General features: G+C 48.6%; 52 protein-coding genes (2 of these 52 running past the window's edge). 21 read left to right on the top strand and 31 right to left on the bottom strand.

Translation table 11 applies throughout. The annotated features are described in order from the left end of the window. On the top strand, positions 1-292 hold the 3' end of the coding sequence (locus AAC052_RS14675; protein WP_317487246.1) for a cyclase family protein. The gene continues 674 nt to the left of window position 1, outside the view; 292 of the gene's 966 nt are visible here — the last part of the coding sequence; its start codon lies beyond the left edge, outside the window; the stop codon is at positions 290-292. An 18-nt stretch (positions 293-310) separates the two neighbouring features. Here AAC052_RS14675 and AAC052_RS14670 read toward each other — a convergent pair whose 3' ends face one another. Together AAC052_RS14670 and AAC052_RS14665 are read right to left on the bottom strand one after the other, a co-directional pair. After that, the gene (locus AAC052_RS14670; protein WP_339814145.1) at positions 311-1447 is read right to left on the bottom strand and encodes a lactonase family protein; all 1137 of its coding nucleotides are present in this window, start codon (positions 1445-1447) and stop codon (positions 311-313) included. After that, positions 1447-2640 (bottom strand): CocE/NonD family hydrolase, encoded by a 1194-nt coding sequence (locus AAC052_RS14665; protein WP_339814143.1) that lies wholly within the window; start codon positions 2638-2640, stop codon positions 1447-1449. The genes AAC052_RS14670 and AAC052_RS14665 overlap by 1 nt, the downstream gene beginning before the upstream one ends. 295 nt (positions 2641-2935) lie before the next feature. On the opposite strand from AAC052_RS14665, the gene AAC052_RS14660 reads away from it, so the two are divergent. Beyond that, the gene (locus AAC052_RS14660) at positions 2936-4243 is read left to right on the top strand and encodes an amidohydrolase (protein WP_339814141.1); all 1308 of its coding nucleotides are present in this window, start codon (positions 2936-2938) and stop codon (positions 4241-4243) included. Between the two features lie 9 nt (positions 4244-4252). On the opposite strand, the gene AAC052_RS14655 is transcribed toward AAC052_RS14660, so the two are convergent. After that, on the bottom strand, positions 4253-4738 hold the full coding sequence (locus AAC052_RS14655; RefSeq protein ID WP_317487242.1) for a hypothetical protein: 486 nt from the start codon (positions 4736-4738) through the stop codon (positions 4253-4255). Between the two features lie 256 nt (positions 4739-4994). Here AAC052_RS14655 and AAC052_RS14650 point away from each other — a divergent pair, with 256 nt between their 5' ends. Both AAC052_RS14650 and AAC052_RS14645 read left to right on the top strand, forming a co-directional pair. Further along, the gene (locus tag AAC052_RS14650) at positions 4995-5300 is read left to right on the top strand and encodes a hypothetical protein (RefSeq protein ID WP_339814140.1); all 306 of its coding nucleotides are present in this window, start codon (positions 4995-4997) and stop codon (positions 5298-5300) included. Positions 5301-5351: 51 nt separating this feature from the next. After that, on the top strand, positions 5352-6110 hold the full coding sequence (locus AAC052_RS14645; RefSeq protein WP_339814138.1) for a hypothetical protein: 759 nt from the start codon (positions 5352-5354) through the stop codon (positions 6108-6110). Positions 6111-6334: 224 nt separating this feature from the next. Here the strand turns inward: AAC052_RS14645 and AAC052_RS14640 are convergent, their stop codons facing one another. Continuing rightward, positions 6335-6823, bottom strand: a complete 489-nt coding sequence (locus AAC052_RS14640) for a TlpA disulfide reductase family protein (RefSeq protein ID WP_339814136.1) — start codon at positions 6821-6823, stop codon at positions 6335-6337. A gap of 169 nt (positions 6824-6992) precedes the next feature. Between AAC052_RS14640 and AAC052_RS14635 the strand changes: the two genes are divergently transcribed. Continuing rightward, positions 6993-7283 carry a Dabb family protein gene (locus AAC052_RS14635; protein WP_339814135.1) on the top strand — a complete coding sequence of 97 codons (291 nt, stop codon included), beginning with the start codon at positions 6993-6995 and terminating at the stop codon, positions 7281-7283. A gap of 30 nt (positions 7284-7313) precedes the next feature. Here AAC052_RS14635 and AAC052_RS14630 read toward each other — a convergent pair whose 3' ends face one another. Next, entirely contained in the window at positions 7314-8012 is a 699-nt protein-coding gene (locus tag AAC052_RS14630; RefSeq protein WP_339814133.1) for a DUF6261 family protein, read from the bottom strand. Between the two features lie 207 nt (positions 8013-8219). After that, positions 8220-12833: a BspA family leucine-rich repeat surface protein gene (locus tag AAC052_RS14625; RefSeq protein ID WP_339814132.1), complete on the bottom strand. Its 4614-nt coding sequence runs from the start codon at positions 12831-12833 to the stop codon at positions 8220-8222. Between the two features lie 744 nt (positions 12834-13577). Here AAC052_RS14625 and AAC052_RS14620 point away from each other — a divergent pair. Next, positions 13578-14447 (top strand): alpha/beta hydrolase, encoded by an 870-nt coding sequence (locus AAC052_RS14620; protein WP_339814131.1) that lies wholly within the window; start codon positions 13578-13580, stop codon positions 14445-14447. 537 nt (positions 14448-14984) lie between these two features. Further along, on the top strand, positions 14985-15623 hold the full coding sequence (locus tag AAC052_RS14615; protein WP_339814129.1) for a dihydrofolate reductase family protein: 639 nt from the start codon (positions 14985-14987) through the stop codon (positions 15621-15623). A 110-nt stretch (positions 15624-15733) separates the two neighbouring features. Here the strand turns inward: AAC052_RS14615 and AAC052_RS14610 are convergent, their stop codons facing one another. Then, positions 15734-16282, bottom strand: coding sequence for a helix-turn-helix domain-containing protein (locus AAC052_RS14610; protein ID WP_317487233.1), 549 nt, complete (start codon positions 16280-16282; stop codon positions 15734-15736). Positions 16283-16484: 202 nt separating this feature from the next. Next, a complete protein-coding gene (locus AAC052_RS14605) occupies positions 16485-17609 on the bottom strand; it encodes a hypothetical protein (protein ID WP_339814128.1) in 1125 nt (374 codons plus the stop codon). A gap of 243 nt (positions 17610-17852) precedes the next feature. On the opposite strand from AAC052_RS14605, the gene AAC052_RS14600 reads away from it, so the two are divergent. Beyond that, positions 17853-19982, top strand: a complete 2130-nt coding sequence (locus AAC052_RS14600; RefSeq protein ID WP_339814126.1) for a T9SS type A sorting domain-containing protein — start codon at positions 17853-17855, stop codon at positions 19980-19982. A gap of 83 nt (positions 19983-20065) precedes the next feature. Here the strand turns inward: AAC052_RS14600 and AAC052_RS14595 are convergent, their stop codons facing one another. From AAC052_RS14595 to AAC052_RS14580, 4 genes are all read right to left on the bottom strand, one after another. Continuing rightward, the gene (locus AAC052_RS14595) at positions 20066-20482 is read right to left on the bottom strand and encodes a DoxX family protein (protein ID WP_339814124.1); all 417 of its coding nucleotides are present in this window, start codon (positions 20480-20482) and stop codon (positions 20066-20068) included. A gap of 256 nt (positions 20483-20738) precedes the next feature. Continuing rightward, the gene (locus AAC052_RS14590) at positions 20739-22076 is read right to left on the bottom strand and encodes a hypothetical protein (protein WP_339814123.1); all 1338 of its coding nucleotides are present in this window, start codon (positions 22074-22076) and stop codon (positions 20739-20741) included. A 272-nt stretch (positions 22077-22348) separates the two neighbouring features. After that, complete coding sequence (locus tag AAC052_RS14585) at positions 22349-23506, bottom strand: helix-turn-helix domain-containing protein (RefSeq protein ID WP_339814121.1); 1158 nt, start codon at positions 23504-23506, stop codon at positions 22349-22351. Between the two features lie 110 nt (positions 23507-23616). After that, positions 23617-24024 (bottom strand): VOC family protein, encoded by a 408-nt coding sequence (locus AAC052_RS14580; RefSeq protein WP_339814120.1) that lies wholly within the window; start codon positions 24022-24024, stop codon positions 23617-23619. Positions 24025-24153: 129 nt separating this feature from the next. Between AAC052_RS14580 and AAC052_RS14575 the strand changes: the two genes are divergently transcribed. Then, positions 24154-25134: a helix-turn-helix domain-containing protein gene (locus AAC052_RS14575; protein ID WP_339814118.1), complete on the top strand. Its 981-nt coding sequence runs from the start codon at positions 24154-24156 to the stop codon at positions 25132-25134. 369 nt (positions 25135-25503) lie between these two features. Here the strand turns inward: AAC052_RS14575 and AAC052_RS14570 are convergent, their stop codons facing one another. Beyond that, positions 25504-26220, bottom strand: coding sequence for a class I SAM-dependent methyltransferase (locus AAC052_RS14570; RefSeq protein ID WP_339814116.1), 717 nt, complete (start codon positions 26218-26220; stop codon positions 25504-25506). Continuing rightward, positions 26220-27254: a hypothetical protein gene (locus AAC052_RS14565; protein WP_339814115.1), complete on the bottom strand. Its 1035-nt coding sequence runs from the start codon at positions 27252-27254 to the stop codon at positions 26220-26222. The genes AAC052_RS14570 and AAC052_RS14565 overlap by 1 nt, the downstream gene beginning before the upstream one ends. Positions 27255-27491: 237 nt before the next feature. Between AAC052_RS14565 and AAC052_RS14560 the strand changes: the two genes are divergently transcribed. Beyond that, positions 27492-28313: an ion transporter gene (locus AAC052_RS14560; RefSeq protein WP_339814113.1), complete on the top strand. Its 822-nt coding sequence runs from the start codon at positions 27492-27494 to the stop codon at positions 28311-28313. A gap of 4 nt (positions 28314-28317) precedes the next feature. Here the strand turns inward: AAC052_RS14560 and AAC052_RS14555 are convergent, their stop codons facing one another. From AAC052_RS14555 to AAC052_RS14535, 5 genes are all read right to left on the bottom strand, one after another. Continuing rightward, positions 28318-29007 (bottom strand): DUF2461 domain-containing protein, encoded by a 690-nt coding sequence (locus AAC052_RS14555; protein ID WP_339814111.1) that lies wholly within the window; start codon positions 29005-29007, stop codon positions 28318-28320. Positions 29008-29181: 174 nt separating this feature from the next. Beyond that, positions 29182-30285 (bottom strand): Gfo/Idh/MocA family oxidoreductase, encoded by a 1104-nt coding sequence (locus AAC052_RS14550; protein ID WP_339814109.1) that lies wholly within the window; start codon positions 30283-30285, stop codon positions 29182-29184. A 48-nt stretch (positions 30286-30333) separates the two neighbouring features. Beyond that, a complete protein-coding gene (gene bcp / locus AAC052_RS14545) occupies positions 30334-30783 on the bottom strand; it encodes a thioredoxin-dependent thiol peroxidase (RefSeq protein ID WP_339814107.1) in 450 nt (149 codons plus the stop codon). Positions 30784-30789: 6 nt separating this feature from the next. Next, a complete protein-coding gene (locus AAC052_RS14540; RefSeq protein WP_339814105.1) occupies positions 30790-32682 on the bottom strand; it encodes a M23 family metallopeptidase in 1893 nt (630 codons plus the stop codon). After that, on the bottom strand, positions 32669-33280 hold the full coding sequence (locus AAC052_RS14535; RefSeq protein WP_339814103.1) for a fumarylacetoacetate hydrolase family protein: 612 nt from the start codon (positions 33278-33280) through the stop codon (positions 32669-32671). The genes AAC052_RS14540 and AAC052_RS14535 overlap by 14 nt, the downstream gene beginning before the upstream one ends. Before the next feature lie 333 nt (positions 33281-33613). Here AAC052_RS14535 and AAC052_RS14530 point away from each other — a divergent pair, with 333 nt between their 5' ends. After that, entirely contained in the window at positions 33614-34417 is an 804-nt protein-coding gene (locus AAC052_RS14530; RefSeq protein WP_317487217.1) for a M48 family metallopeptidase, read from the top strand. A gap of 92 nt (positions 34418-34509) precedes the next feature. On the opposite strand, the gene AAC052_RS14525 is transcribed toward AAC052_RS14530, so the two are convergent. Further along, positions 34510-36873 (bottom strand): ABC transporter permease, encoded by a 2364-nt coding sequence (locus tag AAC052_RS14525; protein WP_339814101.1) that lies wholly within the window; start codon positions 36871-36873, stop codon positions 34510-34512. A gap of 275 nt (positions 36874-37148) precedes the next feature. Between AAC052_RS14525 and AAC052_RS14520 the strand changes: the two genes are divergently transcribed. From AAC052_RS14520 to AAC052_RS14510, 3 genes are all read left to right on the top strand, one after another. After that, the gene (locus AAC052_RS14520; RefSeq protein ID WP_339814099.1) at positions 37149-38360 is read left to right on the top strand and encodes a hypothetical protein; all 1212 of its coding nucleotides are present in this window, start codon (positions 37149-37151) and stop codon (positions 38358-38360) included. A 100-nt stretch (positions 38361-38460) separates the two neighbouring features. Continuing rightward, complete coding sequence (locus AAC052_RS14515; RefSeq protein ID WP_339814097.1) at positions 38461-39393, top strand: ABC transporter ATP-binding protein; 933 nt, start codon at positions 38461-38463, stop codon at positions 39391-39393. 4 nt (positions 39394-39397) lie between these two features. After that, positions 39398-40441, top strand: coding sequence for an ABC transporter permease (locus AAC052_RS14510; protein WP_339814095.1), 1044 nt, complete (start codon positions 39398-39400; stop codon positions 40439-40441). Positions 40442-40491: 50 nt separating this feature from the next. On the opposite strand, the gene AAC052_RS14505 is transcribed toward AAC052_RS14510, so the two are convergent. From AAC052_RS14505 to mtaB, 5 genes are all read right to left on the bottom strand, one after another. Then, entirely contained in the window at positions 40492-41007 is a 516-nt protein-coding gene (locus AAC052_RS14505) for a hypothetical protein (protein WP_339814094.1), read from the bottom strand. Positions 41008-41050: 43 nt separating this feature from the next. Further along, positions 41051-41338: a transcriptional regulator gene (locus AAC052_RS14500; RefSeq protein WP_201568274.1), complete on the bottom strand. Its 288-nt coding sequence runs from the start codon at positions 41336-41338 to the stop codon at positions 41051-41053. After that, positions 41331-41897: a hypothetical protein gene (locus AAC052_RS14495; protein WP_339814092.1), complete on the bottom strand. Its 567-nt coding sequence runs from the start codon at positions 41895-41897 to the stop codon at positions 41331-41333. Before AAC052_RS14495 ends, AAC052_RS14500 begins: the two co-directional genes overlap by 8 nt. A gap of 154 nt (positions 41898-42051) precedes the next feature. Continuing rightward, positions 42052-43308 carry a serpin family protein gene (locus AAC052_RS14490; RefSeq protein ID WP_339814091.1) on the bottom strand — a complete coding sequence of 419 codons (1257 nt, stop codon included), beginning with the start codon at positions 43306-43308 and terminating at the stop codon, positions 42052-42054. A gap of 111 nt (positions 43309-43419) precedes the next feature. Further along, positions 43420-44739: a tRNA (N(6)-L-threonylcarbamoyladenosine(37)-C(2))-methylthiotransferase MtaB gene (mtaB, locus tag AAC052_RS14485; RefSeq protein ID WP_317487208.1), complete on the bottom strand. Its 1320-nt coding sequence runs from the start codon at positions 44737-44739 to the stop codon at positions 43420-43422. Positions 44740-44951: 212 nt separating this feature from the next. Here mtaB and AAC052_RS14480 point away from each other — a divergent pair, with 212 nt between their 5' ends. The 3 genes from AAC052_RS14480 to AAC052_RS14470 all read left to right on the top strand — a co-directional run bounded on the left by AAC052_RS14480 (position 44952) and on the right by AAC052_RS14470 (position 47059). Beyond that, positions 44952-45782, top strand: coding sequence for a universal stress protein (locus AAC052_RS14480; protein ID WP_317487207.1), 831 nt, complete (start codon positions 44952-44954; stop codon positions 45780-45782). Between the two features lie 189 nt (positions 45783-45971). Further along, complete coding sequence (locus AAC052_RS14475) at positions 45972-46139, top strand: hypothetical protein (protein WP_339814090.1); 168 nt, start codon at positions 45972-45974, stop codon at positions 46137-46139. After that, the gene (locus AAC052_RS14470) at positions 46136-47059 is read left to right on the top strand and encodes a bestrophin family ion channel (protein ID WP_317487206.1); all 924 of its coding nucleotides are present in this window, start codon (positions 46136-46138) and stop codon (positions 47057-47059) included. Before AAC052_RS14475 ends, AAC052_RS14470 begins: the two co-directional genes overlap by 4 nt. On the opposite strand, the gene AAC052_RS14465 is transcribed toward AAC052_RS14470, so the two are convergent. Further along, the gene (locus AAC052_RS14465) at positions 47060-47464 is read right to left on the bottom strand and encodes a VOC family protein (RefSeq protein ID WP_317487205.1); all 405 of its coding nucleotides are present in this window, start codon (positions 47462-47464) and stop codon (positions 47060-47062) included. It lies immediately after the preceding gene. Positions 47465-47512: 48 nt separating this feature from the next. After that, positions 47513-47986 (bottom strand): TonB-dependent receptor plug domain-containing protein, encoded by a 474-nt coding sequence (locus AAC052_RS14460; RefSeq protein ID WP_317487204.1) that lies wholly within the window; start codon positions 47984-47986, stop codon positions 47513-47515. Between the two features lie 193 nt (positions 47987-48179). Between AAC052_RS14460 and AAC052_RS14455 the strand changes: the two genes are divergently transcribed. Beyond that, positions 48180-50444, top strand: a complete 2265-nt coding sequence (locus AAC052_RS14455; protein ID WP_339814087.1) for a TonB-dependent receptor plug domain-containing protein — start codon at positions 48180-48182, stop codon at positions 50442-50444. A gap of 69 nt (positions 50445-50513) precedes the next feature. Here the strand turns inward: AAC052_RS14455 and AAC052_RS14450 are convergent, their stop codons facing one another. Then, complete coding sequence (locus tag AAC052_RS14450) at positions 50514-51137, bottom strand: porin family protein (protein WP_317487202.1); 624 nt, start codon at positions 51135-51137, stop codon at positions 50514-50516. A gap of 184 nt (positions 51138-51321) precedes the next feature. Here AAC052_RS14450 and AAC052_RS14445 point away from each other — a divergent pair, with 184 nt between their 5' ends. The 3 genes from AAC052_RS14445 to bioA are packed head-to-tail and all read left to right on the top strand — an operon-like array spanning position 51322 to position 54328. Then, complete coding sequence (locus AAC052_RS14445; protein ID WP_339814084.1) at positions 51322-52452, top strand: 8-amino-7-oxononanoate synthase; 1131 nt, start codon at positions 51322-51324, stop codon at positions 52450-52452. Continuing rightward, a complete protein-coding gene (gene bioD / locus AAC052_RS14440) occupies positions 52425-53060 on the top strand; it encodes a dethiobiotin synthase (protein WP_339814083.1) in 636 nt (211 codons plus the stop codon). Before AAC052_RS14445 ends, bioD begins: the two co-directional genes overlap by 28 nt. Continuing rightward, entirely contained in the window at positions 53057-54328 is a 1272-nt protein-coding gene (gene bioA, locus AAC052_RS14435; RefSeq protein WP_339814081.1) for an adenosylmethionine--8-amino-7-oxononanoate transaminase, read from the top strand. Before bioD ends, bioA begins: the two co-directional genes overlap by 4 nt. A gap of 9 nt (positions 54329-54337) precedes the next feature. Here the strand turns inward: bioA and AAC052_RS14430 are convergent, their stop codons facing one another. The 3 genes in view from AAC052_RS14430 to AAC052_RS14420 are tightly spaced (at most 41 nt apart) and all read right to left on the bottom strand, a layout consistent with a single transcriptional unit that may run on beyond the window. Further along, positions 54338-55657 carry a DUF58 domain-containing protein gene (locus AAC052_RS14430; RefSeq protein WP_339814079.1) on the bottom strand — a complete coding sequence of 440 codons (1320 nt, stop codon included), beginning with the start codon at positions 55655-55657 and terminating at the stop codon, positions 54338-54340. Between the two features lies 1 nt (position 55658). Then, positions 55659-56630: a MoxR family ATPase gene (locus tag AAC052_RS14425; protein ID WP_339814078.1), complete on the bottom strand. Its 972-nt coding sequence runs from the start codon at positions 56628-56630 to the stop codon at positions 55659-55661. 41 nt (positions 56631-56671) lie between these two features. After that, positions 56672-56732, bottom strand: partial view of a DUF4350 domain-containing protein gene (locus AAC052_RS14420; RefSeq protein ID WP_339814076.1) — the end only. Its footprint extends 1094 nt past the window's final position; 61 of the gene's 1155 nt are visible here — the last part of the coding sequence; its start codon lies off the right edge, out of view; the stop codon is at positions 56672-56674.

Raw genomic sequence — 56732 nt, 5'->3', positions numbered from 1 at the left:
GCACTGGGCTTCCGGGTACGCCATGAAGGGAAAACGTCCGTATGTAGGTCGGGAAGTGGTGGAGTGGATCATTACCAAAAAGCCCTGCATGGTGGGGTCGGACGGCATCATGGATGGCGATGAATTGATAGCCCACTCGGAGCTTACCATGAAGAATGGCATTTTCAACCTTGAGTGGATGACTTTTGAGGGTTTGCAGGCCGACAAAGCCTATGAGTTTCTTTTTGTATTTACCCCTATTCGGTTCAAAGGCGCAACCGGCTCACCCGGGAGGCCTATTGCCATCAGGTGAGCTGGCTGTGTTCGCCAACTAGTAAGTCCTCATCTTCAAACTGGCTGGCAGCTTTACCTTGACTTCAGTGTCTGTTTTGGTTAACAGCCCGGTCTTCTTGTCCCTTTTGAACACAACGATGTTGTTGCCAAACTGATTAGCGACAAGTAAAAAGTTGCCTGAAGGATCGATGACGAAGCTCCGAGGATGATCACCATAAGTAGTTTCGTGACCAACCAATGTTAGTTGACCGCTCTTTTGGTCAATAGAAAAAATAGCAATGGTGTTCTCTTCGCTTACCCTGTTCGACACATAAAGAAACTTGCCGTCCGGCGAAGTATGTAAGTCAGCCCCACCATAAATGTCAAACTTCTTCGTGTAGGTAGACACTCTGCCAATGGGCGTCAGCTTTCCTTTGCTATAGGTGTAGCTTGAAACAGTGCCGCTTAGTTCTTCTACGCAGTAGGCAAACTTTCCATTGGGGTGGAACTCCAGGTGCCGGGGGCCGCTGCCTGGCGTTGTGGTCACTGTGAGTTCGTTGCTGAATGTAGCGGGCTGTGCGCTGCTTTTGTCAAATGCATAGGCGAGGATTTTGTCCGACCCCAAATCTGGCACGAAAAGGAAGTCGCCAGCCGGATCAAAAACAGCCGCATGGGTATGTGCATCGTCCTGCCTGCCAGGAACGACACTTTTTCCTTCAATATCGAAATGCTGAGCCGCCGGCTTCAGGCTGCCATCGTTGTTTCGCTCGAAGATGGAAACGCCTCCATCGGTGTAGTTGGCACTGGCCACAAACCGGCCAGCAGGGTGCACCATGGCATAGGCAGGGTTTCGCCCTTCAACTGATTGCTTGTTGAGAAATGAAAGCTGCCCGTTGGCGGCGTTGAAACCATAGGCTGAAACGTTGCCAGGGGTTTCCAGCTGTGTTTCGGTGCAGGCATACACAAATTTGCCGTCAGGCGCCAGGGTGAGAAACGATGCGTTGACAATGTTTTCTACCTTACTGACCTCCTTTAAAGAACCGGTTCCACTGTCAAATTCAAACACATACATGCCTGTGCCGGGCACCTTTTCAGTGTAGCAGCCGACGAAGAGATAGGTTTTGTTCATTTTTTGGCTGACAGAAGGTTGGGAGAAAAAGAAAATGGATAGCAGGAAGAGGCTTAGGTATTTCATTATTGTCCGATTTTTAAATATTTCATCACAGCTTCGTCGTCCTTTAGGGCACCGGAAGGGCGTGGTGTTTTGTCTGTGAAAACTTTAAGGTCATCTGCTGGCAAAATGGTGACAAAACTCTCGTTGTAGCCGTCGTCATAAGGAAGCTTGGCATAGTTAAGACCAAGGTGCTCAGCAAAGAAATTGTAAGCGACGATCCTCTTGGAAACGCCGTAGTCATGCTTTTCAGCAGCAAAATGTACGTTGTCGACAAGATGCTGAACTCCGTAGGCCTTGTAAACACTTTGCACGTAAGGAAACTCTACCAAAGGTGTGTTCTTCGTCCAGTCGGCACCATCCGACACCATGAGCATGGGCCGGGGAGCGCACAAAGCAGCTACCTCGACATTGTTGGTCTGGAAATTGGCCGTCTTGTGAACAGGCATGCCGCTTTCGCAAACGCAACCGCCGAAGAAATGCGCAGAAACCTGAACGACAGGAACAGCTACTTTTATTCTGTCGTCGATTGCCGTGAGCATGAAGGTCTGGGTGCCGCCGCCAGACGCACCTGTCATGCCGATTTTATCTTTGTCCACGTCGGGCCGGGACAGCAGATAGTCGAGCACCCGTTTGCTGTTCCACGTTTGCAGGGTCATGGCGATAGGCATTTTGTGCGTTACCTGTGTACTTTCTGTGTAGCCTACCATGTCGTACATGAACACAATGGCGCCCATTCTGGCAAGGGCGGCGCACCTTCGCTGCACGGGAACTGAAAATCTCGCATCAGGAAAATGGCCATGGGCGCTCAGAATAGCGGGGTACTTGTCAGCTTTTTCGAGCGGGCGGTAGAGGTTGCCAGTGATATAGAATCCCGGGAAACTTTGTATGGCAATATTCTCCACGATGTAGCCGTCCATTTCCCGGGTATTGGTGATAACGGTTTTGAAACCATCTTTTGGCACAGGAATCTTTTCCAGCTGTAGCCCGTCGATGATGTTTTTTCTGATCTGCGTGGCTCTCTTTTCCCAGGAAGCCTTGTCGGTCCATTGGGAGGCAAAATCTGCCATCTTGACTTTGGCTTCGTCTTCAGTCCAGTAGTGGCCCTGGCAGAGCATGGACTCCTGGGCAATAGCCGCTCCGGCGATGGTTAAACCGACGAATAGCAGTAGTAATGCTTTGGTGGTGGTGTGCATGGTAAAAGTAGGTGATGTCAACTACCGAAGATAGATAATAATTGAAACACAACCTGTCCCGGGAATCGTTTTGTTTCAGGCAATTCCTTGAACGGCTATTTGAAAAACAGGAAAGAATTTGGGTGACGCTGAATCAACATAGGAGAAGACCAATAGACAAAGAATCAGGAGTCGGACCATGTTAGTAGGTTGAGTGAAAGATAACGAAAAGCACGGGCAAATATTGAATTGAGAATAGCTGCTGGCTTAGGATCCTTTAGGCAAATTTGGCTTTTAGTTGTACTTTGACACTCGTAGCTCACTTAAAACCAAGAAGATGCAGTGTAAGCAAAGCCCGGGTATTACTCTACTGTTTTTGATAGTCTTGTCCACAAGTGCCTTTGGGCAGAAGGGAAAGAAAGACTTCCAAAATGAGATCAACCAAAAAACGGCCAGCATTGAGCCCAAGGTCATATCGTGGTATGAGGATATTCACGAAAACCCTGAACTCAGCAACCGGGAGTTTCGTACGGCCATGCTTGTGGCCAAACACCTTGAGAGGCTGGACATCGAAGTGACGACCGGCATTGCCCACACAGGCGTGGTGGGTGTGTTGAAAGGTGAGCTGCCAGGACCGGTTATTGCTATCAGGGCTGATATGGATGCTTTGCCGGTAGTGGAGGAGGCGGATCTGCCGTTTGCTTCGAAAGTGCGCACCACCTACAACGACCAGGAGGTGGGCGTGATGCATGCCTGTGGCCACGATGCCCATGTGGCCTGCCTCATGGGTGCGGCGGAGGTGCTGGCCGGTATGCGCAAACGGCTGAAAGGTACAATCCTCTTTATTTTTCAACCTGCTGAAGAGGGAGCTCCGGCAGGAGAGGAGGGCGGCGCTGAGCTGATGGTGAAGGAAGGTATTTTTAAAGACCTGCAGCCGGAAGCGGTCTTTGCGCTCCATACCGATGGACGGTTTGATGCCGGTACCCTGGCCGTACGCCCTTATGGCATGTGCGCCGGAGCTGATCAATTAGAGATTATCGTAAAGGGTAAGCAGTCGCACGGTGCGTTTCCCTGGCTGGGCAACGACCCCATTGTTGTAGCTTCACAGATTGTGATTGGCCTGCAGGTGATTCCCAGTCGCCAGCTAGACATGACGAAGGCATTATCGCTTGTGACCATTGGAAGTATTCATGGCGGTGTTCGTGGCAATATCATACCCAACGAAGTGCGCATGCTGGGCACTATCCGCACTTTTGATACTGAGATCAGGGAAGACTTCCACCGACGGATTCGCCAGACTGCGCAAAACATCGCAGAGGCTTCCGGGGCAACCGCTGAGGTGATCATTTCTGGTAGTGCACCCGTGACTTTCAACGACCCCGAACTACTGACAAGAATGACTCCTGCACTTTTGAAAGTAACCGGAGAAGGTAACCTTATCACGCCGTCCGTGGAAATGGGAGCAGAGGATTTTCCCTTTCTGACGCAAAATGCCAAAGGGCTGTACTTTTACCTGGGTGTACGCACGCCGGGCAAGGAGATTGAGTCACAGCATTCACCTACCTACTATGTGGACGAATCTTCTTTACAGCTGGGCGTAAGAGCGCTGAGCAGTTTGGCGATTGACTATTTGAATGGGAGGTGAGGGGGCTTATCAGCCCTTCTCCTTAATAGGCCTGTAGATCCAAAGTTTGCCCTTGGCCAGGTTGTTTAGGTTGAGGTTGCTCACGCCCACCTTTTTGCCCCACTGGCCTGTGTTCTGGTGAGCGATCTCATAATTCAGCGGGCCGTTTACCTTGTACACTACAGCGGTGTGCTGCCCCATGGTTTCTTTGTAAGTGGTGTTGCCGTCTTTCCAGGCGAGTTCTACATTTTCAAACTGGATCAGGTCACCAGGTAGCACTTCCTCTTTCTTGTAATTCAACTCACGACCGTAGATGGTCACGGTTTTCATGCTGCTGCGGTCGAAGTAGGCACCGGAGTAGGCCAGCGCACCTGCCGCCAAATCCCAGCATTCACCTCTGTCTACCTTTTTGCCCATCACCGAGTCGAGGTAAGTAATAATTTTAGCATTAAGCTCTGGCAGCTCTGCTTTGAAAGTAAAGGAACTAAGCAGAAGGAGTAGGGCTAGCTTTTTCATAGTTGGTTTGTTTTTGGATGCTCTGTGAAAGATACGCAAAAAGTAGAATTCTGGTTCGGAGCAATGGCAAGAAAAACGATTTGGGCCAAGGTCGCACTGCCGAAAGCCGATGATGCCTTTCGATAGATTCGATGTGCCAGAGACGGCTTCCCCACTTTCAATACAATTAAAAATCTTGTAGTTTCGCTCCGTGTAGAAGTGACAAGAGCCTGACTGATGAGTTTTACCTGTACCTTAGCTATTATATTAAGGCCTTATGATCAGGCGACTCAACCAACCCACCACCTATCGCTGGACATTTGCTATTGTAGCCCTGTGGCCCCTTTTGTTTGGGGGTAATTTGCAGGCACAAAAGAAAATTACCATCGACACACGCTTCAATACCAGCTCTTCCAACAGAGAGGAGATCAAGGTGTTTGACAATGCCGAGGAATCGGAAAAAGCGCTGGGGTGGATAATTACCCAAGCGGCACTCACACCAAACTTTACCAGCAAAGCAGCCGACGTTGGCCGTGCCGAAGCTGTGCTGGCAGGCTCCGATCGCTACATTTTTTACAACTAAAGCTGGCTTCGCAATATTCATTCAACCAACAAAACCGACTGGTCAAAAGTGATGGCTATTGCCCACGAAATGGGGCACCACCTCAACGGGCACACGCTATTGGGAACGGGAAGCTACCATGCCATCGAGCTGGAAGCCGACAAGTTCTCAGGCGCTGTTTTGTATAAAATGGGGGCGTCTGGTCAGGAAGCTGAGGAGGCGATGGAAGCATTCGCACGGAACTATATCAGCGAGAAGTATCCGCCCAAAGCAGATAGACTGGAGGCTGTTTCCCAGGGCTGGCTGGAAGCGAGAACCAAAGAAAATTCAACGCCTGAGAAAAGCGAATCTACAGGCACTCCCGAATTGACCATTCAAAGTGCAATTGTGAGTGTTTTTGAACCAAACAGGGAAGGTTCTCATGTAGGCAATATTGGGAAAGGTTCGACGATAAATTTTGCTTTTCAAGCAGACGGGCTATATGGCGGAGACCTTTTGATATGGGTGGAACAAAAGAAAAACGGGAAATACGAAAGGCTCAGGGACCAAAACCATATTTTTGGCGATGATGCCGGGGATGTTTTTTTTGTGAAGGAATACATTGAGCCGGTGTATGCAGGCACAACATATGAGGTGAGCTACTCCCTTCCTTTTAAGGAACTTCACCTTTCGAACGGAACCCATGAATTAAGAATCAATGCCAAATATTGCAAAGGCTTTAAGTGCATTGACTTTCCGTACGGTTATTTCACGCTGGTTGTGAAGAATGAGAAGTGGGGCAAATGGTACAAAGAATTAATCGTTGAACAGGAGGAGGTTGCTGCCAAATAGTAGGGAATATGCCTTTATTCAGTTATTTGAAAGTGCTTCAAAGAAAACCCATCAGACACCCCCTTCCATCCGGTAAGCGTCCGTCAGGCTTGTGGGTGTCGAAATGTCTGCGTCTCGCCGGTACAATAGACGGAAGTCTTTAGTGCACAGCGAGACGCTGAAATTTTAACGATCCAAGCGGGACGCTTGAACCAGGAGGAGGGTTGTGCACCAAATTTGGAGCCTCATTTCCCCTTCGCAAAATAATCGTCTACCGTTTTTGCCAGGTCAGCCGACGGCACATCGGCCGCCACAATTTTCCCCTTGCTGTCGACGAGGTAGTAGGTAGGCAGTACCTCAATCGCATACTTTTTGTACAGGTCGAAGTCGTCGGCGTCGTACACATGCAGCCAGGGCACGTTGAACTTGGCCATCGACTTTTCCCATTTGTCGGCCGACTTGTCGTAGCTCACACCCACAATCTGTAGCTGCTCACGACTGTACTTGCTGTAAAGCGGATTGAGAATGGTTTCAATAGTGTGCAGGCAAGGTTTGCACCAGCCCGCCCAGAAGTCGAGCAGGATAAGGTCACCTTTGATGCTCGAAAGCTCCAGCATGCTGCCATCGGCGGCTACTTGCTGAAAGCCCGGGGCCATGTCGCCTGCTTTGGGTTTGGTTTGGGCCTGTGAGTGGCCAGCTAAAAATAGGAGGGCTAGTGCCAGTAAAATCCTCATTGTTTACAGTTTAGTTGGAAAAATAGACGAGCAAAGATGGCAAAGGTTGCCTATTTTACCTAGCGGGGCAATGTCGCCGGAACTATGTTTGTCTATTTTGGATGGTTTGTTTCGTTAATTTGCCCCCTGTATAGTTGTCTTGACTTACACGCATCAAAAACTCTCGCCCATGATACGCCATACTGTTGTGCTAAAACTGAAATACCCCAAAGGCTCGCCTGAAGAGAAGGAATTCCTCGCCGCTGCGGCTAGACTATCATCCCTGCCAGGGGTTCACAAGTTTGAGTCGTTGCTCCAAACAGGGAAGAAGAACGACTTTGACTATGGGCTGTCGATGGAGTTTGATAACATGGAGGCGTATGAAGGCTACAACCAGCACCCTGACCATATCAGGTTTGTGCAGACCTACTGGGTAAAGTATGTAGAGAAATTCCTTGAGATCGACTACGAGCCCATTTGAGGGAGTGCGTGGCAATGGTCAACCATGCGGTTAGCGTGAGGGCATGTTGTTGTATCGCTTAATAAGTGCATTGAGCTCTTTCACGGTTTTGCTGAAAGGCTCGGCGCCTTTTTTCACCACGTGGTAGGCTGCAATGTGCTCGCACAGCTCGTAGTAGGCCGTTATTGCTTCTAAGCGCTTGGTGCGCAGTGCGTCGGGCGACGGCGCAGGGGCTTCGCCGGTGCGGGTCTGATACTGCTCGTCAAAGGCGTCGTTGTCGGTTTCCAGGGCCTTGGCCCAGTCTTCCAGCTTCAGGGCTGTCACGGCCACTTTCAATGCAGGCTTGGTTTCCCAGTCTCTCAGTATGCTCCTGATGGAGGCTGTTTCGCTGTCGTAGTTTTCCCGGGCAATGGCCTCGCCGCCGTAGTCTTCCAAGTGCTTGTGCAGCTTTTCGGCGTGGCGAACGGTGCTCTCATCGAAGTGGTAGGTGAGGGCGTTCACGTAGGTAATGATGCCGGTAATGGCCCTGTCACGGCGCATATCGAGCATAGCCAGCTTTTCGCCCATCTTAAAGCCCTCCCTGGCTTGAAACATCTCATCCGCCTGGCCCATGATTGCCCGTAGCTTTTCCTCCTGCTTCTGCACCTTCAGCGTGGCCGGATCATTTTTGGCTGCTATGTCCAGCACTTCATTCATGAACTTCGAAAAATCGCTGTTGGGCAGCGAGTTGATGTGAACTTTGTCGATCATGGTCTATTGTCGGGGTAGGTAATCGATAAATATACGCAATGCGATTTTATTTGTCGAAAGGTGGGGCTATGGAAGGCCACGAATGGCACCCCTGAGCCAAGGCTGCTCCTGTGAGAGCCTTCACTCGCCGGAACTGGAATCAATAAAAGGCTGCCTCGAAAATTATTTCTGAGACAGCCTTTGCATTGAGTTGTCGTGTATAGAACCTTAGTTTTTAATAAGCCGGGTTGTAATGATACTATCGTCAAGCAACAGCCTCACCGAGTAAATGCCGACAGGTAGTTGGCTGATGTCATAACCTGACGGATCGGTTTTGCTTTGCATCACACGGCGCCCACTCATGTCAAAGATCATGACCTCCTGTACCAGCTCCATTGGATCTTTTAGATGAAAAATGTCGTTTGAAGGATTTGGGAATAGTGCTATATCATTCGCCAGGTGGTCTGCCACGCCGGTAGCCACACCGGTTCCCTCACAGGAGATCATTACATTTTGCAATTGGTTGGACGTATTGCCGGAAGCATCCGTGTATGTCCATGTGACTATTGTGAGGCCCTCTTCAGTAATAGGCAAGCTAACATCATTGGTCACAGTTACGGCGCTACAGTTGTCGGTTGCTGCTGGCTCCGGCAGCTCGGTCAACTCACACTCAGCGGTAATGTCAGGGAGTGGGGAAGGGGCCAGGAAAGGCGCTGTTTCGTCAGTAATAATTACCTTCTGAGTCTGGGTGCTGGTGTTGCCGGAACCATCAGCGTAAGTCCATGTAACCACCGTTGTGCCCTCGGCGGTGATGGGCAAGGTAGCATCATGCGTGACAGTAACAGCGCCACAATTATCGCTGGCGCTCGGTGTGGTCAACGTTGTTACTTCGCATTGAGAGGTTACATCAGCCAGGCTTGCCGCTGTAGGTACCGGAGCAACTTTGTCTGATATAACGACACTTTGGGTTATCGTAACCTTGTTGCCGGCGGCATCGGTATATGTCCAGACGACATTTGTGGAAGCTGTAATTGGAAAAACAGCGTCGTTCGTAACTGTTACTACACCACAATTGTCCTTTGCTGTGGGGGTAATCAGGGAAGTTACCTGACAGGCGGCTGTAATAGTTGGCAGGCTGGGAGCATCTGGTATCGGGGCCGTTGTGTCAGTAATGACGATATTTTGTGTCTGAGTGGATGTGTTGCCATTCTTATCGGTGTATGTCCAGGTAACCACCGTTGTGCCCTGCTTGGTAATGGGCAGCTTGGCATCATTGGTGACAGTTACCGTGCTGCAATTATCAGTGGCCTTCGGTGTTGAGGTCAGTTTCGTTACTTCACATTGCGCTGTTATGTCCGCCAGACTTTCCAGATCAGCCACCGGAGCAGTAGTGTCCGTAATCACCACATTTTGTTTTTGGGTGGAGCTGTTGCCAGCATCATCTGTATAGGTCCAAGTAACGACTGTTGTTCCCTGTTTGGTAATGGGCAGCGTGGTATCACGGGTTACAGTTACCGTGCTGCAATTGTCGGTAGCAGTAGGTGTGGTAAGCTCGGTTACCTCACATTGCGCTGTTACGTCGGCCAGGCTTTCCTCATCCGCCACAGGAGCAGTTGCATCTGTAATCACTACATTTTGCGTTTGGGTAGAACTATTGCCGAGGTCGTCTGTGTAAGTCCAGGTAATTACTGTGGTGCCCTGTGTGGTAATGGGCAGCGTTGCATTATTGGTTACAGTTACATTGCTGCAATTATCGGTAGCCGTTGGTGTTGTTGTGAGTTCGGTCACTTCACAAGCTGCTGTTATATTTGGCAGACTTCCTTCATCAGCCACAGGAGCGCTAACATCAGAAATCACCACATTTTGTATTTGAGTAGAACTATTGCCAAACTCGTCTGTGTAAGTCCAGGTAATTACTGTGGTGCCTTGAGTGGTAATGGGCAGTTCCGCATCATTGGTTACAGTGACATTGCTGCAATTGTCGGTAGCCGTGGGTATTGCTGTGAGTTCGGTTACTTCACATTGCGCTGTTACGTTCGTCAGACTTTCCACATCAGCCACCGGAGCGGTAATGTCCGCAATCACCACATTTTGTGTTTGGGTGGAGGTGTTACCGGCCTCGTCTGTATAAGTCCAGGTGATTACAGTGGTCCCCTGCGTGGCAATGGGCAGTTCTGCATTATTGGTTACAGTGACAGTGCTGCAATTGTCTACTGCCGTCGGGTTAACCAATGAATTTACCTCGCACTGGCTCGTAACATTAGGCAGGCTGACGATAGTTGGAGTGGGGCCTGTTTCATCGGTAATCACGGCGTTTTGGGTTTGCGTGACACTGTTGCCGGAAGGGTCAGTGTATGTCCAGGTAATAATGGTGCTGTGCCGTATAGGCAAAGTTGCATCGTGGGTAACACTCTCCACACTGCAATTGTCGGTGGCGGTGGGAGGAGTGAGCGCTACTATTTCACATCCGTTAGTGATCTGAGGCAGGTTTGCTATGTTGGGCACTGGCGCTTCTGCGTCGGTAATGTTCACCTGTTGGGTTTGTATTGTAAAGTTGTCATTTGGTGCTTCAAACCTCCAGGCGATGTTTGAAGTTTTTCTCACTGGGAAAACCGTTTCGGTGGTAGCGATAATAGTTTCACCATCGTAGGTGGCGGTAGGAGCGGTAGGAGCTGTGGTGACCTCGCAGGAGGCAGTCAACGTGGATAAGCTCTCCTCATCCGGCACAGGCGGGCAATCTAGTTCGTCGTTGGTAATTACCCAGCCATAGGGTTCACTGGTTAACAAATCCCTGCCGGTTGGGTCGCAATAAAATAGTCCATTAGCAGTCAAGGCGATGCCGGTGGGAATGCTGGTTTCGTTTTCTTCCAGGGTAGCCCAACCTAGCAGCGTTTTGTCATAATTGGCTGCAGAAATACCACTGTTCCCCAGCATCGACGTAATGCTGCTGACATTGCTAATATCCCATGCCCCGAGGTTTCTATCAAACTTCGTGGCGTTTTCAAACATCGCCGACAAATCGGTAACCGAACTGACGTCCCATCCACTGACGTCTCCGTTGAATAAGTCACAGTAACGAAACATGTAGCTCATAGAGGTAACGGAGCTGACATCCCAATTGCTTAAGTCTGACTGGAATGCCTCTGCCAGTAAAAACAGACCAGTCATATCGGACACCGAACTAACGTCCCAATTGTTTAGGTCCGAGTCGAATAATTTCGCACCGGAAAACATACTTCTCATATCGGTCACCGAACTAACGTCCCAATTGCTTAAGTCTGATTGGAACGATTCTGCATTATAGAACATGATTTTCATGTTGGTGACGTTGCTTACGTCCCATTTGCTCAGGTCGGAGCTGAAATCATAGTTTCTTTCAAACATCGCCGACATATCGGTGACTTTGCCGACATCCCAGGTGCTTATGTCGCCATTGAAGACAGAAGCACGAAAAAACATACTACCCATGTTTGTTACATTGCTTACGTCCCAATTGTCCAGGTCTTGATTAAAGGCATCTGCGTTAGCAAACATACCGGCTAGGGTGGTGGCAGCGCTAACATTCCAATTGTTGATGTCTTGATTGAATGAATCAGCGTTAGCGAATACGTTCGAAAAGTCGGTAACCTTGCTAACGTCCCAGTTGCTAAGCTCGCTGTTGAAGGAGGAGGCACCGTTAAACATGTTGATCATATTGGTAAGCGAGCTCACATTCCATCCGCTTATGTCGCTATTGAACGAGGAACTTGATGCGAACATTTCGGACATGTTAGTTACCTTGCTTACGTCCCAGTCGCTGATATTGCCATTGAAGTCGGAGGCGCTCCAAAACATTTTCTTCATGTTGGTGACAGCGCTAACGTCCCAGTCGTTTAGGCTTTGGTTGAAGTCGTAAGCCCGCTCGAACATTGAACTCATATCCGTCACTGAACCTACATCCCATCTGCCAATATCGCCATTAAAGGTTCCGTGCAGGTTGAACATTTGACTCATGTTGGTCACCTTGCTCACATCCCAGTCACCTATATCAGCATCGAATGCCGTAGCATATCTGAACATACCGCTCATGTCGGTCACCGAACCCACATTCCAGTTGCTGATGTTGGCATTAAAAGAGGTGGCAAAATTGAACATCATTTTCATATTGGTCACTTTGCTCACATCCCAGGTGCTTATGTCGGCGTTAAAGGCACTTGCAAAAGTAAACATTTCGCCCATGTCGGTTACTTTGCTCACATCCCATTCACTTACATCTCCATTGAAGACCTTTGCATCATAGAACATCCTGTTCATATTCGAAACGTTGCTTACATCCCAGTTACTGATGTCGCCGTTGAATGCGGATGCCCCTGAGAACATTTCACTCATATCGGTTACGTTACTCACGTCCCAGTCGGTTAGGTCAAGATTAAAGGAAGAAGCGGACTGAAACATTCTCTTCATTGACGTCACAGAAGAGAGATCCGGGACATCTGTGGCATTGAAGGTCAGATTTTTACAGCCCCAGAAGGCTCCCTCCATGCTTGTCCAGGCAGTATTTCCCCACTGTTCTACGCTTCTGAAATTTCTGGTATCCGTTTGATAAAAGTAGATTCTGGGGAAGGTTCCCGTAATAGAAACTGTGTATATGCCGGGTGTTGAATAGGTATGACTCACCCCAAATACATAGGATTGGGTAACGATGGTGCCATCACCCCAGTCAATATCATAATGGTAGCCAGTTCCTGTAGTAGGTATTTTAATGGATTCATTGTTGGTAGTCGTCTCCCACGTAGTGACAAAGGGGATGGTGCCTGCGGCCTGCGGAAAGGCGGGGGCGTAAATGGCGAGGGTAAGCAACACAAGAAGACATGTTCTTTTACAATAGTTACTGGTAATCATTGGCTAAGCTACAGTTAGAAGTACGGGAGAAATATAATGTTACGGGTGCTGCCGATAAAGAAAGTAAAAAGAAGTTAATTTTCTGCAAATAATATGCTTATAGGCTGATAATTATTTCACATGATGAATCACATTGTGAAAATATGCCGCATTTTTTTGGTGAAACAAGTTTCTGATGGGAGTAAATTAATTCCTGATGCAATGAACGATGGAAGCAGTGAGGTGCTCGTTTACGTTTTTATATTGACCAACCCGGTAGTCGGAACTAGAGTAAATAGGGATAGGTTAGATGGTTTTTTAAAAAAAAAGACACCTGTCTTACCCGAATAAATCTGGCTTAATTGCATCTTTTTTTTTGAAAATCGTCTGCAAGCACTTGCTGCCCAATCGCCAAAGCCTCCATCCCACGCCGTCATCTCGAAACGTAGCGGAGCGGAGTGAGAGATCCCCCCGACCTGGCAGTGTTTTTCAGAACGACTCACTGCCAGGTCACGGGGGATCCCGTTCGGGCGTCGGGTTCCACGTCGGCTCGCTCGTCCCTTCGACAAGCTCAGGGTGACTCGCAATCGGGATGACGCTGGTGTGGGGAGGGCGGATGTGCTCAGGCCAGCACCACACGCCACCACCCGCTGTCGACTTTCACCCAAACAAATTGTAAATTCACAGCAAGCCACACAGGCATTGTAACACCTAACCCCTTTGCTCATGAGCCGAAAACTGACCATCATTCTCCTGTTGCTGTGCCTGCAGGGCGCCGGTTATTCCCAGCCAGCAGGCGTAACAGAAAAGCAGGAAGTATATAAGCGCATTGATACCACGGCGCTTTCGGTGGATATCTTTGCCCCGGCCGGAGCAAGTACGTCGCCCCGGCAGGCCATCGTTTTTTTTCACGGAGGAGGCTGGGCCTTTGGTCATCCAAAGGAATTTCACGGGGCTTGCCGAAGGTATGCCGAAAAAGGCTTTGTGACTTTCTCTTTTGAGTACCGGCTGTCGGTCAATGCCGACGAAAGTTGGCCAAATCCAAATATTACCCCGGTAGAGTGCGTCAAAGATGCCCGGTCGGCGGTGCGGTGGGTCAGGGAAAATGCGAAGCGGCTCCACATCAACCCCGATATGATCGCCGTGGGCGGGCAATCGGTGGGTGGGCAGCTCACCCTCATGACCGCCCTGGCTGACACCATCAACGAGCCCAGCGATAACCTGGCCATCAGTCCCCGGCCTACCCTCATGCTGCTCTATTCGTCCACGGTGAACACCATGGAAGCCTGGTGCGACCTTATGCTGGGCGAAAAGCGCCACATGATCTGGGCCATTTCGCCCCGGCACAACATCAGGCCCGGCATGCCTCCCGCCATCGAGTTCCACGGGCTGGATGATACCACGGTCGACTTCTGGACGGTCAATATGTTTAAGCGGGAGACGGAAGCGCAGGGCAACGAATTTGAGGTGGTGACCTACGAGGGCAGGAAGCATTACCTGGGAGAGGGCAATGAAAAGTATTCAACGCTATTCGACGAGGAAATTATGGAGCGAACCGACCAGTTTTTGGCGAAGCATGGGTTTGTGGTGCGGTGAGTGGGGGGGGGAGCTTTCCAGAAGTTGTATAAAAAGCCCTAAAATATAGGGAATGTCACATTGAGCTCGTCGAAATGTCTAAGCAGGCTAAATAATAAGGGTTTCGACACCGACGTGGAACGAGCTCAACCTGACATCCGATTCGGGCTTTTGATACAACTTCGAAACAGCGAAACTATGTCACTCCTCTCTCGCAAGCGTCTGCCTGGCCGCACAGGCTTGTGAGCAGCTTGCTTCAGTGTCTCGCTGTGGTGAGTAGTACTGAATAGCCTTCCTTTCCGCATTCAGCCCCTGCCATTGTCGTGTTTACACTGCTGGAATGATGCGCTTCCAGCCGAAATTTGTTCTGTCAACAAACGAAATTCTCTCAGAGTCTCTCGAAGAGAACTGAAATTCACTCAGAGTCTCTCGCAGAGGACTCTGAGAAACAGCATTGGAGCCTCTCAAAGAGGACGCTGAGGAATAGCGCTGACTCAGAGTCCCTTATCAGGAGACTCTGAGGGAAAAAGATTTGTATCATTAACCAACTCAAGCAGTATGAGAAAGATAGTCGTTTTATCAATGATCACATTGGATGGCGTGATGCAGGGGCCCGGGGCACCTGGGGAAGACCCATCGGGCGGTTTCAAACATGGTGGCTGGGTGGCACCCTACGACGACGAGGTTTATGACGAAGTCGTGAAAAAGGAGCTGCAACCCGCCGACTACCTTCTGGGCCGGAAAACCTACGAGATTTGGGCTGCCTACTGGCCTCACCATGGCGAGTTTTGGCCGGGCATTAACGAGGGCATGAAATACGTGCTTTCGAACAGCCTCAACCAGTCGCACCCCATGGTGGCTGGCTGGAAAAACTCGGAGGTGGTCAAAGGCGTGGCCGACATGAAAAAAATCAAGGAGGGCGACGGTCGTGATATCCACGTGTGGGGTAGTAGTGAGCTCGTGCAGCTGCTGCTTGCACACGACCTGGTCGACGAACTCCGGCTCAAAATCCATCCGCTGATTCTTGGCAAAGGAAAAAAATTGTTTGACAATGGATCGATGCCTTCTGCATTTACGCTGACAGAAAGCATTGTCACACCCACCGGGGTGATCATCGCTGCTTACATGCGGGCCGGGAAAATAGGCACGGGTACCGTTGGCGAACGGTATGAGTTAAAAGATCCAACTGAAGGGTAAGCTTAGAGGTACGGGCAGCGGATTTGCTAGGGCTGGCTTTCAGGAAAAAGGGGCAAAGAACCGCAAGGACTTCTATTAAAGACGGCTTGCGGTTCTTAGCCAGTGCAAAGTCACGACAGGGATAGCTCCTCCTGATAGGGCTTAAGAAATTTAATATTCAGGCGATATTTATAAGGTTGATGAGCCGTTACCTTTATCGTATTGAGTATAATTACGACCTGGCTGTAGATAAACAAAGCTATCAGAATGGGGTAAATTCCAAAAAGAACCAAAGGAATGGCATATAGGGAAATGCTGAGTTGGTAGTTGATAACATCAACGGCATGTTTTCTAATGTCCTTTACTTCATCCCGCTTCAGAATCCAAAGCACAATGGGCGGGGCTATCAGTATCAATAAACCACTCAAATGTATAAGTGGCAGCCATTTGCTGGTGTCCTCTTTAGTCGCTCCGCCAAAGGAAGGTTCATTCATCGCCAGGGTTTCATATTCCACCCCCAAAGCTCCTGCAATTGATTGGAGCGTGTATGCACGTGGGTCAACTTCACCGCTTTCTATGCGCTGTATTGTCCTGACGCTGATGTCAGTCAATGAAGCCAGGTCTTCCTGGGTAATGCCCTTTTTCAGCCTTAGTTCTTTTATTAATTGTCCGGTTCTCATGAGTTTTTTTATTTCAAATTTGTGGGGTTTTAGGGCAACAGTGCCACTACAATTACCCGTCATTCACACGACAATTGTGATAATATACCTCATTTTAGGCTAATCTGCATATCAAGCGTTCTGAGAACCTCAGCCCATCGGATGGCGTTGACCCTCCTTATAGCCCAGAGCTATGGGGAGGCTGAAAGCTCCAAAAGCTCATCTACTCCGTAATTTCCGAATCTATCACTTTTATATCCGTGTCGTCGTGCATGGAGATGCCGGGGTACACCGGGTACCATGAGCCACCAGCGTTGTTCCTGATCACCGACTTTTCGATGACGATGTTGCCGGTGTGGTTGTTGCTCACAAAGAAGATGGCTGCTCCGTAGGCATTCACCTCGTTGTTTTCAATCAGCGAGCCCAGCACTTTCAGGGTCATTTTGTTGCCGTCGTTGTAAATGGCACCGCCGCTGCCACCGCCCGGGGTTCCGCTTTGGGCGGGATTGCCTCCGTTGCCCACGGCCGTGTTATGAGAGAACAGGGAGTTGATGATCGTCCACGACACGCCAATGCTGCTGAGTGCTCCGCCGTTGGAGCCGGAGTTACCGTAGCCCTCTTCGCCGCCAAACGTACTGTTCACTACATAAATTGGACGGTCTTCATATTGATCGAATGCACGGATGGCTCCGCCGCCAAGATCAGAACCGGTATCGGCACATACATTGTTGAAGAAGCGGCAGTTCACCACCTTGAGTTGTCCGCCACGAACCCAGAGGGCGCCGCCGCCGGTGTATTCCTTTTCGGAGGTAGAGTTGCCGTCGGCAAAAGTGATGTTTTGCAGGGTGAGTTTTGGGTACTGCTGATCCTGGCAGTGGGAGGTCGTCCAGGTCAGGCTTTGGTCACAGGTGTTCATATACAGGATTCTCCGTTTTCCGGCACCACTGAGGGTGATCAGCCCGCCGCCGTCGATCACCACCTCATCGCTGGCGTCGTTGTATATTTTGGCTGTTTCGGGCAGCGTGATGGTGATGGGGTCGGCACCGCAGTCGAAGACAATTTTGCCGCCTTTGGCAATGGCGTCGACTACCAGCTGTCCCGTGCAGCTTGCCGCTGTGCCGTCGCCAATCATCTGATCGGGATTGGTGACATCTTCGGTACCGGCTGCGCTGGGTATGGGGTATTTGCCATCGGGATTACCCGCCGCTGGCCCATCCTCTGGGTTTTCCAGCGGATTGATGACTTTGGTGGGATTTTCGTCGTCTTTGCAGCCGCTCTGAGCGAGGGCAAGGCAGGTGAGTGCAACTAAACACCGGATAGAAAGGAAGGATCTGAGATATCTGGTCATAGAAAATGGATACTAGCTGGTTGTTAAAGGTAAGCAGAACACGAATAAACTTATATTTTGCGGCTCATTTTAAAAACGGTTTGCAGCACTTTTTCCCACCTTTCGCCAGAAGGTTGAAAGAAAGATCACATGCTGTCAGCTTTTGGCTACGGCGAATAATGCATTTTTTGATATCAATAGGAGGGTTCATCCTTAACTTCCCGTTGTATTAGTGTGAATAAGCATTTCCTTATAAAACCAACTATGAAAAAACTACTACTCATTGCAGCCATCATCTCGCCTTTTTGCTCATTTGGCCAGCAGTTTGACTATTATGGTCCTGCACCATTTTCTGAAGTGCTGAACCAAAGCTTCTCACAGAATTGGACACCACAAGCCGTATCGGCCGTGCAAAACAGGGCCTACCTGGTGGTAATGGATGAGTCGAAAGAGCATGTTGTCATGCTGGGTGCAGATGATGTGTACACGCTCAGTCTGGCAGATGTCAACAGCTTCCATGGGTCATCGGCTACCTATGGATCGCTATTGCGGGGGATATTCCAGGCAGTTGATATCAATACCCACGAAAACAACGGGCAAACGCCGCTGGCAGGCCAGTACCGGCTCAATCCTTTTCTTCATAGCTATTACAGTATCGACGCCGATTCTGAGGGAAAGGCAGTATGCGCAGATGCTGGCACCTTGCAGATTGAAGAGTCGGCAGAGAAGGGTTACGTAGTAGTCACATTTACGGGAAATACTACTGCTGCCAAAATCAAAGCTGTTAATCAGTGGGAGTACAATGCTGCGCAGGGCGGTTTGGCGGCCGTGACTGGTTGGACGGAAAAATGGCTTCAGATCAATAGTGGCGCACTGGTGTGGACAGCCGATGAAGGAAATGCCTCCAGCTTTTTTATAGCCGATGCCAACGATGTGATCGACCTAGAGATTGCGGACGGATCGGATTTTAATCCGCTGAGTGTAAGTTATCAACCGAACGCCACAGCGGAGCTCCCCGACAATGTGTTCCTGATTGATGATACCAGGCTGCCTACTGACTTGTCGGAAAGAGTGGATGAAAAATACCAGGCACAGTTTGGAAATACGCCCGATGCCGCCCATGCTGCTGAGACTCAGCTGGATGAAATAGAAACCACACTCACCAACAACGGGGCGTCGTTGCGCTACCCAAAGGCCTTCTATCTGGCCTTGAGGGAAAACATGCTCTCACAAAAAATAGCCAGTTACGACATCTACGGTGCCCGCCTGGGATACAACAATATCCTGAATGTGTATTTCACCAATGCGCTTGACAACAACAATGTGCCACATCCCTTTATGGTAGTGGTGTCTTTTGCGGTATCTAGTCGGCCCAATATGCTGATCGATGTCAATCGTCCGCCCGGGGCTGATCCGGGAGTTGGCTATGCAGAGTCTACAGTGACCCGCCATGGAAAATTGGGTGACTTCGTGCTCAAAATTCCACTCAAAGACTACGGTCTCGTCGACGATGTGCTGGACAACGACCTTGGGCCGTACGGAGATTTGGCGTCGGCCTTTGACAGCGACCATGGCACCACTACCGAAAAGAACGTTTACAACTACGTTGGCCTGGCTTCAGTTGGGCTTGCAGTGGATGGCGTGACTATTTATCCCGCAATGAATAACAATATTCGTTTTACAGTGGAAGACGGAGAGATCACCCAGTCAGGTATTCATGTCGGTGGGGGACTGGAGTTGCACTACCATGCAGATGGCCATGCCTATAACAGGAATGGGATCAATCTATATAACGGCGCAGATTATGAAGGGCATGACCATCCGCCGGTCATTGGTATAGCCTACGATGGCGTTGCCCTGTTTGGCCGATATGAGGAGGATTATCCATTCATGGTGGGGAACAGTGTGGCTTTGGATGCATTTGGCGGCCACGACCATGGCGATGATTTTGGGTATCATTATCACGCACATACCCGGGAAGAGCAAAGCTCAGCTAACCCTGGTGTGACCTTTGAAGAGCATTTTCTGCTCGTTGGCGCCTGGAGGGGAAATATCAACAGCATTCCTGGGTTTGACGAAGGAAAGGTGAATCAGTTTGATGATGCGTCTATTGCCAGGTATGCCGGCGCTCCCTATGAAATGGGAGAGGTATTGTCGGTCGCTGAGCTAAGAGCGGAACAACTATACCCCAACCCCACCACGGGCCAGCTCAACATCCTTACCGGGCAGGCTTACAGGCTGGCTTTGTATGACATGGCAGGCAGGCTTCGCTGGATAGGGGGAACCAACGGCGACGTAACAAGCCTGGAACTGGGGCACATGGAGAAAGGCACTTATGTGTTGAAGGGATTCAATCATGCGACATCATTTGTTCGCAAGGTCATTATTGAATGATCGTTCGGTAGCATTGTGTGTGTTGTCCCTGTGAAGGTGCTTTCTGCAACGGAAGCGATTGTTACTCCATTATTCGGCACTTTTTAAAACAAGTTGTCGACCTCCCAATATTTCTCCTTCATCAGGCTCAGGGCAAAGGCTGCTGCGGCTGCGCTAAACACCGAGTAGTCAAGCGGGCCTTTGATGCCGGTGGAAAGCGCCATCGACAGGCCAAACGCCAACAGGAGGTAGCCGCTCAGTTTGGCGAACAGCTCAGTTTTGAAGCCAATCAAAAGAAAAAGAGCAAACACTACCTCGGCCGCAGTGGCAATGCCCGCCAGTGCCGGTACAACCGACGCAGGAGCCCAGGGGTTGATGACCGCAGTGTAGGCCACGAAGCTGTCCCAGTTTCCCCATGCGGAGGCTTCAGCAGGCCACCAGCCGAACCGGTCGGCCACGGCAGACAAAAACCCGGCAGCAAGGGCCAGGCGAAGGAAGAGTTTGATGACGGCGTTGTTCATGGTGCGGTGTGTTGGTATTAGGGGAGTAAAGGTATAGGGCAACACCAAAAGCCCATAGTAGGGGAGCAAAAAGTTGAGGGATTTTCTTTAATTCACTCAATAAAAAAAGCCACCCAATCAGGTGGCCCTTTCCCTTGTTAAACTTAAGGAAATTAAACTTTCTTGTACAGCGTTGCCTTTCTTTCCGACAGACTGCCGCAGAGTTTTTCCACTTTGTTTCAAAACTCCTCGCAGTAACCGATAGAGTAGAGTTAGATTAGAGCTTCCATGCATTCACGCCCGGCACGATATACTGGAAGCCCAGCACCGGATTGAAGTTGCGTTTCAGGTAAGGGTTGCCTTCGAGCCATCCCGCTGTTTTGCCGGTTACGTCGAGTGTAAGCGCCAGGCGGTCGGCCACAGCGTAGGCCACGCCCCATTTGATGGCGCCACCCCAGCTGGCTTTGCTGCCGAAGAAGCTGTCTGGTTGCTTCCATAACTTCACTGTGCACGACATGCTGAGCCCTTGCAGTGCATCGATGGGCCGCTGGTAAACGCCCGCCTCCACGCCGTAGTAGGCATGTTTGTAGTTAGCGAAGCGGTTCACGCCCAAAAAGTAGCCGTCGCCTTTGTAGGTGAAGGGCATATTGAGCGAGATGCTGTTGCCAAAGTGGGTAGGAGAGTATTGAACAAAGGGAAGAATTGTCAGCTCCTCATTGATCCGGATCCGATTGACCAGTATGATCGCCGGATTTAAAAAATTGAGGAGCGACAATCGCTTCTGTTTCACCAGGTATTTCTGCGCCTCTTCCGACAGGTCGTGGAAGCCAATGCGGCGGTTTTCGCCCTCGCCGTTAGGGAAGTCGTCACGGTCGTAGTACGATGCATTGGGGTTAAACATGTCGTAGGCCCAGGCGGTAAGGTCGGCACCGGCGAAGTCCCGCTGCGATGCCTCTTTGTGTTCAAACTTAGGTGCTATCACTTTCACCGAGTCGGAATGGGTGCTGGTGGCAAAGCGGAAGTAATTCCAGACATAATAGGCATTGTAGAGATATAGCGGAGCCTTGTAGAAGCTGCGCTCATTGTAGAAGTCGTTGACCACGCTGGCTTTAGTGAGCTGCGTTTCGTATTGCACACCCGCCGTATAGCTGTAAAGCAAGGCGTTGTTGTCCGTGGCTTTGAGGTTCGCAAGGTCTTCGTCCGACGGGCCATACACGGTGCCGTCCCAGCGGTGAAAAATCCAGTTGCCATTTTTGCTGGCGATGCCTTTAGTGCCAAGCACGGAGCGGTGGTATTCTTCATGCCCCCATACGCCAAGCGGCAGGGGCAGCTCACTGCCGTATTTGCTGAAAAGCAGACCAGTGGCATAGCTGAAGCTGGTCTGTGTCCATTTTTTATCGAACAGGGCATTGCTGGCAGCATCAATGCCCCGGAAGCCCACGTCATACACATCGGCGCTCCATTGAAGAGACTGATGCATGGAAGCGTAGCGGTGCGGAAGTTCAGTGTTTTGGGGCAAGTCGAGCAGCGGCACCGACAGTGAGAGCGTTGTTTGTGCCTGTGACACTGTAGCCCAGCCGAGGAGAATCAGCCCCATGAGTACATTCTTTTTCATAATGGTTTTGAGTTTTTTGACTGGCTGATATACGGAGGGAGTTGATAGCTGATCGTCCGAATTGATCAATTCGGACGCATCAGGATGAGAAACCTCAAATAGCAAGCACCAAAACTCCAATTCAAAGCGGCTAAACTCTAAACCCAGGTCACTTACACACTGCGAAAATCAAGGTTGACTTATGAAGGCAGGAAGGTTGATGTTTCTGTTATAGCCTGATTGAAGCTTATTTGTTATTTGCAGCTTTGGCTTTGGAATCTCCTCCTTGTTGCTTATTTGATCTTTGTTTTTTGAACATTGGAATTTTCCCTTTGGTATTCCGACGGCGTCATCCCATAGTGTTTCTTGAACACTGCATTAAAGGTAGCCTTGGAATTGAAGCCTGCGTTGGAGGCGATGCCCAGCAGCGTGAGGTTTTGGTCTTCCTGGCTTTCAAGCTTGTTGGTAAACTCCTTCAGCCGGTATTCATTCACAAAGTCGTAGAAGTTTTTGCCAAACACCAGGTTGATAGCTTCCGAAACGTACTGCTTGTTCGACTTTAACTTTGCCGCCACGTCGGGCAGCGTAAGGCCCGCCGTTCGGTAGAGCCTTTCCTCTTCCATCAGCTTTTTGATGTCGTCGGCCAGCTGCCGGTGCTGTTCTGTAACCGGTCTGGCATCCTCCTGGGTCGACGGAACTTCCGACACTTCTGCAAAGCCTCCTTCTTCCATTTCTGACTGAAAAATAGCTGGCTGCCGGATGAGCTTATAAGCCGACCAGTAGATCAGAAAAATGACACCCAGGAAATGATAGGGGTAGATACTGCCAACCATGGGGAGGTTATACTTTCTGGCATAAAACACTGCCACACCTACGCACACAATGGCGAGATTGATCCAAAGAAAATTACCCAGCCACAGGAGCCTGGTTTCCTCAGAAGCGGCATAGTTCAGGATTTTTTTTCTGTAAAGGTTATAGAACCAAAGCGAGGCAGAGAAAAACGTGACATGGAGCACGTTGACCAGCTGGTTGATCAGCCCAAAGTCGTCCTTCACCGATCGTGGAAAGTCTTCAATATAGGCTCGTTTCTCAACTGCCGACTGGAGATAGAAGGGCATGTGATAGATCGCCAGTAGTACGAAGGGAACAAAGTAAAGCCATTCCACCAGCGTCGGTTTAAGGGAATACCTGGTGATTCGTCGCACAAAAATGAGGATGATGGGGCCGTAAAGTGATGGCACCAACCAGGTGACGTGCAAAAGGTGCGGGAATTGCAAGAAGAACTCCCGCCTGTCGTTGGTGACAAGAAACAAGTGGATGGCCAGAAGCAACAGTAGAATACCAAACAGCCGGGAACCTCTGATGGCAGAATGAAAAAATAGGTAAGTGGCCAGGAGAATAGCCTGGATGCAGCCTGCAAAAAGTAAAATTTGAAGCAGCCCTATATTCATTGTTCAAGAGTGAACCGCAAATATAGCAGAGGGAAACAAAACACGTAAGGAAGGAAAAATTCAGGAAACTTGTGATGAGATAGAGAAGCTGTGAAGCAGCGAGCTTTCGCTTAGCCTCTGCAGGTGAGCAGCCAGTGGTTACCAAACTTATCCGTGAGTCCTCCAAACCAGGCGCCCCAAAAGGTCTTTCCAACCGGGTGAGTGGCTTGGCCTTTATGGGACAGTTTCTTAAAGTAGTGCTGAAGCTCCTTTTTGCTGTTGCAGTCTATCAGAATAGATACGGCATTTCCACGACTCAGGCCGTCTTCACCCACCATGTCGGTGGCCATCAGCACCAGGTTATCTTTCGAGAGCGTGGCCTGCAGGATGAATTCTCCCATAGGTTGTGGGAACTCAGCAGAAGCGGATGATGCTGCCACAGTTTCAAGCTGAAGTTCCCCACCCAGGCAGTCACGGTAGAAGGTCATCGCCTCCCTGCAGTTTCCGTTGAAGGTCAAATATGTAATCAAATGGGCCATTTATAAGCATTTGTCAGCCATACAAAAGTAGCTTTGGGAGCATCGCTTGCCGGGGTGTGAAAACGGCAGTTTGGAGGGTTGATTGCGTCATAGGGAATTCCTACTTTTATCAGGTCAAATTTCATCCCAATGAAGAGTATTTCAATCCTTGTTCCTAACTCGGCAGTGATGGAAGCGGTGGCCGATCCCCGCTACATGTTCACCGCCGCCAACCAGTTTTTACAGGCTGTTGGCAAAGCGCCACTTTTTGAAGTGCAACTGGTGGGCGCTACAAAGGACGTGAAGCTGCACGATGGCGCTTTCTCTGTCCATACCGACAAGCTGATGAAGGATGTTGAAAAAACGGATCTGATTGTGATCCCTGCTTTGTTTGGTGACATGAAACAGGCTGTGGAAGTCAACAAAGAAGCTATTCCGTGGCTGGTGGATAAATACAATGAGGGCACAGAAATAGCCTCGCTTTGTGTGGGGGCCTTCCTGCTGGCATCCACCGGCTTGCTGGAAGGCAAACGCTGCTCTACCCACTGGGCATTTGCCAACGAGTTTCGGGAGACGTTTCCCGATGTGGAGCTGGTAGATGGAAGCATTATTACCGAGGAGCACCGGCTCTATTCGAGTGGTGGCGCCAATTCCTATTGGAACCTGCTGCTCTACCTGCTGGAGAAATACACAGATCGGGACACAGCCATTCTGGCGGCCAAGTACTTTGCCATCGATATCGACAGGGAGAGTCAGTCGGCCTTTATGATGTTCAATGGGCAGAAAGATCACAACGACCCGGAAGTGAAGAAGGCCCAGGATTTTATCGAGGACAATTCAGCTGAGCGCATCAGCGTCGATCAGCTTGTAGATATGTTTGCCGTCAGCCGCCGGAGCTTTGAGCGGAGGTTCAAGAAGGCTACCAACAACACCATTGTGGAGTATATACAACGGGTGAAAGTAGAGGCCGCCAAACGCAGCTTTGAAAAGAGCCGCAAAAACATCAACGAAGTCATGTATGACGTGGGGTATACTGACACCAAGGCGTTTCGTACAGTGTTCAAGCGAATTACCGGCCTTACGCCCATTGAGTACAGGAACAAGTATTATAAGGAGCCGGTGGTTTTGTAAGGAGGAAGTCGGAAGTCGGAAGACCGGAGACGGAAGATGACCAGGCGTCGGTACGTGCCGGGCAGTGTGGAGGCAACCATCAGCCGCCGGGTAGGGAAGTGAGGCGGGAGTTTGAAGACCGGAGACCGAAGAACCCTTAGTGTCTTTGTGTCTTCGTGGCCACATTGAAGAGCGAAGCGACCGCCTACGCCAAAAGCTTCGGCGGGCAAGGGAATCAGGCGTCGGTACGGCCAGCAGGTCCTGGCGATGGAGCCGTCAGCCGCCGGGTAGGGAAGTGAGACGGGAGTTTGAAGACCGGAGGCCGAAGAATCCTTAGCGTCTTTGTGCCTTCGTGGCCATATTTCAAAAAATGCAAACCGTCCGACGGAGTTACTTCACGCCAACCTTGTACACGGTGGCGTATAGCCTGGCACCTATTGAATGCACAATAGCATGTTGGCTTAGCTCCCGCACAAGCAAGCCAAAAGGATCCGAAGCTGTATATCTCTCAGAAAAATAATTGTAGAAGCTTCCTGCCGACAACAGCAAATGAGCCAGGTTCTCAGCACTGACACCCAACTGGTAGTCGCTGACAAACGAGTCAGTTTCTCTAAGCCCATTCATTTCAAGGCCCGAAAAGCTAGCCCGGTGATTATAGCCCACAGACTCCTCTGGCAAGTGAAACCCAAATGGCAGCCGTTGAAAAAGCACCTCAAAGTCGTAGGCAATGACTATGGCGTTGGGCAGGCACACCCTCACCACCTCATTGAGCATCCCTTGCGACCTGGCGTAAAACAATGACCCCGCAAAAGTGACCAGGTCGAAACTGCTATCAGCGAAGGGCAAATTAATACCGTCAAAATGCACGTAGGTTACTTTCGAATGCCCGATAGCCTGTGCCAGCATCTCCTTGCTTGGCTCAGCACCCGTTATCTTTTCGCAGAAATCGGCCAGTGCGATACACGACTGTCCGGTGCCGCTACCGATGTCAAGCCCATTGTCATAAACTGCCCCCGGCTTCAGACACTTTGCAAGAATCACCTGATGCAAAGGTGGGCGGTAGGCGCTGTAGTGATGGGCGATGACGGCGTCATAGTCTTCAGTCATCACATTTTTGTGTTGAGGTTCAAAATTGCGGCCCTCGCCTTTTCTATAAATGCCGGGCTATTATCGATATGAACTAAGAGGTTATCACAGCTTTTTGTGAAGCCGTATAACTTTTCTATCGTTTGGGTCTTTTTGAATGACAGCATCACATTGGCGGTTTCGAGACCTTTCAACAAAGCTAATTGTTCCATTCCTGGTAGGGCTGTTTCCATACTTCCGGTATGCAATGCCACCCGGTCAACATCCTCCCACGGGATGGTAATGTCTCCAAACAGCCCATATTTCAGGTGCAACGCCTCGGCAGTCATCGTCGAAGGCCGAAAAATCATGGCCTTGATGTGCCCAAAAAGCTGAAACCCAGTGTAAATGCTAGTGGCAGACAGTATCCAGGCAAATGTGGTACTCCAGTGGGCGAGTAAAGTGTGTAAGACAAAGGTTTCGGCAACCAGGATAAAGATGATTGCTCCCAGCAATGCGATCGCTCCGTTATCCTTGTAGCTGCTGAACTCATTGTCCCTTGGGACTTCCTTTTTCCAGGGAAAGAGGCTGAAGTAAAACACGGCTATTTCCGTTGACATGGCTCTAGCTAGCAAGGGAATTTCCAATGCCTCCATCGTGCTTTTTTTAAGAGTGAGGTAGAAATCAGACTCGCTACTAGCGTTTGCTTTAAAAGCGTTGACCGTCTTTCTGACTTTCAGCACAATACCTGTGACAACCAAAAGCTCTACCACCGGTAGCAGGAAGGTTTTCACCAGATTGAGGTGGAAATGTTGATTGTCGGGCAGCAGAAACGAGGCGAGCACAACGCCGACAATAAAAATGGGAACCACAGTAGCCTTTGGAATAGGTCTATTCCAGATCAGCATCAGATAAATGACCGGAGAGGTTAGCGTTAGGTCGTAGATAATGCCAGTAGCGAGTTGTGGGTAGGCAACCAGCAATGGACTTACTGCCAGGCCAACGGAAATGAAAATGACCGCCAGGGGAGCCCCATAAATCAGCAAGCGTATTTTTGGTAGCCGGAGAGTTTCCATATTTGCAATTTACTTACTTTTTGATTGACTAGCCTTCGCATTTTATTGCTCCGATAGTTCTTCCCAAATCTCCCGGTCATTTATTTGTCAGCACATGCGCTAACTTTCTCTGTGGAGTTGGGTTTGGTTTGAAAAGGTGGTTTTCAATGCCAGGAAGTAGCTGAAGGGAACGAGAGGATATTTAAAGTAAAACTTGCTAGATTCGCATTGCAAGTTCCTGGCATTATCATTTAACTCATGCAATCAACCAAAGAAAAGCTCCACAGGATCATTTTTGGTGTAGATACACCCGCAGGCAAGGGTTTCGACATAGCACTCCTCATCCTCATCGTGGCCAGCATTACCATACTTATGCTGGAAAGTGTCAGGGAGATCAATCAGGAATGGGCGGCTCTTTTTTACAAACTTGATTGGATTATCACTGGTCTGTTTACCGTCGAGTACGGACTTAGGCTATGGACATCAGAAAAGAAGACTCAATATGTCTTCAGCTTTTTTGGCATTATCGATCTGCTCTCCATTTTGCCTACTTACCTGAGCATCTTTTTTATTGGCAGCCATGCGCTGGCCATTATAAGGGTGTTGAGGCTGCTGCGGGTATTCAGGGTGCTTAAGCTGGTGCAGTTTATGGGAGAGGCCAGCAAGCTTGGGCAGGCAGTGAAATCAAGCTCCAGGAAGATTGTCGTTTTTCTTTTCTTTGTTGTTATCGTCAGCGTTTTTGTTGGCACTTTGATGTACATCATTGAAGGACGGGAACACGGGTTCACGAGCATTCCCCGGAGTATCTACTGGGCCATTGTGACGCTCTCCACCGTCGGCTATGGTGATATCGCTCCTCAAACCACCCTGGGGCAGTTTCTGGCTACCATTTTGATGGTGACTGGCTATGGCCTGATAGCTGTCCCCACCGGACTGGTTACCGTGGAGCTTGCCAAAGGAAGCACCAATGCCCTGAATCCTTCCGGAGATACAAGCAGGCAATGCCGGCAATGTGGCAATGCTGATCACATGAAAAAAGCGAAGTATTGTTGCGAATGCGGAAAAGAACTTGAGTCTTGATCAGCTATTGCAGCGGTTCTCCATTCCTATCAGTGGTGAGTATCTCGCTCATGTAATCAAGCCAGGGCCTGATGGTTTTGAAAACCCGGCTCACTTCCTGTGGAAAGTCTTTTGCCAGCACCTCCTGGTCGGTGAATGTGTGGCGAAAAACGAAGGACTTGTGTCGTAGCAAATCAATGGCAGGGTGGTCGACTGTGTAGCCCCGTGGTGCAGTGGCGACGGTATTTCCCTGCATGTCGCCATAGGTGCTTTTGATTGCTTTTGAGCCCAAAATCTTTTGCCAGTCTTCGTAGTTGTCTTCTATGTCGAAGCGGATGCGTCTCAGGTCGTCAGGGTTGGGGTTGAAGAATCCGCAGGCCAGGAAGTTGCTACCCGGTTTGAGGTTCAGGTAGTAACCGCCCCGGCGTTCTTGTGTGGCCCGCCTGAAAGACATGGCAAAGCGGGCATTGTAGGGCGACTTGTCTTTGCTGAATCGAACGTCGTTGTAAATACGAAACAGGGCTTTCTTGCCAGAAGGGGTTTCGATCAGGTCGTGCTTGTTCATTTCAGCCAGCAGGGCATCGGCAAAGCTGATGATATTCTCAAGCGATGACTGATACTGTGCTTTATTCTCCGCAAACCAGTCCCGGTTGTTGTTGGCAGATAGGTCAGTGAGAAACTGGAAGGTGGATTGTTGGATGGTTGACTGGCTCATAGTGGTTTAAAAAAGAACAAAACAGGAAGGTGCTGGGAATAGTTCTCGGTTGCTAGGGGTGGTTTATTTCACGCTAAGTCGCAAAGAATCTACACCAGCCTTTGCGAGCTTTGCGGCTTTGCGTGATACCACTCTACTTTGGCGAAGCCAAAAAGTGAGAGTTCCTGGTGACCCCTACCTTTCCAGCACCACCGTTTTCCCCTCCTTCGCCGACCGGATGGCTGCATCCAGTATTTCTACCACCACCATGTTGTTTTCCAGTGACGAAAGCCTGCCCTGCACAGTTTCACTAAGCTTGGTCTCGCCCCTGATGACGGCCGTAAGAAAATCGAACGGATCGTTGAAAGGTGTTTTCATGGGTTCGAGTGTCATAGGCTGCTCTGGCTCCGACTGCTTGATCCGCAGGCTCATGCGGGTGCCGTCTACTGTTTTGATATAAGCGTTGGTGCCGTACACCTCCATGTCTTTGCGCCCAAACGTCCAGTTCCACGACGCCTGAATGACGCCCTGGGTGCCGGGGTACTTCACCAATATGGTAGCCTCGTCATCTACTTTGGGGTAGATGTCAGGTTTGTTGGTTTGGGTAATAGCTGTGACCGACAGCGGCCTTTCGTTGCTCATCAGGTGGGTGAGGAGATTGGCGCCGTAGCAGCCAAAGTCGATCAGTGCTCCAGCCCCGTTCAGTTTAGGGTCAGTGAGCCAGTCGAGGAATTCTTTGCCAACACCAATTTCCTTAGGTCCCTCGTGCCCGTCGTTCACCATTACTTTGCGAAGGGTGCCCAGGTCGCCCGCTGCCGCTTTGGTGAGGGTTTCCTGCGTGGTGGCGTACCAGGTGGTTTCGTAGTTGGTCACCAGAAAAATCTTGTGTTTGTCTGCCAGCGCCTTCATCCGCCTGGCATGGTCGTAGCTCATGGCCAGCGGCTTTTCCACCATCACGTGGATGCCCTTGGGGGCGCACTTCTCCACCACCTCCATGTGGCCGTAAATGTCGTTGAAGGCTGTGACTGCCTCGGGCTTGGTGTTGGCCAACATTTCATCCAGGGTGGGGTAAACCAGCGACATGGAGAAGCCATACTGCTTCGAAAGCTTTTCTGCCAGTGCCTTGTTGGGCTCGGCAATGCCCACGATTTCCACGTCGCCAGCTTTGGCCTTATTAAGCACCCAACCTACATGGCCGTGGATAAGACCGGCCACGCCAATTTTGAGAGGTTTTTTGGCTGGTTGGGCGACAGTAGCCAGGGTGACTACTGTGAAAATTGATGCGAGTATGTATTTCATGGGCTGGATGTTTAAGTTTCCAGCAAAATAGGAAGTTTTGGGGATAAATTACCCCAAAATCTGCTCCGCATGCTCCTTCGACTTGACGTCGTCAATCACCCGCTCGATGATGCCTTTTTCGTCGATGAGGAAGGTGGTTCTTAATACCCCCATGTACTTCTTGCCAAACATCTGCTTTTCTGCCCACAGACCGTAGCTTTCAATGATTTTGTTGTCGGTGTCAGCCAGCAGCGTGAAGGGCAGGCTGAATTTCTTGATGAAGTTGGTGTGCTTCTTGGCGGAGTCGGGGCTTACGCCCAGCACCTCGTAGCCTTTGGCTTTCAGGGCACTGTAGTTGTCCCTGAGGTTGCAGGCTTCAACCGTGCAGGTAGGCGTATTGTCCTGCGGGTAGAAGTAGAGCACTACCTTCTTGCCCTGGAAGTCGGAGAGTTTTACTGTTTTTCCGTTTTGGTCACTTACCTCGAAGTCTGGAGCTTTGTCGCCTGCTTTTAATGCCATGGGTTCTTAGAGTTTTGTTTTGTACACAGTTTCGTTACCGGCGTTGTCGGTCACTACCACAACAAACTCTCCGTCGAAAGGTTTGCTTGTGTCGAGTTTTTCTGTCCACAATAGTTTTTTCTTGTATTCGTAGTTGAGCAGCACCCATTCGCCATCAATGGTACCTTTCCAGCTTTTGATACCCGAAAGGTCATCCTCAATGATCAGCCGGCATTCACTTTTGTTGACCACAGCCGGCTTGATGGTAGGGGGCACTGAATCGGTGGCGATGGTCCAGGTGCCCAGCGAGGTGGTGAGAAAGCTGATGCCGTCTTTGTCCCAGGCACCGCCCACGTAGCCAAGGTTGCCTTTGGCGCTGTAGGAGTACACCGCCGACTTTTCTTTATCGTAGAGCTGCATGGGCTTGAGCGTCACCTTCGCCGAACGCCGAAGCGGATCAAGCACATTGTCAACAGCAAACACTTCCCTGCCGTTTTCTATTTGTTTGTCCTTCACTGCCAGGTAGAGTGTGTCAAACAGACTGTACCGGTTAAAGGCCACGTCCATGTCTTTGTCAAAATAGCTGTATTCATGATGAGGTGACACAGTGGCCTTAAAATCAAATTTTTGCATGGTACCACACAAATCGACGGAGTCGGGCAAGCCATTTCTCAAATCCCAGAGGTAGAAGTCGTTGGCACCCACGTGGTAGACCGGCGGTAGTTCATACGCCTGTCCTGCAGAGTACAAAAGAACGTTCTGGCGGGCCACACCATTGGGGTTCATCAGCTCCATTACATTGCCGGTTATTTCATAACCCTCCCGCCTCAGCTTGCCAAGACTTTTGATGGTGGCATTGCTTCGCTTCCCTTTGTCGCTGAGCGTTGTCTTAAAATACGAGTAGTTGTTGTAGCTGTCCCAGGTGCGTATTTCAAGTCTGTGATCGCTGGAGTCTTTGATTTTCAGCATGCCTTGCCAGTCCTTGGCTTCGTACACCTTCAACCAGTTACCGTCGTCTACCCACAGTTTGGTGAACTTTTGCCCGCTGGTTAAATACTCGCCGTAGTTCATGTGCACAGCCACATTGCGCATTTCATCAAAGCTCAGTTTGGTAATGCTTTGGCTGAACATCTTCTGGTCATCGAGCATCACCTCAATGCACGGGATGCCGTTTTTGCTCCAGGTGCCGTCGAAGCGGTCGTAGGCATAGATTTCCACGCCAATGGTTCCTTCAAATGTCAGCGGAGTATGCATCACGAAACTGTCCCCTTCTTTGGTTACATCAAATTCGAACCTACCAAACTGCCCATTGATTCTCGACTTGATGTCCATGGTAGTAAAGGCCACCTTTCTAATCAAAGGAGGTGCTTCATCAATGAGCTCTTTGAAGTGAAAGCGCATGGGGTCAAGAATCTTCTGCTCTTGGTCCCGTATTTCAAAATGGAGATGGGGCCCCGAACTGCCGCCGGTATTGCCTGAGGCGGCAAACACTTCGCCTTTCTTGTAGCTGAATTGGTTGCGTGCCGGAAAAAGCTCTACGTCGAAGCTTTCTTTGGCATACTGCTGTGCCCGCACCCATTCGGCCAGGGGCTTGCTAAACGACTTCAGGTGGCCATATACCGTGGTCCGCCCGTTGGGGTGAGTAAGGTACAGAGCATTGCCGTAGCCGCCAGTGCTGATCTTCACACGGCTGATATAGCCATCGGCAGGCGCATACACTGGCAAGCCTTCAATGCCGCTGGTGCGAATGTCAATCCCTGCATGAAAATGGGTTCCCCTGATTTCACCCATCGTGCCGGCCAGATAGTTGCGCTCGCCTGGCCTGATAGGAAACATCAGGGAGATAGAGTCATAGCCGTATTGGGCTATGGCCGTGTTTGCTGTTAGTAAAAGTAGAAGTGCTAGTTTATTTAACTTCAAAATCGAGTAGTACGTCACTTTCCAGGTATCCTTTCAGGTGATCTCCTATTTTGACAGGCCCAACTCCTTTCGGCGTTCCTGTGAAAATAATATCTCCTTTTTTAAGTGTAATGAACTTTGATATATAGGCTATAATGGCCTCAATAGAGTTGATCATCAGACCGGTGTTCCCAGTCTGAACTGGTTGATTATTGAGCTCAAGCTTGAAATTAATGTTCTTCATATCCGCAAACTTCTCCTTCGGAACAAATTTGGAAATCGGAGCTGACCCATTGAATCCCTTGGCAAGCGCCCATGGTAACCCTTTGGCTTTGGCTTTCTGCTGCAAATCCCGTGCCGTGAAGTCGATGCCCAGGCCTATGGCATCATAGTAAGTAGAGGCAAATTTCTCCTCAACACTTTTTCCTTCCTTGCAAATTCTGATAATGATCTCCAGCTCGTGGTGAATCTCCTTTGTGTAGTCAGGAAAATAGAACGGCTTGTTGTTCAGCAACAGCGCAGTGTCAGGTTTGGTGAAAATAACCGGCTCATCGGGGGTCTCGTTGTTGAGTTCTTTGATGTGCTCTACGTAGTTGCGACCGATACAAAGGATTTTCATAGTAGTGATGTTTGGTGCCAAAATATCTGATAGTCAGCGATTCCGCAACCTATCTTTGATCTGCGTGACTATTATTTGAGCAAAGGGCTATAATTTTCGAAAATTCCATTCGTTTTCATTCAGATTCCGTTAAAGCTAAAAGTAACTCACCTAACACGCACACAGTAGGTATGTAAGCCATCGGCACGTGCGAAGAAATCATTCCCATAGTATTATTTTTGTCCAATGAAGTTGTCGGAGTATTCCAAAACAGACTGGTTTTTGCAGTCTCGAAGGACTGGAAAATCTACTTTGGCAAGAAGCTTGTTAACTTTCACAATAAATTAGAAACAAATGAAGAGGATAATAGCATTGTTAGGCATTGGTGCCACGTTGATTGTTTATAGCTGCTCAACGGTGGCGATTACAGGTAGGAAGCAGCTTGCGCTGGTGCCTGATTCAGAACTCAACTCCATGAGTTTTACACAGTACGACCAGGTGCTCAGCGAGTCCAAATTGTCCACCAACACGGCCCAGGTTAATCAGGTGAAATCGGTCGGCAAGAAGATTCAGAAGGCTGTTGAGTCGTACATGTCGACGCACGGACTGAGCGATCAACTGAAAGGTTACAAGTGGGAGTTTAACCTGATTCAAGACGACGAAACGGTGAACGCCTGGTGCATGCCCGGCGGCAAGGTGGCTTTCTACACGGCCATTATGCCTATTTGCAAAACTGATGAAGGTGTAGCCGTGGTGATGGGACACGAAATTGCTCACGCCATTGCACGTCACGGTAATGAACGGATGACGCAGGGCTTGATTCAGCAGTTTGGTGGTTTGGCGCTGTCTTATGCGGTGAAAGACAAACCGGCGGAAGCGCAGCAGCTGTTTATGACAGCCTATGGTGCAGGCACTACTGTTGGGGCTATGCTGCCTTTCTCTCGTCTTCAGGAGTCTGAGGCTGACAGGATGGGCCTTATTTTTATGGCCATGGCCGGCTACGACCCCAATGAAGCACCTGCTTTCTGGGAAAGAATGGCTGCCAACAGTGGTGGCGGGGCTCCTCCGGAGTTTTTATCTACCCACCCTTCGCACAGCACTCGTATTGCCGACTTGAAGGCGGCGATACCCGAGGCGATGAAGTATTATAAGAAGTAGAAAATATTAAAGCGAGTCTTGCGCCACATTAAAGAGGTTACTATCTGCGGTACCGCAGATAGTAACCTCTTTAATTACTCATGCCTCAGCAATTACTCATAGCGAAGCGCATCCACCGGATTAGTCCGTGCAGCCCTGATCGAGTGGAAGCCGACCGTTACGATAGCGATCACCAGGGCCAGCAGCATGGCTGCCAGCGGCACCAGCACACTGATGTCGACATGAAAGGCAAAGTCGGTCAGCCACTGATCCATCAGGTACCAGGCAAGGGGAGAGCCTATCACTGCCGCTATAATGACCAGCAGAGCAAAGTCTTTCACAGTGAGTGTGATAATTGAAGAAGTGGAGGCGCCAAGCACCTTCCGTACGCCAATCTCCTTGGTGCGCTGCTGAATGGCGAAAGCAGCCAGGCCAAATAACCCCAGACAAGAAATGAATATCGACAGCCAGGCGAAGCCTTGAAACAGCTGGCCGGTGCGCTCTTCATTTTCATAGAATTCCGCCCAGTCAACGTCGAGGAAGCGATATTCGAACGGGTAGGCCGGGGCGTAAGTAGTATAAATGCTGTTAAGGGCATCAATGGCAGCTGTGTACTGTTGTGGCTTGGCCCGCACGATGATATAGCTGCACCAGTCCTTTTCGAACATCATGAACATAGGCCTGATGACAGAGTGAGACGAGCTGTAGTTGTAGTCCTTCACCACCCCAATGATGTGCCCTTTTCTTTCTCCCCAAACGGTGATGGGCTGATCTACAGCTTCCAAAGGCTCGAAGCCCATTTTGCGGGCTGCCGATTCATTGATAATGATGTTGGCAGTGTCGGTGGCCATGGTTTTGTCAAACGTACGCCCACCAACCAGGGTGAGTCCCATGGTTTCGATGTAAGAACCGTCGATGGCAAAGTTACTGAACAGAATGCGCTCTTGTGGATCTTTGCCAGGCCAGTCGAGCCCCCAGGTGGAGTTGCCAATTGAAAGGGGTGAAAAGCTGCTTTCACTAACCGCCAGAATGGACGGGTCTTGTAGAAGTTGATCTTGTATCAGGTCATATTTTTCTGCCATGTTCTCCTGCATTTCAATGTAAATGATCCCTTCCTTGTTGAAGCCGGTGTCCTGATTTTGAACATACCAAAGTTGCTGATACACTACCACGGTGCAGAAGATCATGATGATAGAGAGCACAAACTGCGTGGTGACCAGCACCTTCCTGAACCTCACAGCGGCCTTACCACTCTTCAGTTGGCCTTTTAGAACTTTTGCTGGTTCAAAACGGGCGATGTAAAACGCTGGGTAGCTACCGCCCACAAAGCCGGTGAAAAGGATCGTGCCAACAAAGAGCAAGACGGTTTGCATGCTGAAATCCAACACGAGGCTCTTGTCAGAAATTTCATTGAAAACGGGCATTAGCAGCAGTACCAACGCCATGGCAAGCATGCCGCCCAAAATCGAAAACACAACAGACTCGGTAAGGAATTGGTAAATCAGGTGTTTCCTGAAAGCACCAACTACCTTTCGCAACGCTACTTCTTTGCTTCGCTTTACCGCCAGGGCAGTAGATAAGTTCATGAAGTTGATACATGCAATGAGCAAAAGAAAAACAGCAATGATGGCAAAAATTTTCACGTAGCGGATGCGCCCGCCGTCCTGCACGCCATTTTCAAAGCTGCCATACAAGTGCATTTTCGTGGCGGGGTACAGAAACAGTTCGATGGAGTTGTTCTCATTTTTCTCATCGAGCAGCCTGTTTATTTTGGCAGAATAAGCTTCCCAGTCCTGCCCGCTTTGTAGCTGCACAAACGTGGAGACGTTGTTGTTGCCCCACTGGTCGAGCCATTGTTTGTTCTCATCCATGAACTTGTCAAAGTTGAGCAGGTAGGCAAACCCACCAAAGTCGCTGTTTTTTGGCCAGTCTTCCACCACGCCGGTCACTTGTAGGTTATCCTTATTGTTAAAGCGGAAAGTTTGACCAGTGGCAGGCTCATTTCCGAAGTACTTTTTGGCCATTGTTTCGGTGAGAACTACCGAGTTTTTATCTCTGAATGCTGTGGCAGCCGAGCCTTCGATGAACTTGAAGGTAAACATCTCCAGGAAGTCGGCATCCACATAGCGCCCTGATTCGTAGTAGGACGCTTCCTCGATATTGAAGAGGTTTTCGGTAGGCCAGGTAAGCCTGGAGGCATATTTAACCTCCGGGTAGGTGGCTTTGAGATAGGGAGACAGTGGGCCCGGCGTGGAAGACGTGGTGCCAATTCTGTCTGAATAGTGTTGGTTTTCCATCACCCGAAAAATGGAGTTGAGGTTTTCGTGCGAGCTGTTGTAAGTAAGCTCATCGTTGACCCACATCAGGATAAGGATGCTGGAGGCGATACCCAAAGAGAGACCGAAAATATTGATGGTGCTATAGATTTTGTTGCGCTTGATGGTTCTCAGCGCTACCAGGAAGTAGTTTTTGAGCATGGCCTTGAGGTTCTTTTAGCCTAGAGTACCTCGCTGGAGGTGAAAGGTTGCAGAAAAGACGTGGATTTTTCTCGTTTATGAGAAGACTACAAAACAACTTTTTTTGCTGTTGAGATGAGATGGACTCTTTTCTCCCATTCATCGTTGTGATGATCTGGCATGTAGTGGCAGTCGCATTTGGTGAGGTAGTGTATGCACTAAGGGTAGTTTCGAAGGCAAAGTATTTTATGAGAGGAGATATTTTATTAAATTGAATTCTACCACAATTCAACTCCATGACAAGGAAGTTATCACTTTGTATTGTTTCTGCTCTTGGTATTTTATGTTTTTCTTGTGAAAAAGAATCTGAAGGGTTGTCCTTGCTTACTATAATGGTAGAGGAAAATGCGATAAATGAAGGGCAGGAACAGTGGGTGTATATTTCAGAACCTTCAGGAAAAGTGTTGGATAGTCACAAATGCAAAAATGGTGAAGTGTTTGAACTGAAGGGGCCCGTAACCCTTGAAGCGATTGATGTGACGGTTTTCATACCTGGTTCAAGTGGCTCGGGAGTCGCTTCAGCAGTTACCTATCTTGGGATTAACCCTGGTCTAACCCTAACAATTGCAGCCCAGGATGAATATGAAGCACCGGAGGTTATCGGTACTGCCACCATTGAAATAGTTAACTATCATGAGTCAATGCCTCCCGATGAGTCAATTAAGTTTTCTCCTGGTACTTCAGGGTCGCCGCTTAACGACCGCTCTGTTACTGAATCAGGGCTTTTGGCCACTATTAATATGTATAAAGACCCACAAGAGCTACTGATGACGGGATTTAGAGGTGGCCAGAGAGTTTATTTGAAGGTGGCGGCGATGTTACCGAATGAAAATCTTGTGATTGATTTTGATTCATTTCAGGAGTATGATCAAATAATAGAGATTCCTGCTGAGTTTCACGAGGATAGCAGAACGATCGGGTACTTTAATGACGGGAGAGGTTATTTCCTGAGTGATGCCTACGATTCATTTTTGTACAGTACCGAAACTTCGCTGGGCTACATACAAGGGTATGATTCCTACTCTACCAAGTTCAATGAATTTTATGGCCCTTCCCATATCACCTACCATAAGCATGGGGAACCTGCGCTCGATGTGGAATTTCCATCATTTACCCTTTCTATAGTTGACCGGACGACTAAGGGATTCAGTTTCGACGCCTCTTTCGATTACACCTATAAGAGTGCTCAATGGCTCTACTCTTCTGCCGACGGACAAGCTGGCATGTCCTGGACTGTTTATGGCGATGCAGGAGCTAACGTTAGAATACCAGTTGTTGCCAATATTGTCTACGAGAAAGAATCTGGATTGGAGATTGACGATTTTTCCATCTATGAACTCAGCTGCACAAAGAGGCTTGACGGTCGAACTTACGTCGATTTTCTCGCCGAAGCACTTGATCGTCAAGGATTCGGTAAGTATGAATACTTGGTTTTTTCGACCCATTAGTTCTTTCCGGGGATAGAGTGGATCGTCGTCCATTTTTTTGTGTGGTCTTCAGAAAGTCTTCATAAATTGCCTACTGCAATCCTTATTTATTTTTCGTGGTATGAAGGAAGTTCAGATTGAAGTCGCTGGAGTCATCAAGCACTTCAAAGATGTGAAAGCTGTCAACGGCATAGACCTCACCATTTACAAGGGGGAATTTGTGGCCTTGCTTGGCCCAAATGGTGCTGGAAAAACAACCCTGGTTGAGATGATCGAAGGCATTCAAAAGCCCGACTCGGGAGAAATCAAACTCAAGGGTATGACCTGGGCCGAAAATGCCAGGAAATTGCATCAAATCATTGGGCTTTCCCTTCAGGAAACCCGCTTTATCGAGAAACTTCGGGTACGAGAAACACTTGAGCTTTTTGCCAGCTTTTACGGCTTGGGCAGCGAAAGAGTAGAGAAGGTGCTTGAACTAGTGAACCTGACTGAAAAGCAGAAGGCTTTCACAGACAAACTCTCGGGAGGCCAACGGCAGAGAATGGCATTGGGCATCTCGCTATTAAATGAACCGGAGATTTTACTCCTGGATGAACCCACCACTGGCCTTGATCCGAATGCCAGAAGAGAACTTTGGGACATCCTTTTGAACCTCAGAAAAAGAAAGGGCACTACGCTGATCCTCACCACGCACTACATGGAGGAAGCAGCCTATTTGTGCGATAGAATTGTGATCATGGACCAGGGGAGTATATTGGCTGAAGGCACTTTGAAGCAGCTGCTCTCAAAGCACGTGAAAGGGGAAATTATTGACTTTAGCATTGACAGGCCGCTGGAAAAAGAAGCGTTGCCGGGACAGCAGGCCATTTTAAACTACACTTTTGAGAAGGATACGCTCAGTGGCGAGCTTTTGGTTACCGACATAGTGAAGTTCTTGCCAGACTTTCTGCTTTACGTGCAAAAAGAGAAGATCAGAATCGATTCGCTGGAATGCCGGAAGTTGACACTCGACGATTTATTCACTTCGATGACTGGCCGCCATATTAATCAATAAAGAGATGAAGCATCCGATTATACTTTTGATACTGACCAACTTCAGAGAATTTCTTCGGCAGCCGGGAGCTGTGTTTTGGGCCGTCTTTTTCCCAGTGTTGATGGCAGGCGGACTTGGTCTCGCATTCACTCAAAAAGGAGAACTGAATCAAAAGATCGCCTTTGTTGGGAATGAGGAAACCGAAGAAAAGAGCTGGACGAAGAAAGTGGGCAACGAAACCACGGGCTTTACCAATTATGAGTTCCTGAATGTAGGGTTTGATGAAGGGTTGGTGCTACTAAAAAGAGGAACAGTTGATCTGATCGTGAAGAAGGAAGGGGACAAGTATCAGTATCATTTTGATCCACTGAACCCCGAAGCGCAGTTGGCCTACATCAATCTCACCGCAGTGCTCAACGGAAACGAAACACTGTCAAGTGGAGAGGATGTGGTGCCTTTGAAGGAAATAGGAAGCAGGTACATCGACTTTCTGGTGCCCGGACTAATGGCCATGGGTGTGATGATGTCGTGCATGTGGGGGATCAGTTATGGACTGATTGAGAAAAGATCCAAGATGCTGCTACGCAGAATGGTGGCTACTCCGATGCGAAAGACACAATTTATGGCGGCGCTGTTGATTGCACGCACCATGATGAGCGCCATAGAAGCTGCGCTTCTTATAGGCTTCTCATGGTTGTTTTTTGATATACACCTTGAGGGGAGCTTTTCAGCACTTGTCGTTTTGTTTCTGTCGGGCACCATCGCCTTTGCTGGTATAGCTATTCTTACGGCTTCAAGAACAAACAACACCTATGTCGGTAATGGCATTTTGAATGCTGTAGTAATGCCAATGATGATTCTATCCGGTATCTTTTTTAGCTACCACGGCTTTCCTGAATGGGCAGTGAGCATTATCAGGCTGTTTCCGCTGACCATTTTTGCCGACACAGCCCGGGCCATCTTTATTGAAGGGGCTGGGTGGAGCCAGATCGTGTTGCCTGTCGGAGTGCTCGCAGGGCTTGGGCTGGTGTGCATGTCAGTCGGCATGAAAGTGTTCAAGTGGTATTAGGTAGCCCGACTTCTTAAGTCAGGCTACCTCCATTGGGGGGGGCTGGGGTATCAATCTCCAACCTTGTCCAAAGTCATTTCAAAAAACTGAAACCATGATGTGCCCATATTGATCTCCCCCTTCTCATACCACTGGCCCTTGCCGTTAATGGAGATAATGTATCTCATATTTTCAGCGGGGTACCAGTAAAATTCCTCTCCGATTAATTCGCCTTTGAACTCACCCTTTTGTCCTGTGGAAAGGTAGGAGTAAAAGGAGTAGTTGTTATCACTCTTGTTGAATGTAATAATTGCCATGGCATTGTGAACGTTTTTGCCGCCGGAAGAACCTTTTCCTTCAATCAGTATGGCTGTACTGTCGAGTTTGAATTTGATGTCTTCCACCTGATCAAACTCTCGCCTGACCCTGTCTTGTCCGTACATCCATCCTTTCCCTTCCCAGCGTCCGGTGATGAAGCCAAGCTTCGTAACCTCGGCTTTAGCTAAAGCATCTGTTTCAGGCGCCTGCGCCCAACCTATGACGGGAACGAGTAATATGACGAGTATTAAATGAGTGATAGTTTGCATGGTTATAAATAAGTTTATTTTATAAACTAAATTGATAAAAAAATTATGGGAGGTACTTCTTCAAAGCCGTAACATAAGCTTCGAAAGCTTTAATGCCTGTTGTGGTAATCTTACAAGTCGTTAAGGGTCTTTTGCCTTTGAAAGACTTGGAGATGCTGATGTATCCGGCCTGCTCCAACTTGTCGAGCTGCACACTGAGGTTGCCGGCAGTCGCCTGTGTCTTTTCCTTGATGAAGGTAAATTCGGCGTCCTCCAGGCTTATCAGCAGCGACATCACCGCCAAACGCAATTGCGAATGCAATAGGGGATCTAATGGCTCAAAATTATCCACGTTCGGCTCTTTTAAGTAAGTATCCGGGGATCAGGTAACCTAAAATGATGGCGCTGCCTGCCACGACGTACTGCTGAATTTCAGGCAAATTAAACGAAATTAATGCCGCTAGCCATAACACAAAGCTTCCAAGTAAAATTGGTGTGAATCTTAACAAGCTACCCGTGATGAACATCCCCATTCCTGCAATCAGGAGAATCACAGCATTGTGGTTAAAGTTGATTTTGTGCATCATAGATAAACAGATAACAATGCTAATGCCCGCTGCTATCCATACTTTGGCATACACGCTGTCTATATGGCCAGTAGCTCCACTTTGCCTCATCTTCGTGCCTATGACCGCCGAGGTAACGGCCGCTGGAATGGTAATGAGCCAAATTATGTAGGGGGATGGAATACCCGCCATAGCCAAAAAGTAATGTCCAAAATTGGCAAGGGCAATAGTCCAGCCCCACAGAAGTATTTGCTTACTTCCTCCTTTCGCTACATTCCTTTTCGCCTGTTTGATCATCTCGGTGATCAAATCCAGGCTTTCCTGATGTGTGAGTTCTTCTTTCATATATGTGGTTTTCTATGCTTATACGAATGTATAGTAAATTAGTTTATATTATAAACTAATTTGTTAAAAAAATATTGAATTACTCGCATAGCGTGAGTATGGTATCTTGATTTTTGGCTCGCTGGCCTCGTTGGAGAACAGGCGGAGGTGAGCGCTAATTATTGGTTGGAGACAACATTTTGCCAGCAAAAAGGATCACGTTGCTGTGCTTTTCTCTGATAAAAAAAGCAAAAGGCCGGTCGACTCGAAAGATTCTCGGGTGAGGGGTGGAGTTTGACGACAATTCCACCATTTCAACGATGGTGGCGGCCGCTGCTTCCGAGCCTTTTTCATTTACCTCTATGAATGATTGATGCAGCACACGGCTGATAACCAGAGCCAGTTTCTCATCAAACAGATTGGAAAAGTCGGCCTTGTCGGAAAAAGCGATACCCATGCCCATGTCGGAGAGTGTCTCTTTAAGCTCCTCTTTGAATTGTAGTTTAAACCTGGGCAGGTAGAGCTCTGCTGTGATGGTGTCTGCCTTGTCGAGGTAGTCGGCAAACGTTGCGCCGTCAAATGTTTCAATTATTTGGTTGATACTTCTGCTTCCGGCCTGCATAAAAATGGTCATGCTGTACTGTCCATTGCCGTAAGGGATATCTACCATGGTGAAATCTTCACCGTAGCGATAGTTAATCCTGGCTCCTTTCGAAAACATCATGTCGACCTCGGTTTCACCGGTAGGTGCGTAGAATGTTGCCTTCGTAGTTTTTGAGTCATCGAACTTATACTGCCAGTCGGCTTTGAAATAAATGGCATTGATGAGGTACATCACGGCGTCGTCCGGGATGCGATCCAGCATATCCCGAATCTTGCCGTTGGTTTTGTCTTCAATCCAACCGTTGATGTCGCCTACTGTGGTCGGTGCTCTGAAATCGGCAGATTTTACTTCGGCGTTGTAATAGTTGAGCAAAATCTCCTTAAAAGCACTCTTGATGGTGTATTCCTTTGTATACCAGTTGCTGTTGGCTATTTCGAGAGCCACTTTTTTGTCTACATCGAGCAGAAAACCCTGCAAGCCTTTGTAAGCCTCGTTCATGTCATCATCTGCCACGTCAGCATTGCCAATCACTTGCTTGATGGCTGATTTTGTGTCGCCTTCCGCACCGTTGGCAGTCATAGAAAGAGCAGCGCTGATGCTAAAAGGGGAGATGAAGATATTGTCGCTCTGATGTTGCTTGTTGATTTGGTAAAAAACATCGAACGAAAAATTGTTCGATGCCGATGCCACTTGTTCTTCCGGCACCGACAGCGTTCGAAGGTTAGGAATATTGCTAACGGGTTCTTCGGTTGAACAGCCGCTGATGAAAGTAGTAACAAACAGGCTCACCCAGGTAAGCCTGTTGATATTGGCCAGTAGGTGTTTCATAACAAGGGGATTAAGCTTTGGACTATAAGACCCCTCCCCGTGAATAATGGTTGGTGATGTAGAATTGAAGAGAAAAAAAATTGGTGCAGGCAGAACCGTATCGAAGAAAGGTTAATGAACCAGTATCTCTTCTTCAGCTTCTGTTACTTCCACAACACCACGGTCGTTGATTTCACGCAACTCCACTTTTTTGGTCTCGTTGATCAGAATGGGGTCGTATTTGGCAGCCACCCGGATGTAATTTTCGGTGAAGCCGTGCATCATACCTTCTTCAATGTCTTCCTCAAACAGCACGGTGAACTGTCCCCCCAGGTTTTCTTCGTAGAAGTTACGGCGCTTCTTTTCAGAAAGGGAGCGGAGCATTTTGGAGCGTTTGTTACGGTCCTTCATGGGCACCACGCCATCCATTTCAATGGCATCGGTGTTGGCTCTTTCGGAATAGGTGAACACGTGCAGGTAGGAGATGTCCAGCTCATTCAGGAACTGATACGTTTCAAGAAAGTCTTCTTCCGTTTCACCAGGGAAGCCCACGATGACATCTACCCCGATGCAGCAATGAGGCATTAGTTTTTTGATGGTAGCTACCCGTTCAGCATAAAGCTCCCGAAGGTAGCGGCGGTTCATGCGCTGCAAAATCTTGTTGGAGCCCGACTGAAGAGGGATATGGAAGTGGGGCACAAATCTTTTGGATTTTGCGACAAAGCTGATGATGTCTTTGGTAAGCAAATTGGGCTCTATGGAGGAAATGCGGAAACGATCAATACCGTCCACCTCATCCAATGCTTTAACTAGATCCAGAAACTTCTCCACCCTGCGTCCATCCTGAATGCCAAAGTCACCAATATTAACACCGGTGAGCACCACCTCCTTTACGTCGGTAGCAGCTATTTCCTGTGCTGCCACTACTATGTTCTGTATACTGTCGCTGCGGCTTTTGCCACGGGCCAGCGGAATGGTGCAAAAGGCGCAGCCGTAGTTGCAGCCGTCCTGCACTTTGAGGAAAGTGCGGGTGCGGTCGCCGTATGAATAAGAGTGATTGAAACGCTTTGCTTCTTTGATTTCAGAAGCGAACACCTGAGGCTTCTCCTTCTTTTGGAACCCATCGAGGTAGTCGATCAGCTGGAATTTTTCGGCAGCACCCAATACAGCATCCACCCCGGGAATTTCCGATATTTCCACCGGCTTCAGCTGTGCATAGCAACCAACGATGGTTACGTACGAATCCGGAGAAATCTTCTTGGCCTCCTGCACCACTTTGCGACATTTCTTGTCGGCGTTTTCCGTCACCGAGCAGGTATTAATGACAAAAATATCTGGAGAATCAGAAAAATCTACCTTCTGATAGCCACGGTTTTCGAACATCCGTGCGATCGTTGAGGTCTCGGAATAGTTGAGCTTACAGCCTAAGGTATAGAATGCCACCTTTTTCATTGGAATGCAAAGGTAAGGAGATTAGATCGAAATCCTTATGGACACCTTAAAGATAATAGCCAGACCTGCCTGCATTTGTGTTATCGTGCGAAGAAGGCTGCTGTTTGCAAGGTGATAAGAATCAGAAATTGAGGTGATTAAAGTTTTTAGTGAAGACTATATGATTGGTTAGCTTGACAAAGTACCAATTCTCACGCATAAACAATTTAGTCATGAAAAACATACTCATTCCAACCGATTTTTCACCTAGCGCAAACAATGCATTGAGGGTGGCCGCACTCATAGCCCGGCAGGCCAAAGCAGAGATACATTTACTTCACTCAGTAAGAACCAACATCGACTGGGCGCATTTGCCAATAGAGAAAAGGGCGTCGTATCCTGAAACGCTGGCAAATATAGAAAAAGCAGAAAGTCAACTGGAGAAAGAGTCGTGGAAGCCGTTACTCAAAGGACTGAAGATTCACACTCACCTTGTCGCCGGAAACATCTATGAGCAAATTGTTCACTTTGCGAACAAGAAAGTGAAAGCAGACCTTGTGGTGATGGGAGCTCATGGGCCGGACGAACCGAAGGAGTTGTTTATTGGCTCCAACGCACAAAAGACAATGAGAATGGCACAATGCCCTGTGCTCACGATCAAGAAAAATTTCAAAGGGAAGACTTTCAAAAAAATACTGTTTGCCTCAGATTTTGCGGAAAACGTCAATGCTTCCTTTGAGAAGATTTTGGACGTGGCCAAAGCGGTGAAGGCAAAAATCGAAATGGTCTTTATCAACACGCCGACAGACTTCAAGAATGACGACACTATCAATCAGATAATGGACAAATTTATAGCGAAGTATCCCGGGGTGAAATTCAGTAAGGCCGTTTACAATCATCAGTTGCCCGACAGAGGAATTCTCAACTACAGCCTTGCTTCTAAGCCGGACATGATTTCGCTGGTGACCCACGGCAACAGGCATATTCCGCATTATCTGTTGGGTGTTACCGAAACGCTCGTTTATCATTCCAATTTTCCGGTGTTGAGTATGAATATAAAGTAGTCTGGCTGGTTTCTTTGAATGGCCAGCTCTTCCATATGCAGATATTTGGAAGGACTGGCTTTTTTTATGTTTCATAAAAATCGGCTTGGCTTCATTGGACACAAGAAAAATTGTTTACTCCACTACTTATTTGAATCAAAGGTGTTTCTGCTTAGTTTGAATCAGTAATTGTAAACTGAAAATCAATTAATGAAACCATCAATTCAACGCTTGCTTGAAGGAAACGAATTGTATTACGAAGGTGAGACAAGAAAAGACCCTGAGTTTTTTCTTCGTACTTCTCAAGGCCAGCAGCCCAAATTTGGAAGAAGGCTTGCTGACGGGTCGTTTTACTTAGCCAAACCCAACGTGCTATGATAGTATATGAATCTAACCGCTTCTGGGTAAAGGATATGGTCAACTTCACCAGAAGTTATACAATGAAAAAAATCATTTTTGGTGTGTTGCTGATAGGATCCTATACTGGTCTGGTGTGTTTTGTGTATGAGTTTTACGGTCTGGAATCAAATTTGCATTCGGGCATCTACTCTCTTCTGGGTGTCATTTTAAGCATACTCCTTGTGTTTCGAACAAACACCGCCTACGACAGGTGGTGGGAGGGGCGCAAGCAGTGGGGTGCGCTGGTGAACAACTGCCGCAACTATGCCATCATGGTGGAAAGCCTGCTGCCAGCCAATGACAAAGACACCCGGAGATTCTTTGCAAAGCATATCGCAAACTTTTGCATAGCACTCAGGGATCATCTGCGTGACGGCGTCAAAACAGACGCTTTGCTGCTGTTGTCTGATGAAGAGATTTCGGAGCTTACCCCAAAAAAGCACAAGCCCAACCACATTTCTTTGTGGCTTTACAAAAAAATGACAGCGCTTCAGAAGGCTGGTGTTTTATCGGAGGCCGATGCCATCAATATGAAAATCCACCACAACTCGTTGCTTGACATATTGGGTGCCTGCGAAAGGATACGAAAAACACCCATTCCATTTTCCTATGCCGTGCATATCAAGTTATTTATCACGGTTTACGGCATCATGCTTCCTTTTGGGATGATTGCCGACTTTGGCTATCATACAATAGGACTTGTGATGGTGATTTTCTTTGCATTGCTTGGTCTTGAGCTGATGGCCGAAGAGGTGGAGGAGCCTTTTGGTGTCGATTGCAACGACCTGCCCACCGGTGACATAGCCCACAACATCAAGAACAATGTTTTCGAAATTTTGATGGACGAACGCCCTGTGCAGGAAGAAGCAAAAAGGGAATTATACGAGAAAATACATTGATCAGTCTTCGTAGAACTCAATAGGAAGATCATCCGGATCACTGAAAAACGTAAACCTTTTGCCGGTGTGTGGATCAACCCGAAGATCTTCACAAAGAACGCCTTTGGACTCCAGGTGACTTTTCGCAGACTCGATATCGCTGACCTTGAGAGCCAGATGCCTTAAACCGCAAGCCTCCGGCCTTGAAGGCCTCGGGGGCGTATTGGGAAAAGAGAAAAGCTCTATTTGATAAAGCCCATTAATCTTTAAATCCAGCTTCCACGAATCCCGCTCTTCCCTGTAAACCTCTCTAAGCGTTTCAAACCCCAGAATTTCGGTATAGAATCTCTTCGAGGCCGGATAGTCGGAGCAGATAACGGCAATATGGTGAACTCCGGAAACAAAGAAAGGTGAATCTTTTTGCATAAAGCAAAGATTCACCCTCCTGAAGTATAAGTCAACTTTGTCGTTGCTTTATTTTTTCTTTGTAAAAATCTGAATTACGCCGTTAGCTCCCCGCATGCCATACATCTGTTGTCCTTCAGCCCCTTTGATAACATTCACAGTTTTGATGTCATTCACATCAACAGCACTCACAGCGTCGGCATAGCTGTTACCTATGGCTGTATTGTTGATAACATACAAGGGGCTGTTGTTTCCTCCAACAGAGGACATACCTCTCACCATCACATTTACGGTGCTGCCTCGCTGGTCAATTTGCAAGCCCGGAATTCTGCGCAGGTAGTCCACCAGTTGCATGCTGTTATTGTTCAGCGATGAGACACTGCCGGCTTTAGTGTCAGACGAGTCGTCCATTTTGATAGATATTGTATCGCTGTCATCACTACTTTCTGTGGTGGAGGCCTTTTTGTTGGCAGCACAAGACGAGAGAAGCACGATCGCTATTGATGTGGCGATAAAGCGGTTGAAAGTAAAAAATGTTTTCATAGGTATGATATGTTTAATGATAGTAAGCTATTTTCAATGAAATTACGAAAATTGGCTGTCATTGAGCGTGCAAAGACAATTTTTAACAACTTAAAAGCCAAACCCGTGTAAATTCATGAGTAATGTGGGCTGCTTGTTATTACTTTTGGCAGAAATCTCTTAAAAACGGTAGATCAATTTGAAACTGATAAAAGTGAAACATCTGTATCTGGCTTTTCTCTTACTCCCCGGGGCAATGCTTGTCGCTCAGCCGGCGCAGCAAGCAGTCGAACAAAGTGTTTTTGTAATAGATGCTGAAACCAATCGGCCGATAGAAGGAGCAGTCGTGAGCTTCCAATCCGGGCAGGCAATAGCCGGTGAAAATGGAATGGTTACTTTGTCAGCAGAATTGCCTGTTGAAGTACTGCTTTCACATGTGAGTTATATTTCCACCAAAGTGATCATCAGTAAGTCCGGCCAAACGGTGTACATGCAGCCTTTGGAAAAGATGCTGCAAGCTGTAGAGGTAACAGGCTTTGATTTTGAACGGGAGTTGATCGATCAGGCAGCGCCGATAGCCTACCTGCAGCCAGCCGACCTGGCCAAATTCAGCGAAACCTCCCTTGTGCCCTCGCTCAATACCCTACCCGGTGTGCGGATGGAGGAGCGGGCGCCGTCAAGCTACCGGGTTTCTATCAGGGGTAGTTCGATCAGATCTCCATTCGGTGTCAGAAATGTGAAGGTATACTGGAACGATTTGCCTTTTACAGAAGCCAACGGAACCACACCATTGAACATATTAGACTTGTCGAACACAGAACGAGTAGAGGTGCTGAAGGGGCCATCCGGAAGTGTGTATGGCGCAGGCACAGGCGGAACACTTTTGCTCAGCAGTGCCAATCCCAGAGACATCAAGGGCAATGGCCTGGTCTGGCAAAGCATGGCTGGCAGCTACGGTTTGTGGAAACACCAGTTTTCCGGAACTGTTCGCCGTGACAAGAGCCTGATAGAGGTAAAAGGTGTTGCCCTTAAGTCGGACGGGTACCGGGAGCAGTCTTTTACGGACAGAAAAGTGGCGCAGGTGTCGGCGCATTTGTTCCCATCGGCCAACCACACCGTTTCCGTTCATTCATTTTTCAGCGACCTCAACTACGGTATCCCGGGGGGGCTTACGCTGGACCAACTCAACGAAGACAGGCGCCAGGCCAGGCCAGGCAGTGTCGACAGGAACTCGTCGATTGACCAGAAGTCGGTGTTTGTTGGAGTGGTGAATGATATTGTTATTTCCGACAATTTTGAGAATAAAACGAGTCTTCTGTACTCATATGTAGATTTCCAGAACCCATTCAATCTCGACTATAAAAGGGAATTTAACTCAGGACTGGGTGGCAGGACAAAATTTGTTTGGCACAAAAGTGCAGGCGAAGCCCAGGCCCACCTGTCGTTTGGAGGAGAGTGGCAGCAGGGGTGGAGTAATGCCTACAACTTTGGCAATGTGATGGGCAAGGCCGACACACTCCGTTTTCACGACGACCTGCTGATCAAGCAATACTTTGCCTTTGCGCAGCTGGATGTAGATCTGCCAGGCGAGTGGGTGGTTACCGGCGGATTAAGCAGAAACTACCAGGTATTTGATATCGATAGAGATCAGTCGAAAGTTGGGCCGGTATTTACTTACAATAACTCGTTTGACCCTATTTGGGTGCCGAGGCTGGCAGTGCTTAAGAAGCTATCCGATCGCCAGTCCATTTATGCTTCTTTGAGTAACGGTTTTTCGCCACCGACGATCGACGAGGTCCGAACCAACGAAGGGAGCATCAATAAAAAGCTGACAGCGGAAAAAGGCATTAATTATGAACTGGGCTACAGGGCATCGATTATTGGAGACAGATGGTTTGTGGATGCCACTGCTTTCTATTTCAAGCTCAAAGGAACAATTGTAACCCGCACCAATCAGGACGGTGTTGTGCTGTTTGACAATGCTGGTAATACCAACCAAAAAGGAATAGAGTTGAAAGTAAACGGAGTTTTGTCAGAGAACCCAGCGGCGTTTGTAGCTTCTTCCAAGCTCCAGGTAGCCTACACGGGGTATCACTTTCGGTTTGAAGATTATCAGAAAGGTGACGATGACTTTTCAGGCAACAAGCTGACGGGTGTGGCGCCAAATACAATTGCCACAGTATTGGATATTGCTTTTAAGGGCAACTTCTATTCGAATTTGAGCTGGTTCTGGAGCGATAAAATACCATTGAGGGACGATAACACTGTATATGCCGATGCTTACAGCAATGTGACTTGCCGACTGGGTTGGAAGAACCAACTTGCTTCAGGCAAATGGGGCTTGGAACTGTTTGCTGGCGTAGATAACCTGCTGGATCAGAAATTTAGCTGGGGCAACGACCTGAATGCATTTGGAGGCCGGAACTATCAACCGGCACCGGCGAGGAACTACTATGGAGGATTAAAAATTCGTTTATAGGCAAAAAGAAAAGGGTGGAATCGACCCATCGTCAATTCCACCCCTGTGTTCCGTTTAGAAGGCTGTTTCTTATAAGAAAGAGAATCCCAACGCTACCACCCACATGCTTTGACGCTGGTCGGTGTTGTAACCGCCAACAGCATCGCCAAGTTTGCTGAGGCTGCCCTCATATTTTACATCAAGTATAAGAGGGCCAAGATCAAGACCAGCACCTGCCTGAAAACCGACGGTGGCGTTGCTGTAGTTATTTTTCACGTCAGTTGTAATGTCACCCACTTTTGATTCAGCTTTTAGCAGGTAGCTAAACGACGGGCCAACGTTTACACGAACAATTTTAGCGAACTTCTTTCCAAACATGATTGGTACATCCAATTTTTTAAAGGAAAGCTCTCTGGTTTCGTCCAAAGATGCAGAAACGTCTTTCACATGTATTTCGCCACCTGTTGCAGAAAACAGCAATTCTGGCTGTAAGTAAAAGCCTGCTATACCCAGCCGGGCAAATGCGCCACCCTGGAAGCCGATTTTGGCATCGCCGCTTTCAAATTGGGCACCCAAAGATGCGCCGGTTGATTCCTTGTCAACCTTTATGGACGATGATGTAAGGCCTATTCTTGGCCCAATCTTAATGTCTTGCGCATTGGCAGACGCCGCCATGGCAACAATAGCTAGTAGGAAAAGTGTCTTTTTGATCATTTTTGTAAAATTTTAGTCCTGAATGCAAATAACGACAAAAGTGGCTGCATTATTAGAAGCGGGTAAAAAAAACAGACTTACTTAATTTATCGGGAGGATAAGGTCAATTTAGTGGGTTTATGGCATTAACAAATTACCTGATTCCTTGCGCATACCGCCTTTAGCATCCACTTTTGTGGTGGCTATGAAGAGCATCACCCCTCAAATGCAGCAAAGGTTGGACGAGCGTAAGACCAAAGGCAATCTACGTTCTCTGCCTTCTATCCAGTTACCACACGACTTTACCTCAAACGATTACCTTGGCCTGGCCAGGTCACAAGCGCTTGGGCAAATGATAGCTAACAGGTTGGCCGAGTTGGGAGCTCCAGCCCACGGAGGCACCGGCTCCAGGCTGCTTTCGGGCAACAGCGACTTTGCCATGGCGTTGGAACAAAAACTGGCTGGCATTTTTAATGGTGAGGCAGCACTGGTTTTTGGGTCTGGCTATCAGGCCAACCTTTGCCTGATTTCTTCGGTAGCACAAAAAGGAGACACTATTATCTACGATCAGCTTTCACACGTTTGCCTTAAGGAAGGTGCCTGGTTGAGCAAAGCCCAGACTTTTGCCTTTCTGCACAACGACCTGGAGGACCTTGAACGAAGGCTGAAAGCTGCTGAAGGCAATAAGTTTGTGGTGGTAGAATCGGTGTATTCTATGGATGGAGACGTTGCCCCCTTGAAGGAGATAGCAACACTTTGTAAAAGATATGAAGCAAGGTTGATCATAGATGAAGCGCATGGTACCGGAGTTTTTGGAGAAGGAGGCAATGGTTTGGTTTGCTCTCTAGGCCTGGAACATGATTTCTTTGCCAGGGTTTACACGTTTGGGAAAGCCATGGGTGTTCATGGCGCAGCGGTAGTGGGTAGCCAGGAACTGATTGATTATCTGGTGAATTTTGGCCGACCATTTATTTATACTACAGCGATGCCTTTGCATAGTCTGGTAGCTATTGAGCAGGCATTCAATTACTTGTCGAAAAACCAGCATCTGCAAGCCGAACTAAGACAAAGGATAGCGTTGTTTTTAAAGCAGTTTCCTGAGGAGACTGACATGAAGAGAATTCAGAGCAATACAGCCATTCAACCTATTGTTGCGCAGGGCAATGAAAGGGCAAAAGCCATGGCAAAAGCCTTACAGAGCAAGGGATTTGATGTTCGCCCGATTTTAGCACCTACAGTGAGAGAGGGAGAGGAGAGGCTGCGAATTTGCTTGCATACCTATAACACAGAAGAAGAAATAAATGCACTATGTCAGATTTTAAGCCAGCCACTCTAAGCAGGTATTTTGTGACGGCAATTGGTACCGATAGCGGGAAGACGCTGGTCAGCGCCATTGTTTGTGAAGCACTTCGTGCCGACTACTGGAAGCCAATACAGGCCGGACTGCCCAGGGACACTGATACGGTAAAATCGCTGGTGAGCAATGAGAAGACGCAATTTCACCCGGAGGCATACCTGCTGAACACGCCAGCCTCACCCCATGCGGCAGCGAAGGCCGATGGCGTTGAAATAAGCATGACGAAGATCAAGTTGCCGCAAACCGACAATTGTCTGATCATTGAAGGGGCGGGCGGTTTGCTCGTGCCGCTCAATGATTACGATTTTGTCTCCGACTTGATCATAGAATTTAAGGCAGAGGTCATCCTTGTCGCCAATCTTTATTTGGGAAGCATCAATCACACCTTGTTGTCGGCAGAATACCTCAAGGCGCACAAGGTGCCCGTGGCGGGAATTATTTTCAATGGTCCTTCCAATCCGGAGAGTGAGCAAATCATTATGGCAAAAACAGGATGGCCAGTGCTTCTTCATATCAAGGAGGAGGAGAAAATAGACAAGGAAGTGGTGAAGAAATACGCAGCACAATTGAATGAAAACTGGAAATGAGTAAATCGCTTCAAGAAATAGACAAATCCCTTATTTGGCACCCCTTCACGCCCCTGGAGGGAGGCATTGCACCATTAGTAGTTACGAAAGGGGAGGGCGCCTACCTTTACACCGAAGATGGGCGGAAAATCCTTGATGCAGTGTCATCGTGGTGGGTAAACATTCACGGCCATGCGCAACCAGACATCGCCCTGGCTATTGCCGACCAGGCCATGAAGTTGGAGCAGGTCATTTTTGCAGGCTTTACGCATGAGCCGGCCATTCGGGTAGCGGAAAGCCTTTTGGCCCTATTGCCGGATAAATTTTCTAAGGTATTCTATTCCGATGATGGCAGCACGTCGGTGGAAGTGGCTATTAAGCTCGCTCTTCAATACTGGCACAACCTGGGAACCCCTAAGAAGCGATTGATAGCCATAGAAGGTGCCTATCATGGCGACACTTTTGGGGCCATGGCTGTGGGAGACAGGGGAGGGTTTACCGCCCCATTCGGTTCTTTACTGTTTGATGTGGATTTTATTCCGTTCCCTACCGAACAGAATAAGGATCAGGCGTTTGAGCGACTAAATGAACTTACTGCCACCGGCGAAGTAGCGGCCTTTATTTTTGAGCCACTGGTGCAGGGTGCCGGAGGCATGAATATGTATTCTGTGGGCATTTTGGATGAGCTGATGAGCATTGCCCGGAGAAATAAAGTGATCTGTATTGCTGATGAAGTAATGACCGGCTTTGGGCGAACAGGCACCATTTTCGCCACAGACCAAACTACCCACAAACCCGACCTGATGTGCATGTCGAAAGGGATTACCGGAGGTTTTTTGCCGCTGGGAGTTACCGCTGTGGCTGACTTTATTGTGGAGGCTTTTGCAACGGCGGACCTTTCAAAGACCTTCTTTCATGGACATTCGTTTACCGCCAATCCTTTGGCGTGTGCCGCTGCCATTGCCAGCATGAAGCTGTTGCTCGATGAATCGTGTCTACGGCAGCGTCAGATGATTGAAAGAAGTCATCGGGCTTTTGCCGGGAAGATCGGTGGCGATGCGAGGGTAAAAGACGTGAGAGTTACCGGTACGATTCTGGCGCTGGACATCAATACAGGTGATACGTCTTATTTCAATGACATACGCACGAAGGTGATGCCCTTTTTTCTGGAAAGAAACATTTTGCTCAGGCCGCTGGGGAATGTGATATATGTGTTGCCGCCTTATGTGATAACGGAGGAAGAGTTACAAAGGGTGTATGAAGCGATTGAAGACTTCCTGGGTGCTTAGTTTCTTTCGCTAAATCGCCCTTCTGCTTTTCAACTCCAAATACTTATTCACGACATCTGCTGTCAGGCTTTGTGGGGTGGTATAGAGGCTCAGGATGCCATGCTGGCGAAGCAATTGAAGGATGGCAAACTTTTCGTTGAGCATGTTTTGGGCGATGGCCTGATGGTAAACCTCCCGCAGGTCACCCGCTCCTTTGGTAATCAGTCCGTCGAGTTCTGTGTTTCTGAAAATGATGACCAGCACGAGGTGTTTGCGATTGAGCAGCTTCAGGTACTTTAACTGGCGCTCCAGTGAATACAACGACTCAAAGTTGGTGTACAACAGTAGCAAGCTTCTCGACGTTATTTTCGCTGTTATCTGGGCATAGAGCATTCCGAAGTTATGCTCAGTGAAGGCTGTCTTTTCGTGGTAGAGGCTTTCCATCAGTACGTACATCTGTTTGGGGCCTTTTTGCGCAGGTACGATGGTGTCGGGTTTGTGCTGAAAAGTAACAAGACCCGCCCGGTCTCCTTTTTTAAGCGCAATATCGCTGATGGCCAACGAGGCGTTGATGGCGTAGTCGAGCAGTGTCATTCCTTCAAAAGGCATTTTCATTGGCCGGCTCTTATCAATCACATTATAAATCGGCTGCGACTTTTCATCGATATAGTGGTTGATCATCAAATGGCCTCTTCTGGCACTTGCCTGCCAGTTGAGGTGGCGTGGGTCGTCGCCAGGCGTGTATTCCTTGATGTGGTCAAACTCCATGCTGTGGCCTATCTTCCGAAGCTTTCGCTGGCCTTCTATTGACTGTTGCTGAGAAAAGGCGATCAGTTCGTATTTGCGAAGGTGCAGAAAGGCAGGATACACTTTTACCGTTTGTTCGTGCGCCGCTTTGAAGCGCCTGTTGATCATAGCAATTTTGGTGGTAACCAGCAGGTTGGTGTATCCGAAGTTGTATTCGTCTCTTGTTGTAGGCCGAACGGAGTAAGACGCCAGCCGTGTTTCACCTCTGGCGACAGTCAGAGCAATGGCCAGGTTCCTCATCTGAAATTGAGGAGGCAGCTCGTCCAGCATCTCAACGTCCAGGCCGAATGAGTACCTGTTAGTTATTCTCAAGACCACAGCATTGTCATCACCATTCGAGAACCGCTCTGGTAATTCCCTTTCGCAGCTCACCTCGCCGCCGGTAATAAACAGCAAGAGAAAATCGGCAGCCAGCAGTGCCATAAAGGCAAAGAAAACCAGCTTAACCGGGATGAGAAGCGCCGGAAAGAAATAGCTGGCCGCAAACCCGATAGTAAGGACGGTGGCACTGTAGTAGAACCGGTTGGTAACGAATAGCTTCATTTTACTTGGGCACCGTGACCTGCTCAATGATTTGCTGACAAACTTCTGTGGAGGTAAGCCCTTGCATTTCAGCTTCAGGATTGAGGATGATCCGATGGTCAACCACTGGCTTGAACAGGTACTGAATGTCCTCGGGCGTCACGAAATCACGGCCCTGCATAGCGGCGTAGGCCTTCGATGACCGTAGCAGGTCGATTGACGCTCTTGGCGACGCACCAAGATACAGGGAAGGATGGCTTCTTGTTTTGCCTACCAGGTGCGCAATGTACTCCACCAGCGAGTCTTTGGTTAATATCTGCCTCAGGTTTTCCCTTATTTCTATTACCTCCTTGCGGTTAATCACGGGCTCAATAAAGCTCAGCTGCTTGAAGCCAAAATTGCCATTGACCAGGTGCAGCACCTGAAACTCTTCTTCCAGCTTTGGGTAGTCGACCTTAATTTTGAAAATGAACCGATCCAGCTGAGCCTCGGGTAGCCGGTAGGTTCCTTCCTGTTCAATAGGGTTTTGAGTAGCCAGCACCATAAAAAGGGGATCCAGTGGGTAGGTGGTGCCGTCGTTGGTGACCTGCTTTTCCTCCATTACCTCAAAAAGCGAGGCCTGGGTTTTGGCTGGTGCCCTGTTGATCTCGTCAATGAGGACGAGGTTGGAGAAAATGGGCCCCTTCTTGTAGTCAAATTCAGCCTTTTTGGGGTTGAAAATAGAGGTGCCGAGCACATCGGCTGGCATCAGGTCGGGAGTAAACTGAATGCGCTTGAACTCGGCATCAATCATTCGGGCTGTTAGTCTTGCTGTAAGCGTTTTGGCCACACCAGGCACGCCCTCAATCAGCACATGGCCTTCTGCTAACAGCGCCACCAGTATCAGGTCGAGCATTTTGTCCTGGCCCACCAGCGCTTTCCTGGCTTCGGTTTTTATTTTAGCTACTTTCTCATTGAGAAGTTTCAGATCAATTCTGTTTTCAAATTCACTCATGCTATTTGTATGTCAACTTCTGATTCCATTTTTAACATTTTTCAACTCACTATCCTGTTGAGCTTTTCAGCCAGCAACACCAGCTCGTTGCCTTTTATCTGT

It is taken from the genome of uncultured Imperialibacter sp., assembly GCF_963974565.1.
GTDB classification, from domain to species: domain Bacteria; phylum Bacteroidota; class Bacteroidia; order Cytophagales; family Cyclobacteriaceae; genus Imperialibacter; species Imperialibacter roseus.
This window is presented reverse-complemented; position numbering and strand designations above follow the sequence as displayed.

What these genes read in the sequence shown, in the direction of transcription:
- AAC052_RS14670 (WP_339814145.1), bottom strand. Translation starts at nt 1,447, where the DNA reads ATGAAATACCTAAGCCTCTTCCTGCTATCCATTTTCTTTTTCTCCCAA.
- AAC052_RS14660 (WP_339814141.1), top strand. Translation starts at nt 2,936, where the DNA reads ATGCAGTGTAAGCAAAGCCCGGGTATTACTCTACTGTTTTTGATAGTC.
- AAC052_RS14655 (WP_317487242.1), bottom strand. Translation starts at nt 4,738, where the DNA reads ATGAAAAAGCTAGCCCTACTCCTTCTGCTTAGTTCCTTTACTTTCAAA.
- AAC052_RS14650 (WP_339814140.1), top strand. Translation starts at nt 4,995, where the DNA reads ATGATCAGGCGACTCAACCAACCCACCACCTATCGCTGGACATTTGCT.
- AAC052_RS14645 (WP_339814138.1), top strand. Translation starts at nt 5,352, where the DNA reads ATGGCTATTGCCCACGAAATGGGGCACCACCTCAACGGGCACACGCTA.
- AAC052_RS14640 (WP_339814136.1), bottom strand. Translation starts at nt 6,823, where the DNA reads ATGAGGATTTTACTGGCACTAGCCCTCCTATTTTTAGCTGGCCACTCA.
- AAC052_RS14635 (WP_339814135.1), top strand. Translation starts at nt 6,993, where the DNA reads ATGATACGCCATACTGTTGTGCTAAAACTGAAATACCCCAAAGGCTCG.
- AAC052_RS14630 (WP_339814133.1), bottom strand. Translation starts at nt 8,012, where the DNA reads ATGATCGACAAAGTTCACATCAACTCGCTGCCCAACAGCGATTTTTCG.
- AAC052_RS14620 (WP_339814131.1), top strand. Translation starts at nt 13,578, where the DNA reads ATGAGCCGAAAACTGACCATCATTCTCCTGTTGCTGTGCCTGCAGGGC.
- AAC052_RS14615 (WP_339814129.1), top strand. Translation starts at nt 14,985, where the DNA reads ATGAGAAAGATAGTCGTTTTATCAATGATCACATTGGATGGCGTGATG.
- AAC052_RS14610 (WP_317487233.1), bottom strand. Translation starts at nt 16,282, where the DNA reads ATGAGAACCGGACAATTAATAAAAGAACTAAGGCTGAAAAAGGGCATT.
- AAC052_RS14605 (WP_339814128.1), bottom strand. Translation starts at nt 17,609, where the DNA reads ATGACCAGATATCTCAGATCCTTCCTTTCTATCCGGTGTTTAGTTGCA.
- AAC052_RS14600 (WP_339814126.1), top strand. Translation starts at nt 17,853, where the DNA reads ATGAAAAAACTACTACTCATTGCAGCCATCATCTCGCCTTTTTGCTCA.
- AAC052_RS14595 (WP_339814124.1), bottom strand. Translation starts at nt 20,482, where the DNA reads ATGAACAACGCCGTCATCAAACTCTTCCTTCGCCTGGCCCTTGCTGCC.
- AAC052_RS14590 (WP_339814123.1), bottom strand. Translation starts at nt 22,076, where the DNA reads ATGAAAAAGAATGTACTCATGGGGCTGATTCTCCTCGGCTGGGCTACA.
- AAC052_RS14585 (WP_339814121.1), bottom strand. Translation starts at nt 23,506, where the DNA reads ATGAATATAGGGCTGCTTCAAATTTTACTTTTTGCAGGCTGCATCCAG.
- AAC052_RS14580 (WP_339814120.1), bottom strand. Translation starts at nt 24,024, where the DNA reads ATGGCCCATTTGATTACATATTTGACCTTCAACGGAAACTGCAGGGAG.
- AAC052_RS14575 (WP_339814118.1), top strand. Translation starts at nt 24,154, where the DNA reads ATGAAGAGTATTTCAATCCTTGTTCCTAACTCGGCAGTGATGGAAGCG.
- AAC052_RS14570 (WP_339814116.1), bottom strand. Translation starts at nt 26,220, where the DNA reads ATGACTGAAGACTATGACGCCGTCATCGCCCATCACTACAGCGCCTAC.
- AAC052_RS14565 (WP_339814115.1), bottom strand. Translation starts at nt 27,254, where the DNA reads ATGGAAACTCTCCGGCTACCAAAAATACGCTTGCTGATTTATGGGGCT.
- AAC052_RS14560 (WP_339814113.1), top strand. Translation starts at nt 27,492, where the DNA reads ATGCAATCAACCAAAGAAAAGCTCCACAGGATCATTTTTGGTGTAGAT.
- AAC052_RS14555 (WP_339814111.1), bottom strand. Translation starts at nt 29,007, where the DNA reads ATGAGCCAGTCAACCATCCAACAATCCACCTTCCAGTTTCTCACTGAC.
- AAC052_RS14550 (WP_339814109.1), bottom strand. Translation starts at nt 30,285, where the DNA reads ATGAAATACATACTCGCATCAATTTTCACAGTAGTCACCCTGGCTACT.
- bcp (WP_339814107.1), bottom strand. Translation starts at nt 30,783, where the DNA reads ATGGCATTAAAAGCAGGCGACAAAGCTCCAGACTTCGAGGTAAGTGAC.
- AAC052_RS14535 (WP_339814103.1), bottom strand. Translation starts at nt 33,280, where the DNA reads ATGAAAATCCTTTGTATCGGTCGCAACTACGTAGAGCACATCAAAGAA.
- AAC052_RS14530 (WP_317487217.1), top strand. Translation starts at nt 33,614, where the DNA reads ATGAAGAGGATAATAGCATTGTTAGGCATTGGTGCCACGTTGATTGTT.
- AAC052_RS14525 (WP_339814101.1), bottom strand. Translation starts at nt 36,873, where the DNA reads ATGCTCAAAAACTACTTCCTGGTAGCGCTGAGAACCATCAAGCGCAAC.
- AAC052_RS14520 (WP_339814099.1), top strand. Translation starts at nt 37,149, where the DNA reads ATGACAAGGAAGTTATCACTTTGTATTGTTTCTGCTCTTGGTATTTTA.
- AAC052_RS14515 (WP_339814097.1), top strand. Translation starts at nt 38,461, where the DNA reads ATGAAGGAAGTTCAGATTGAAGTCGCTGGAGTCATCAAGCACTTCAAA.
- AAC052_RS14510 (WP_339814095.1), top strand. Translation starts at nt 39,398, where the DNA reads ATGAAGCATCCGATTATACTTTTGATACTGACCAACTTCAGAGAATTT.
- AAC052_RS14505 (WP_339814094.1), bottom strand. Translation starts at nt 41,007, where the DNA reads ATGCAAACTATCACTCATTTAATACTCGTCATATTACTCGTTCCCGTC.
- AAC052_RS14495 (WP_339814092.1), bottom strand. Translation starts at nt 41,897, where the DNA reads ATGAAAGAAGAACTCACACATCAGGAAAGCCTGGATTTGATCACCGAG.
- AAC052_RS14490 (WP_339814091.1), bottom strand. Translation starts at nt 43,308, where the DNA reads ATGAAACACCTACTGGCCAATATCAACAGGCTTACCTGGGTGAGCCTG.
- mtaB (WP_317487208.1), bottom strand. Translation starts at nt 44,739, where the DNA reads ATGAAAAAGGTGGCATTCTATACCTTAGGCTGTAAGCTCAACTATTCC.
- AAC052_RS14480 (WP_317487207.1), top strand. Translation starts at nt 44,952, where the DNA reads ATGAAAAACATACTCATTCCAACCGATTTTTCACCTAGCGCAAACAAT.
- AAC052_RS14475 (WP_339814090.1), top strand. Translation starts at nt 45,972, where the DNA reads ATGAAACCATCAATTCAACGCTTGCTTGAAGGAAACGAATTGTATTAC.
- AAC052_RS14470 (WP_317487206.1), top strand. Translation starts at nt 46,136, where the DNA reads ATGATAGTATATGAATCTAACCGCTTCTGGGTAAAGGATATGGTCAAC.
- AAC052_RS14465 (WP_317487205.1), bottom strand. Translation starts at nt 47,464, where the DNA reads ATGCAAAAAGATTCACCTTTCTTTGTTTCCGGAGTTCACCATATTGCC.
- AAC052_RS14460 (WP_317487204.1), bottom strand. Translation starts at nt 47,986, where the DNA reads ATGAAAACATTTTTTACTTTCAACCGCTTTATCGCCACATCAATAGCG.
- AAC052_RS14450 (WP_317487202.1), bottom strand. Translation starts at nt 51,137, where the DNA reads ATGATCAAAAAGACACTTTTCCTACTAGCTATTGTTGCCATGGCGGCG.
- AAC052_RS14445 (WP_339814084.1), top strand. Translation starts at nt 51,322, where the DNA reads ATGAAGAGCATCACCCCTCAAATGCAGCAAAGGTTGGACGAGCGTAAG.
- bioD (WP_339814083.1), top strand. Translation starts at nt 52,425, where the DNA reads ATGTCAGATTTTAAGCCAGCCACTCTAAGCAGGTATTTTGTGACGGCA.
- bioA (WP_339814081.1), top strand. Translation starts at nt 53,057, where the DNA reads ATGAGTAAATCGCTTCAAGAAATAGACAAATCCCTTATTTGGCACCCC.
- AAC052_RS14430 (WP_339814079.1), bottom strand. Translation starts at nt 55,657, where the DNA reads ATGAAGCTATTCGTTACCAACCGGTTCTACTACAGTGCCACCGTCCTT.
- AAC052_RS14425 (WP_339814078.1), bottom strand. Translation starts at nt 56,630, where the DNA reads ATGAGTGAATTTGAAAACAGAATTGATCTGAAACTTCTCAATGAGAAA.